Below are 55,114 nucleotides of genomic sequence, written 5' to 3'. Positions count from 1 at the left end.
CGAAGCCCTTGCCAGCTTCCTGGGGTTCCAGAGTCAGAACCACGTGACCGTACTGGCCCTTACCGCCGGACTGGCGAACGAACTTGCCGTCCACGTCCTTGACCGTGCTGCGGATGGTTTCGCGGTAGGCAACCTGGGGCTTGCCCACGTTGGCTTCCACGTTGAATTCGCGCTTCATGCGGTCAACGATGATTTCCAGGTGCAGTTCGCCCATACCGGCGATGATGGTCTGACCGGATTCTTCGTCGGTACGCACGCGGAAGGAAGGATCTTCTGCAGCCAGACGCGACAGAGCGATACCCATCTTTTCCTGGTCGGTCTTGGACTTAGGTTCCACAGCCTGTGCAATCACGGGCTCGGGGAACACCATGCGCTCCAGCACGATAGGCGCAGCGATGTCGCACAGGGTTTCACCGGTGGTCACGTCCTTCAGGCCCACGCAGGCAGCGATGTCGCCAGCACGGATTTCTTCCACTTCCACGCGGTCGTTGGCCATCATCTGCACGATACGGCCGATACGTTCCTTCTTGCCCTTGACGGCATTCAGAACGGTCTCACCCTTGGACAGAACGCCAGAGTACACGCGCACGAAAGTCAGCTGGCCCACGAAGGGGTCGGTCATCAGCTTGAAGGCCAGAGCCGAGAACTTCTCAGCATCGTCAGCCTTGCGGCTCAGCTTCTTCTCTTCGTCATCGGGGTCGGTACCGGTAACGTCAGGGATGTCCACAGGAGCGGGCAGATAGTCGATCACGGCGTCCAGCATGCGCTGCACACCCTTGTTCTTGAACGCGGTGCCGCACAGCATGGGCTGAATTTCGGTGGCCAGGGTACGAGTACGCACGCCGAGCTTCACTTCTTCTTCAGTCAGAGTACCTTCTTCCAGGTACTTGTTCATCAGCTCTTCCGAAGCTTCGGCAGCGGCTTCCACCAGGTTTTCACGCCACTTGTTGGCGGTCTCCACCAGCTCGGCGGGGATGTCCTGGTATTCGAACTTCATGCCCTGGGAAGCTTCGTCCCAGATGATGGCCTTCATCTTGACCAGATCGACCACGCCCTGGAAGTTATCTTCAGCGCCGATTGGGATCACCACGGGCACAGGGTTCGCGTTCAGGCGAGTCTTCATGCCTTCATAGACCTTGAAGAAGTTGGCACCGGTACGGTCCATCTTGTTCACGAAGGCCAGACGAGGCACCTTGTACTTATTGGCCTGACGCCACACGGTTTCGGACTGGGGCTGCACGCCACCCACAGCGCAATACACCATGCAAGCGCCGTCCAGCACGCGCATGGAACGCTCCACTTCAATCGTGAAGTCCACGTGACCGGGGGTGTCAATAATGTTGAAACGGTGCTCGGGGTAGGACAGATCCATGCCCTTCCAGAAGCAGGTCACAGCAGCCGAAGTAATCGTGATGCCGCGCTCTTGCTCTTGCTCCATCCAGTCGGTCGTAGCAGCACCGTCGTGCACTTCGCCCAGCTTGTGGGTCACACCGGTATAGAACAGGATACGTTCTGTAGTGGTTGTCTTACCTGCGTCAATGTGAGCGGAAATACCGATGTTGCGATAGCGCTCAATGGGGGTCTTGCGAGCCATGATGGATCCTTGCTTGATCGTATGGGAGTACTGCCGGCCCCGCATTGTGCGCAGGAGGCAGCAGCTCTATATGGGGGCGCTCAGAATCGACACAAGGCCGCAGCAAGTTTTTGCATGCGGCCCTGTATCTCGAGCGAGATTCCGATTAGAAGCGGAAGTGGCTGAAGGCCTTGTTGGCTTCGGCCATACGGTGCACTTCGTCACGACGCTTCATGGCGCCGCCACGGCCTTCCGTAGCTTCCAGCAGCTCGTTGGCCAGGCGTTGAGCCATGGACTTCTCGCCACGCTTGCGGGAGGCTTCCTTGATCCAGCGCATGGCCAGAGCCAGACGACGGACGGGACGCACTTCCACGGGCACCTGGTAGTTGGCACCGCCAACACGGCGGGACTTCACTTCAACCATGGGCTTGACGTTGTTGATGGCAACAACGAAAGCTTCCAGAGGGTCCTTGCCAGGATGCTTCTTCTCGATCAGGTCCAGAGCGCCGTAAATGATGCGCTCAGCAACCGCCTTCTTGCCGCCTTCCATGATCACGTTCATGAATTTGGACAGCTCTACATTGCCGAACTTGGGATCCGGCAGGATTTCACGTTTGGGGACTTCGCGACGACGTGGCATTTTTTACCTCTATCTTTGCTTCAGTTGGCATCTTTTCAGATACCGCGAGAGCTATTCAAAACTCTCACTTACTCGACCCGCACAAAACATTCGTGCTCAGGGCCACTACGTTTGACCGCGCCAGTCAGGCGAATCAAACACCGTTTGTTTTCAAAAAACCAGGGCTGATTACTTAGCCTTAGGCTTCTTGGCACCGTACTTGGAGCGAGCTTGCTTACGGTCCTTGACGCCTTGCAGGTCCAGGGAACCGCGCACGATGTGGTAACGCACACCGGGCAAGTCCTTCACACGACCACCGCGCACCAGCACAACGCTGTGCTCTTGCAGGTTGTGGCCTTCACCGCCGATGTACGAAATCACTTCGAAACCGTTGGTCAGACGAACCTTGGCCACCTTACGCAGAGCCGAGTTAGGCTTCTTGGGAGTGGTGGTGTACACACGGGTGCACACGCCACGGCGTTGGGGGCAGTTTTCCATAGCAGGGCTCTTGGATTTAACAACTTCGACCGTGCGGCCCTGACGCACGAGTTGGTTAATGGTTGGCATTAATTAAACGTCCCTAAACGTGAATTTGCTTCGTGAAAGCAAAAGGTTTATCCGCAGCAACAGATGCCGATGCGGAAACGTGAACCCCTTCGGAAATTCCGAAAAGCCCTCAAATGTACCAGCTTGTGCAAATCAGCACAACCACCCAACGACAATAGCCCCGCAGGCAGCAAGATGCTTTGCATGGCACATCAAAGTGCTCTTTCCGGCAGGAGCGGCCTCCTGCCAGCCCGGGAACTTACTTGATCCAGAGGCGGATGGTGTCCCACAGACGGCCGAAGAAGCCTGCCTGCTCGACGGCCTCAAGCGCTACCAGCGGCACCTCGGCCACCACATCCGCACCCGACTTGACCTTGAGCACTCCCATGGACTGCCCCTTGGCAATGGGTGCAATCAACGGATCCTGGCGCACCACCTCGGTGGTCAGCTTGCCGCCGGTGCCCGAGGGCACGGTCACGACCACGGCGCCGTCGGCCTTGCCGATCTTGACGGCATTGGCCGCGCCCTTCCAGACAGCGGGAGTAGCGACGGGTTGATCGGCATCGAACAGCTTGACGGCATCGAAAGCGGTGTAGCCCCAGTTCAACAGCTTCTGGCTTTCGTTGGCACGCGCCTTTTCGCTGGCCGTTCCCAGCACGATGGACAGCAGGCGGCGCTGACCCACATTGGGCAGGTCGCGCTTGGCCGTGGCCACCAGGCAATAGCCTGCGGCGTTGGTGTGGCCGGTCTTCAGGCCGTCCACGGTGGGATCACGGAACAGCAAGGCATTGCGGTTGCTGCCGTTGGAGGCAGGCGTGCCGGGGTAGCTGTACTGCTTGGTGGAGTAGTAGTGCATGTACTCGGGGAAGTCATGCATCAATCGCTGGGCCAGGATGGACAGATCACGCGCCGTCGTCAGGTGGCCGGGCTCGGTCAGACCTTCGGGATTCTTGTAGCTCGTGTTCTTCATGCCCAGGGCCTTGGCCTGGTCATTCATCATCTTGACGAAGTTCTCGGCCGTGCCGCCCACAGCCTCGGCCAATGCCATGGTGGCATCGTTGCCGGACTGGATGATCATGCCGCTGAGCAGGTCATTGACGGGCACCTGCATCTTGGGGTCGATGAACATGCGCGAGCCGGGCATCTTCCAGGCGCGCTCGCTCACGGGCATGCGCTGCTCCAGCGTGATTTTCTTGGAGCGCAAGGCGTCGAACACCACATAGGCCGACATCAGCTTGGTCAGCGATGCCTGCTCGACGGGTGCATCGACGTCCTTGGCACCCAGCACCTGGCCGGCAGTGACGTCCACCAGCAGGTAGTTGCGGGCAGCAATTTCGGGAGGAACAGGGGCCGCCACCTGTGCCATGGCAAACACGGGCGCCACTGCGGCAGCAACGGCCAAAACACGCAGTGTGGAGTAGATGGGCTTCATGAAGAGGACTCTCGCTAAAGCAAAGGTAAGCGCGGTTATTTACCGTCGAAAACGGCCAAAGCCAAGGATATACCTCGGCCTGGCGCTATGAAAAGGGAGTTAACCGAGACAGGGCAGCAATTCACGTGCGTCAAGGTGTGGGAGCGGCTCTTACAGGGACTTCAGGTGGCGCACCACCAGGCTCTTGAGCAGAGGCAATTGTCCGTGAAAGAAATGGCCGACCTGCGGAATCACGGTAACAGGCAGTATCTGCGGGCGCGCCCAGTCCATCACGGCGGACAGCTCGACGGTATCGTCCGCCTCGCCATGGATCACCAGGGTCTGGTCATGGGCCTCGACGGGCACGGGCGCCACCTCGAAACGGCTCGCGGCGGTGCCGACCAGCACGGCCTTCTGCACCCGGCCTGTACCCCAGAGTTGGGCCAGTGCATGGCTGGTGACGAAAGCGCCGAAGGAAAAGCCGGCCAGAGCCACAGGGCCTTCGGGAGCCACCTGCTGCACCACGGCCAGCAAATCCTGCAGCTCGGCCTTGCCGGCGTCATACTCGCCGGCACTGGCGCCCACGCCACGAAAGTTGAAACGCACGACCGTGTAGCCGCACTGAACAAAGGCACGCGCCAGGGTCTGGACCACCTTGTTATCCATGGTGCCGCCAAACAGCGGGTGCGGATGGGCGATGATGGCCACGCCTTTGGGGCTCTGGCCTTCGACCAGTTGCGGCGCATCGCGCAGGGCCTCAATGGCACCGGCGGTGCCGGTGAGCGTCAGTCGTTCGGTCTGGGAATTCACGATTGCTATCCTAGTTGTAGCTTTTTGCGCTTGCTGTAATTGGGCTGACGCTTGAAAACACTTAAAGTTCCTGAACAAGCAAGCCCAAAGTCGGTCGCACCAGACAAGAGCCGCCTTGCCGCAAGCCTGTCGGGGCGACCAAAGGACTCAAGACAGCCAGATCACCGCCCCACGCTTTCGGGCAGTACAAGGCGCTCGACCACCTTGCCGTTCTTGAGGTGGGATTCGACGATTTCATCGATATCGCTGTCGTCGATGAAGGTGTACCAAACGGCCTCGGGGTAGACCACGGCCACGGGACCGCCGGCGCAGCGATCCAGGCAGCCGGCCTTGTTCACACGCACCAACCCCTTTCCGGCAAGCCCCTCTTCCTTGACTTTGCGCTTGCAGTGGTCAAAGCCCGCCTTGGCGCCGTGCAGAGCGCAGCAATCCTCACCGTTGGGACGCTCGTTCAGGCAAAAGAAGATATGACGCTGGTAGTAGCCGCCGGCCTGGTCTTGATTCTGGATGTCGCTCATGGTGGATCATTCTAGGCAGGCTGTTGGCGACGTGAGAGTCGAATCACTACATACGCCAGTGTCACGTAAGGCCAGAGCCAGCCCAGCCATTGGCCCAGGCCGTAGAAGCGGATGAAGCGGCCTTGCTCCCAGGCCTGCAGGGTCTGGGCGAAGTACACATTGGTCGGCGCCTGATTGAGGATGCTCAGATGCAGCACCAGCACCAGCAGCAATAGCACGGCGCACATGCGGCGCGAGGCAGGCAATGCAATCACGGCCAGGCCCAGCCCGCCCCAGACACCCAGGCGCACCGGCAGATCTACCCACTCCCAGGCATGGGCCGGGCCCCAGCTCAACGCAGCCGACAGCGCCGTCACCCCCACCCCTGCCGCCACCAGAAGCAGCCCGGCCAACGCGCGGCGGCCCATATGGCGCACGGCGCAATAGGCCAGCAGGCAGGGAATCCACAGCCCCAGCATCACGCATAGCATCTCCGTGACCAGCGACAGCGGCGTCATGGCGAAGTCGCCCAGAGGCAGCCAGTCTTCGAACGGCGTGTTCAGCAGCCAGTCCTGCAAGGTGTCGTCGATGCGCTCCAGCACCTGACCCAGGCCAAACGGCACGGCCGCTGGAAACAGCAGCGCAAACGGCCACAGCGCCAGCAGCACCAGCACACCAGCACCGCCCTCGCCCAGCCACTGGTTGCGAAATGCACTCCAGCGCGAGAGAGCCCCCAGCTTCTCCAGCAGCGCAGCCAGCAGAGCGCCGATCAAGGTACCGCCGGCATTGAGCACCAGGTCCAGATTGGACGGCACGCGGCGCGGCAGATAGATCTGCAGAAACTCCATGCACAGCGACAGCAGCGTGCCGGCAAGAAAAGCCAGCGGCACGGCCAACCTGGGCTGACCCGAGCGCATCAGGGCCAGCGCCAGGAAAAAGCCCAGCGGCGCATAGCCGACGATATTGGTGTTGACGTCGAACCAGGTCCAGTACGGCGGCGGAATCCTGGCGAACAGGAATACGCTGGGATCGATGCCCTGGGCGCGCCAGCCGTCGAACGGGAACAGGCTGGCAAACACGATGAGCAGGCCATAGACCAGCGCCAGCGGCCAGGCCGAGGTATGGCGCATGGAAATCACCGGCACCGCGGAATCGGACACAGTCGCCTCCTACTCTCGGCACAAGACTCAAAAGGGCTTGACCACCACCAAAATCACGGCGGCGATCAGCAGCAGCACCGGCACTTCGTTATAGAAACGGAACCAGCGATGGCTTTTATGGCAGGTGTTGTCCGCCAGCTTGCGCAGCAGCACGGCACAGCTGTGGTGGTAGCCGATGACCAACACCACCACGGCCAGTTTGGCATGCAGCCAGCCACCCGCGAAGCCCCAGCCCAGCCACAGCCACAGACCCAGACCCAGCGCAGGCACGGCCAGCATGGAGGTGAAGCGCAGCAGCTTGCGCGCCATCAGCAGCAGGCGCTCGCGCTCTGCCACCGATCCCGGCGTGACCATGGCGATGTTGACAAAGATGCGCGGCAGGTAGAACAAACCAGCAAACCAGCTGGCAACAAAAACGATGTGGAAGGCTTTGACCCATAGCATGGAGCCAGTGTAAAGGCCTGTGCCGCATCACAGCTGCTGCACGCCGCGTCTTTACCCCGCAATGCGACAGCCGTCATGGAATAGTCACGCACCTGCAAGCCAAGCCATGGCGAATGGGGCACAATTTTCCCCATGCATTTGTCCAGCCCTACTCCTTTTCCCCAGAATCGTCCGCGCCGCCTGCGCCGCGATGCTTTCACCCGCAATCTGGTGCGCGAGAGCGTGCTGACGCCGCACGACTTCATCTACCCCGTATTCGTGCACGAAGGCCAGAACAAGCGCGAGGCCGTACCCTCCATGCCCGGCGTGGACCGCCTGAGCCTGGACCTGCTGCTGCCCGTGGCCGAGGAATGCGTGAAGCTGGAGATCCCCTATCTGGCGCTGTTCCCCGCCATCGAAGCCAGCCTCAAGACCCCCGACGGCAAGGAAGCCCTGAACCCCGACGGCCTGATCCCGCGCGTGGTGCGCGCGCTGAAGAAGGAATTTCCCCAGCTGGGCGTGATGACCGATGTGGCCCTGGACCCCTACACCAGCCACGGTCAGGACGGTATCCTGGACGAGAGCGGCTACATCATCAACGATGACACCGTGGAAGTGCTGGTCGGCCAGGCCCTGGCCCATGCCGAAGCCGGCGTGGACATGGTCGCCCCCAGCGACATGATGGACGGCCGCATCGGCGCCATCCGCGAGGCACTGGAGCTTCAAGGCCATATTCACACCCGCATCATGGCCTATAGCGCCAAGTACGCCAGCGCCTTTTACGGCCCCTTCCGTGATGCCGTGGGCACACGCAGCGCCCTGGGCAAGGCCGACAAGAATGTCTACCAGATGGACCCCGCCAACACCGACGAAGCCCTGCGCGAAGTGGCGCAGGACATCGCCGAAGGCGCGGATATGGTCATGGTCAAGCCCGGCATGCCGTATCTGGACGTGGTGCGCCGCGTCAAGGACGAGTTCAAGGTGCCAACCTTCGCCTACCAGGTGTCCGGTGAATACGCCATGCTCAAGGCCGCTGCCGCCAACGGCTGGCTCGATCACGACGCCGTGATGATGGAAGCCCTGCTGGCCTTCAAGCGCGCGGGCGCCGACGGCATCCTGACCTACTTTGCCATCGACGCCGCCAAGAAGCTGCGTGGCCTGTAACAAAATTGATAGCTGTCAGCGCAGGTCATGCTTGCGCCTGAGAGCATTTCAGGCATGATCTGACGGCCCGGGCAGCTTGCACGGGCCGTTTTTGCATCTGCTTTCTGCACTGACATCGAGACTGCCTATTCCCATGCGCGTGCTGCATATCTCTCCCCTCTATGCCCAGCCAGTTGACGGACTGCCCACGCAGGCGGCAACAACGGGGTTTTACTGGGTCTCCTGCACACGCTCGGAGCTGGAGGCTCAGTTGCCGGCCATTCAGACCATGCTGACCAGGCTGGGCGGCTCCGCCCTCGTGGACCTGCATGTCTCCGACCTGCTGAATCCGGCCATCCCTTCCAATTACGACTACACCTCGGTGTACGACGTGCTGGTGTTCCGGCGCCTGGCTAACGCTCATCTGCCTCCACTCAACGGCAACCACGCCTCGCCCGCGACAGCCGTGGCCACACCGGCTGGCCTGCCTGCCCTGGCTGCCGGCACCGGCAGTGCGGCATCCAGCGCCCCGCCGCCATCCCACAGCCCGGCCCACAGCGGCCAGCGCGAAGCGCCGGTGCTGCAACGCGTGGAAACCCAGCCCGTGGGCTTTGCGCTGTATGACCAGATACTGCTGTCCGTGCATCCCGACGGCTGCTTTGTGCTGGAGAACTTCTGGCAGCGCCTGATTTCCGGCCCCGCCAAGACCGACGGCCGCCAGGTCAGCGCCAAGATGCCCGTGGAGCCTGCCGACCTGATGCTGCGCATGGTCAACGGCATGGTGGACGGCTATCTGGACCTGCGCCGCACGCTGACGCGCCAGATCGACCACTGGCAGATGGCGCTGCTCAAGCCCAACAAGCGCTTCAGCAACTGGGCCAGCGTGCTCGATGTGCGCCTGGCGCTGCACCAGCTTGATGAAATCTGCGAAGACCAGCGCGCCGCCGTACAGGACTGGACCGAGGCACTGGAGGGCTGGCCGCCCGAGCACACACCCGCGCGCCAGCATGAGCGCGAACTGCTGCGCGTGCGCTCGCGCGACGTGCTCGAACATATAGAGCGCGTGACCCACCATATTCACCGCATGGAGCAAAGCGCCGAGACCGCAGTGCAAATGCACTTTTCGGCGCAGAGCAACCGCGCCAACGACATCATGCGCACGCTGACCACGGTGACGGCCATCTTTCTGCCTCTGAACCTGATTGCCGGCATCTTCGGCATGAACTTCGAATTCATCCCCTTCGTGCACAAAAAGGACGGCTTCATCTGGGCCCTTGTGGCCATGGTGATCATCACCGTGGTGCTGGTGGCCTATTTCTGGCGCCGCCGCTACCTGGAAAGCGAAGAAAAAGAATGACCCCCTGAGGTGCTTCCGCGCCTTCCCCGAAGAGGGACGACATCCTCGCTGCGCGGCGGCGCTTGCTTGATGTCTCTGATGGGGACCGCCCAGCGGCAACGGGCTTTAGATAAAAAAGCTGCTTGCGCTTATATATCCATCACAAGCAGCTATGGTTTTTATATCAACCCAGATGCTGAGCGAAGAAGGCCAGAGTGCGCTCAATGGCCTGCGCAGCAGCAGGCGCGTTGTAGGAGCCTCGCTGGTCGCAGTTGAAGCCATGGTCGGCTTCGTAGACATGGACTTCCACCTTGGGCTGAGCCTTCTTGAAGGCTTCGACGGACTCCAGCGAGATGTAGTGATCCTTGCTGCCGAAATGGGCCAGCACCGGGCACAGCGCCTGACGGCTGGCCTCCAGCTCTCCCGTCATGCCGCCGCCGTAGTAGCAGACTGCAGCCGAGACGCTAGCCAGATTGCAGGCCGAGCGCCAGGTCATGAGGCCGCCCCAGCAAAAGCCCACCACGCCAATCTTGCCACCGGGCACCAGCGTCGCAGCATGGGCCACGGCCGCTTCCACATCGCGCAGTGCACCGGGCTCGGGCAGGGCTTCCACTGCGGTCTTGAGCGCAAAGCCGGCCTTCATGTCTTCGTCGCTGTAACCCAGCTCCACATCGGGCTTGACGCGGGCAAACATGGCGGGTGCCACAGCCACATAACCCTGGGCTGCGTAGCGGTCTGCCACGGAGCGGATATGCGAGTTCACGCCGAAGATCTCCTGCAGCACCACGATGGCACCGCGTGCCGGCCCCTCAGGCATGGCCACATAAGCGGGGGTTTTTGCGCCATCCACGGCTGTCAGTTCAACAAAGCTGCCCATTGCGAAGCTCCTTAACATGGTTCAAAAGGGGAATCCGCGACGCGACCGCCAGCAATGCTGTAATGGCTGATGCCGCGTCGATGATTCGGCCATTTTTTCACAGGAGTGTTGATGCCAGCTATCTCAGCCCCACAAAAGGCCGACAGTCGCGATAAGCCCCCCATGCCCGGAGGCGAGCTGTAATGGATATCAAGCCGCTGATCACCCTGGTCGCCATCATCAACCCGCTGGCCATCGTCCCGTTCTTCATCCACTACACGGCCGGCTTCGACGCCGAGCAGCGTTGGCAGACGATTCGCACCGCCGCCTTTGCCGCCTTCTGCGTGATTGCGGTCTGCGCCCTGCTGGGGCTGCAGATTCTGCAGTTCTTCAATATCTCGCTGCAAAGCTTTCAGGTCGGCGGCGGCCTGCTGCTGCTGATCAGCGCGATGAACATGCTCAACGCCCGCCCCGCCGAAGACCGCCCCAACAATGCCACGCTGGCAGCCGGCGTCGAAAAGGCCGCCGAGGGCAACAGCATCGCCGTCGTGCCGCTGACCATTCCGCTGCTGACCGGGCCTGCTGCCATGTCCACCGTGGTGATCTATGCCGATCAGGCGCGCACCATCTGGCAGCATGTGGCACTGGTCGGCTATGGCGTGGTGGTGGCCGCCGCCATCATGGTCTGCTTTTCGCTGGCCCACCCGATTGCCCGCGTGCTGGGCAAGACCGGCATCAATGTGATGACCCGGCTCATGGGCCTGATTTTGGCCGCGCTGGCCATCGAGGTGATGGCGGGAGGCCTGATCAAGATCTTCCCCATCCTGGCCTCCCCGGCAATATATCCTTGACTCCCTGAGCGGTTACGCCGCTTCCCCCAAGGGGGGGACGGCAGCTTCGCTGCGCAGCGGCGCTTGCTCGCTGTCTCTCGCCTTAGCGCGCGTCAGTTTCAGGCAGTTACTACTTCCTTTTTTTCAGTTTCACCACAGGCACCACCACAGCCGGTGATCGGCTCAGCAGGCAAAGCCTCGGGCACCAGCACCGCGCCGGTCACCGGGTCAAAGCCCGCGCGGCGCATATGCAAGGCCAGCGCGGCATCCATGTTCTGCGCATGGTGACTGAACCAGGGGCCCAGCTCGGCCGCCATATGACGGATCGTGGCAAGATCGCCCTGACTGCCCTTGACCGCTCCCTCGCGCAGCACGGCCAGCACCACCTTGTGCTGCTGGCTGTGGCAGTTGCCCGTGGCAAATCCCGTGGTCTGCATCCAGCGGTCCTCCTGATCGAAGTGCTGCTGGGTGTGGGCAATCAGCTCGTCCCAGAGCGCGCACAGCTGCTCGTCGCCCGCAGCTTCCACCTGGGCCAGCAGGGTGACGAACTCTTCATGCACCTCGTCCATGACGGGAAAATCCAGGATGAGAGCGGCATTCCATTCGAGGCTGGCCATGGCAGTTCCTTGTGCGAGGTTGAGGAACTGGCAGCTTAAGAACAAGGCCTGGCCCGGCCATTGACCCACATCAGCAAAGCAGCTGCCCGCAAGTAACCAGGACTTGCCCGGAATCAACAAAGCCCTGACTAGCAGGGCTTTGGGAGCGGAAATGCCTGGGGCTGTTCGGGCTCTAGCGCCCGTAGCCCTGCAACCAGCGACTGAGCTGGGCAGCCGCCTCATCCACAGCACGCGCCATGGCCTGGGCACCGCCGGCAGCGTCGGCAGCAGCAGCTGGCACTTCGACCGTGAACACCTTCTGGCCCAGCAACTGATTGCCCGCACTCTCACCGGCACCAATCAGGCTGGCACTCAGGCGCAGCAGCGCACGGCTGCTGCTGGCACTGTCAAAGACCTGGCTGAACTCGTCCACCGTCACGCGCAGCTGCGCAATCGAGCGCTTGTCGGCCTGCAGGGGGCGGACATTGTCCTTGCCCGAGAGCACGGGGCGCTCCAGCCCCAGGCGCATGCGCAGGCGCTGCTCCACCATCTGGGCTGGAGGCAGGCTCCAGCGCGCGTTCTGGTAGGCACGCAGTTGCTGACTGTCGCTGTAGTTCAGGCGGTAGAACATGGCCGTCAAGCCTTCGGGCAGGCCCGGAGCCTGGACTTCAGCCAATACCAGCGGCGCCGGCGCCACGGAGGGTGCGGCTGCATTGGCGAGCGGCGCCGTGAGGTCGGTCATGCCCAGGTCATAGCGCACCGGCTGCGTGGGTGCCGTGGGCAGGCCCGAGCAGGCGGCAAGCGCCAGCACCAGGGAAGAAGCGCCCAGCAATCGCCGTGCTCCGCGGCCGGTGAGTGAAATCTTTGTGTCTGCCATATTGATTCCTTTGGGACTTAGGCCAGCCGGAATGGGCAGCAGGCATTTCCATCGAGAAACAGCCTGCCTGGTCCGAATTTGCGCAAGTCGTGTCCTTGTTGCGGCTTCACTTGGCCGGAGCCACAAAACCGGGCTCGCCGGGGCCTGGCAGGCCCAGGCCCTGACCGTAGATGACCGACTGCGGGTTGTCATTGAAGCGGCCTGCCGCCGCGCCCATGGTGCGCGCGGCACGCGAGACATCGTCCGCCGCACCGTTCATGCGCGGCAAGGTGCTGCGCCCCAGCGACTCGGCCGCCTGCGACAGGGCCTGCGTGCCCTCGGCAATCTGCTGCAGCGGGCCGTCGGGCGCATTCACCTTGCGCACGGTCTGCTGCAAATCGGTTGCCACGCCCGTGGCGGCATTGCCGGCCTTGGTCAGGGACTGCAGGGTCTGGTGCGCATCCGTCGTGAGCTGAGGAAAGTCCTTGGCCGTCTTGTTCATGGTCTCGGCCAGATCCTTGATCCCTCCGGATGCGGCCGCGATATTGTCCAGCGCCGCGCTCACGCGCTTTTGGTTGTCCTCACCCAGCATGGCATTGAGGCGGCGTGAAATTTCGTCAACCCGCTCCAGCAGCACCGGCCCCTGGTCGGCCAGCATGTTCAGCGGCGAGGACTTCATGGGCAGGCGCGGCAGGCCGCTGGGCCCAGGCTTGAGCGGCTGCGAAGCCTTGCTGTCATCGTCGAGCTGGATATGGGCCAGCCCCGTCACCCCCTGATAGCCAAGCTGGGCGTAGGTGGCCGGCGTGACCGGCGTATCCTCGCCCACGGCAATGCGAATCAGCACATTGCCGGGAATCTGCGGGTCAAAGCCGATACGCACCACCTTGCCCACGGGCACGCCCTTGTAGCGCACCGTGGCCTGGGGCTGCAGACCGCTGACACCATCCTTGGTGGACATTTCGTAGAGCTGGTATTCGCGGTTGTCGCGCGTCAGCCAGACGGCCAGCCCTGCCAGCAGGGCCGCAACCACCAGCACGAAGATGCCGGCAGCCATGGCATGGGACTTGTTTTCCATCAGCTTTCCTCTGCGGCCGCGCCGCCTTGCACCGGGGCCATGGCACGGCGGCCACGCTCTCCCTGGAAGAAATGTTCGATAAACGGGTGCTTGATCCGGGCCACGTCGCGCGGGGCTCCGGTGAACAGCACTTTTTTCTCGGCCAGCACGGCCACTCGTGTGGACAGTGCAAACAGCGTATCCAGATCGTGGGTGACCATGATCACGGTCAGGCCCAGCTCTGCATGGATATCGCGCAGCAGCTCGCAGAACTCGTCCGAGCCCTTGGGGTCCAGTCCTGCTGTGGGTTCGTCGAGCAGCAGCAGCGGCGGATCCATCATCAGCGCACGTGCCAGCGCCACACGCTTGATCATGCCTCCCGACAGGTCTGCCGGCATGCGCGAGGCATGCTCTGGCTTGAGGCCCACCATCTGCAGCTTGACCATGGCCGCATCGCGCACCACGGCATCGGGCAAGGTTCCCTGCTCACGCAGCGCAAATGCGATGTTGTCCAGCACGTTGAAGGCCGAATACAGCGCCCCCTGCTGGAACAGCATGCCCACCTGACTCGCCGCCAGCTCGCCGCTGATGACCTCGCGCGAGGGCCGTCCGTCCACGGTCACCGTGCCGCGCGATGGCGAGAGCAGCCCCAGGATCTGGCGCAGCAGCACCGTCTTGCCCGTGCCGGAGCCGCCAACCAGGGCCAGAATCTCGCCCGGGTAGACATCGAAGTTCAAGTCCTGGTGCACGGCAAAGCGCGATGCGCCTTCGCCAAATTCGGTCCACAGGTCCACCGCCTGCACCAGCGGCTTCACATCCTGCGGCGGCGCGTAGTCGCCCACGGCCCCCTCGATACGGCGGTTGCGCATCACCTCTGTCATTTGCGTGCCCCCCGCCGCGCGAGGCTGGCGCGACCCAAGCCAGAGACGCCGAGCAAGGGCCGCCCCTCAGCGAAGATGTCGCCCCCTTTGGGGGAAGCGGCGAAGCCGCACAGGGGGTAGTTCATCCTAAAAGCCCACGTTTCTGAAGAGGATGGCAAAGATGGCATCCACGATGATGACCATGGTGATGGATGACACCACCGCCGCCGTGGTGCCGCGCCCCAGGCTCTGGGTATTGGGCTCTACCTTCAGGCCCCAATGGCAGCCGATCAGGGCAATCAGCACGCCAAACACCACGGACTTGCCCATGGCCAGCACCAGATTGCCGATCTTTACGGCCGCAGGCAGACTTTGAATGAAGTAAGACGGCGTGATGTCCATGGTCAGGTCCGCCGCGACCATGCCGCCCGCCAGTGCCGCAAGAATGGTCCACAACGCCACCAGCGGCATGGACACGGCCAGCGCGAGCGCACGCGGCAGCACCAGCCGGTAGCCCTGGGAGATGCCCATGACCTGCATGGCGTCGAGCTCTTCGGTCACGCGCATCACACCGATCTGCGCCGTAATGGCCGAGCCGCTGCGCCCTGCCACCAGAATCGCCGCCAGCAGCGGTCCCAGCTCGCGGATCAGCGAGATGCCAAGAATGTTGACGATAAAGGACTCGGCCCCGAACTGGCGCAGCTGCAGCGCCATCAGATAGGCCAGCACCACGCCGATCAGAAAGCCCACCAGGGCCGTGATCGGCAAGGCTGTCGCCCCCGTCGCATAGAGGTGGCCTGAAATATCGCGCCAGGGGCCACGAAAAGGATTGCGCAGCAATCGCAGGCAGTCCAGCAGCAACTGACCGACCAGTTGAATCAAGTTGGAAAAGTGCCCGCAGGCGTCGATCACCATCTGCCCCAGTCGATTGACCTCGCACATCCAGCCCGAGGGCTCGGGCTTGGGCTCTGGTACTTCGCTGAATCTGGCCACTCGCTCCAGCATGGAGCGCTGGGTCTTGGTCGTCAGCAAGTGGGCTGGCCAGGCCTTGCCCCATTGCTCCCACAGCAGCTGCGCACCGATATGGTCGAACCAGACCATCTGCTGCAGATCCCAGGCCGCGCCCTTGGGAACCGCTCTGATCTGCGGTGCCAGCTGACGCCAGATATGGCGGTCGCCCAGCTCGGCAGCACTCCAGCGGCCCACAGGCACAGCCCATTGCTGACCTTCGCGGGACTGCAGCGGGCATTGAGGTAGTTGGTCTGAGCTGGGCAAAGAAAAGCTTCCTAGGACATGAGGGAGACGGGCTGGCCGCAGGGGCCAGCATAACGCGCCAAGCGAGGAACATGCCAACCGCAGCACGTAGGCCGCTGCCGCATGCCACGCAATGATAGCGTTGCAATTTTTATCAAAAACTCGCGAAAGTCAAAACCAGTACTACGCCGACAGCTTCCAAAACAGGAGTATGCGAGCGCTTTCCCTATCGACACTGGCAAGGTCATCGCACCTAATGAACCGGACTTTCTGCCCATGACTGCCTGACGCTCTGGCCTCTGCGCCAAGCTGTACCGGCCTTTTGATCTGCCCATGAGTGATACCCAGTTCGACTACATCGTCATCGGCGGCGGTACAGCAGGTTCGCTGCTGTGCAACCGTCTCACCCGCAACAAGAATCACCGGGTTCTGCTGATCGAAGCAGGCGGCAAGGATGACTACCACTGGATCCATATCCCTGTGGGCTATCTCTATTGCATAGGCAACCCGCGCACCGACTGGCTCTACCAGACCGAACCTGACCCCGGACTCAACGGCCGCAGCCTGCGCTATCCGCGCGGCAAGACACTGGGTGGCTGCTCCAGCATCAACGGCATGATCTATATGCGCGGCCAGTCCCGCGACTACGAGCAATGGGCCAATCTGACCGGCGACGACACCTGGCGCTGGGAGCAGGTCCTGCCGGCCTTCAGGCAGCACGAGGATCACTGGCGTCTGGACCCCGGAGGCAATGCCGGCGAAGAGTTCAAACGCCTGCACGGCAGCAAGAGCACGGGCGGCAGCGGCGAGTGGCGCGTGGAGAAGCAGCGTCTGCGCTGGGACATACTCGACGCCTTTGCCCAGGCGGCGCAGCAGGCCGGCATCCCGGCCACCGACGACTTCAACCGTGGCTGCAACGAGGGCGTGGGCTACTTCGAGGTCAACCAGAAATCGGGCCTGCGCTGGAACACGGCCAAGGCCTTTCTGCGTCCCACCTGCTATGGCCGCCCCAATTTCGAGATGTGGACCCGGGCCCAGGTACGCAGGCTGATTCTGGAAGATCTGCCAGACGGCAGCCAGCGCTGCACCGGCGCCGAAGTCTGGACCGGAGACGAGATGGTGACCGTGCAGGCCGGGCGCGAAGTGCTGCTCTGCGCGGGTGCGGTCAACTCGCCGCATATCCTGCAACTGTCGGGCATCGGCCCCGGCGAATTGCTGCAGCGCCATGGCGTGGCCGTTCGCCGCGATCTGCCCGGCGTGGGCGCCAATCTGCAGGACCACCTGCAAATCCGCTCGGTCTACAAGGTGCACAACGCCAAGACGCTCAACACCATGGCCGGCAGTCTCTGGGGCAAGGCGGCCATAGCCCTTGAATACGCACTCAAGCGCAGCGGCCCCATGAGCATGGCACCCTCGCAACTAGGGGCCTTTACACGCAGCAATCCGGCGCTGGCCCACCCCAATCTGGAATATCACGTGCAACCGCTGTCGCTGGATGCCTTTGGCGAGCCGCTGCACGACTTTGCCGCCTTCACCGCCAGCGTCTGCAACCTCAACCCCAGCAGCCGCGGCACGGTGCAGTTGCAGGGCGCCGACTTCCGCCAGGCTCCGGCCATCGCGCCCAACTACCTCTGCACGGCCGAAGACCGGCAGGTGGCAGCAGACAGCCTGCGTGTCACGCGGCGCATCGTCAGCCAGCCGGCGCTTGCGCCCTTCCAGCCCGAAGAGTTCAAGCCCGGTGTTCAATACCAGAGCGACGAGGAGCTGGCGCGTCTGGCCGGCGATATCGCCACCACCATCTTCCACCCCGTGGGCACGACCAAGATGGGGCGCGCCGACGACCCGATGGCGGTCCTGGACAGCCGCTTCAAGGTGCGAGGCGTGCAGGGCCTGCGCGTGGTCGATGCCGGCGCCATGCCCACCATCACCAGCGGCAATACCAACAGCCCGACGCTGATGATGGCCGAAAAGGCGGCGCAGTGGATTCGTGATGCGACCTGAAAAACGGCCTCTCGAAAATCCGAGCGATTCACTGTGACAAGCCCGTCAGCGCCTGAAATTCGCTCTGGAGCGCAAAGCCTGTCCGAGCGGAAGAATCCCGCGCGACGTCATGCTCCATGAATCAAAGTCTTCAGAGATCTTTTGCTTATAAGCATATGACGCTATTGTTTTTGAAATATCGCAAAACTCATAAGGATGTCACGAAACTTTCTGATTCATTTGTCAGACGTTTTTGATATAACCCAAGGGAATTCCCCAATGCACCACACAGGTGCAGCCCTTACATTCTCGTCACTCTCGCTGCTCCACGAAGCAGCATGGAGGGCCGAGGAGACAACTCGACACAACCAGACCAATACATATAAAAGCATCAAAGATGCGTTCAAAAGCGCCCCTCAGTGGGCGCTTTTTTTATGCCTGCGCACAAGCTTGAGGCGGCGGTGCGACAATGCCGGCGCCATCTTCGGGCCTTCACGCCCGCTCTCCCCTGGCTTCTTCATCCCGCCTCCGGCAGCGCCGCCCCAGCGGCAGCGGGCGCTGCTCACGGCATGCACCAATTGCAGGCATTTGCTCCATGGAATGGATTCTTGTTTCTCTCGCCTCGGCCCTGGCCGGGTTTGTTGACGCCATCGTGGGAGGCGGCGGACTGATTCTGGTGCCGGCCATGTTTGCGGCCTTCCCCACCACCACGCCCGCCACGCTGTTTGGCACCAACAAGAGCGCCGCCGTCTGGGGCACGGCCATTTCCGCCTGGCAGTACAGCAAGCGCGTCCATATCACCTGGGCCACGCTGCTGCCCGCCATCGGCACGACGCTGGTGGGAGCTTTTCTCGGGGCCTGGGCCGTCACGTTGATTTCGCCCGATTTTCTGCGCAAGCTGCTGCCCTTCATCCTGCTTGGTGTGCTGGGCTACACCCTGGCCAAAAAAGAGCTGGGCCGCGACCACGAACCGCGCCTGGCAGGCCGCACCGAGATGTTGACCGCCAGCGCCATCGGCCTGCTGATCGGTTTCTACGACGGCTTCTTCGGCCCGGGCACGGGCAGCTTCTTCGTGTTCCTGTTCGTGCGCCTGCTGGGCTATGACTTCCTCAACGCCTCGGCCAGCGCCAAGCTGCTGAATCTGGCCTCCAACGCCGCAGCACTGCTGCTGTTCACGCTCAAGGGCCATGTCTGGTGGCACTTTGCCATCCCGCTGGCCGTGGCCAACGTACTGGGCAGCATGCTGGGCACCTGGATGGCCTTGCGCCACGGAACCGGCTTTGTACGCACGATTTTCATCGGCGTGGTCAGCCTGCTGATTCTGAAGACGGGCTACGACGCTTTTCTGCGTTAAGCCTTTACACAGAAAGCGTTAACAGCCATCAATTTATCAAGGTGCTGTTTCGTCGTCGGACAGCACCGAGATATCTTCCACACGGCGCGGCGTGCCGATCGGTGCGCCCGCCTTGCCCTGGCGCACGGCAGCGATATCAGCCTCGCTGGGATAGTTGCCCACCAGCCAGTAGTCCAGGATGCGGCGTGCGATGGGTGCGGCAGCCGCTGCACCGAAGCCGGCATTCTCCACAATCACGGCCACGGCAATCCTGGGCGCTTCGGCCGGGCCGTAGGCGATATAGAGCGAATGGTCGCGCTGGTACTCAGCCAGACGCGCAGCGTTGTACTTTTCCTTCTGGCCAACGCTCACTGCCTGGGCCGTGCCGGTCTTGCCACCCGACAGATAGCTGGCACTACCGAATACGCCACGCCCCGTGCCGCCGGTCACCACCCCCACCATGCCACGCTTGACCGCATCGACATTGCTCTGCTTGTAGCCCAGGTTGACGGGTGCCGGCTGAACAATGGCCGTGCGCGTACCGGTGACGGAGTCGATCAGCTCCTTGCCCACATGGGGCGTGAAGCTCATGCCGTTGTTGACCAGCGTGGCCAGCGCATGCGAGAGCTGGAGGATGGTGAAGTTGTTGTAGCCCTGGCCGATACCCAGAGAAATCGTCTCGCCCGCGAACCATTGCTGCTGCGCGGCGCGCTTGTAGGTCTTGCGCTTCCACTCCTTGCTGGGCAGCACGCCGCGCACCTCGCCGGGCAGATCGATGCCGGTGATCTGGCCAAAGCCCAGCGGCTTCATGAAGTCGTGGATCGCATCCACGCCCATCTCGTTGGCCAGGGTGTAGAAATAGACATTGCTGGAATGCTGGATGGCGCGCGCCAGGTCCACCGGGCCCAGCGCATGGCCGGAGCGGAAGGTGTGGCCGCCAAAAGTCCAGGAGCCGCCGTCCTGGATCACCGTGCCCGGCGTGCGCTTGCCGGTCTCTATGCCTGCCAGGCCCATGAAGGGCTTGTAGGTGGAGCCTACCGGGTAGGTGCCGCGCATGGAGCGGTTGAGCAAGGGGCGATCCAGCGATTCGTTGAGTGCCTTCCAGCTCTCCTGGTCGATGCCGTCGACAAACAGATTCGGGTCGTAGGTCGGCTTGCTGACCATGGCCAGCACCTCGCCGTTGCGCGGGTCCATGGCGATGGCCACGCCACGGCGATTGCCGTAGAGGTCTTCCACCATCTTCTGCAGCTTGATATCCACCGACAGCTGCAGGCTGTGACCCGGCGTGGCGGGGCGGCTGCCCAGGCGGCGCACGGCATGACCGCCAGCCGAGGTTTCCATTTCCTCCCAGCCGGTCTGGCCGTGCAGCTGCAGCTCATAGCTCTTTTCGGCACCCAGCTTGCCCATGACCTCGGTGCCGCGGTAGTTGGCGGCATCATCGGACTCGTCGATCTCTTCTTTTTCCCTTTGATTGATACGACCGATGTATCCGATCAGATGGCTGCCGGTTTCCTTGAGCGGGTAGGTGCGGAACAGGCGGGCCTTGATGTCCACGCCCGGAAAGCGATAACGCTGAGCAGCGAACTTGGCGACTTCCTCATCCGTCAGGCGCGAGCGGATCGGAATCGACTCAAAGCTCTTGGAGTCATCCATGAGCCGCTTGAACTTGCGACGGTCGCGCGGCGTGATCTCTATGACCTCGGACAGCCCCTCGATGGTCTCGTCCAGATCCTCGACCTTCGAGCGTGTGATCTCCAGCGTATAGGCCGAGTAATTGGTCGCCAGCACCACGCCGTTGCGATCCAGGATCTGGCCCCGGTTGGGCACGATGGGTACCACCGCCGTGCGATTGCTCTCGGCCCGCTCGGCAAATTCCTCATGGCGCTCGACCTGCAGCACCAGCAGACGCCAGACCAGCAGACAGAACGCCAGAAATACCACGCAGCCCATGACGACTGCCCGCATCCGGAAGCGCTGCAGCTCGACTTCGGTGTTGCGAATCTCCATCATGCGCAGGCTCCCCGCACGCCAAGCCAGTGACTGCAAGCAAGGGCCGCCCCGCAGCGAGGCAGTCGTTCCCCCCCGCGAAGCGAGAGGGGGAAAGGCGCGCAGCGACTCAAGGGGGCTTTCATCTACAGAGGCCGGTTTTCATCGCTGTCCGGCGCACGGCGCTGCGGCGCCAGCAGCAAAGCGCTGACCACAGGCCACAGCAAGGTCTCGATCACTGGCGCTATCAGAAACTCCAGTCCTGGGAAGATACCCCCTGTCGCGACACGCAGCAGTACCTGAATGCCGTGCGCCGCAGCAAACACCGGCAGCAGGTGCAGGGCCTGCACGGGGCTCGAGAACCAGAGCAGACGACGACTCATCCAGCCCGTCACGAAGACCAGCAAGGTGTAGGCGAGCGCATGCTGGCCCAGCAGCGAGGCTCGGTCCACATCCATGATCAGGCCCAGCGCAAAGGCAATGCCCAGACCCACGCGCTGCGGCTGGTTCAGGCTCCAGAAGGCCAGCAGCAACATGAGCATGTCCGGCAGCCAGACGATGCGGCCCAGCGGCAGCATATTGATGGCCAGTCCGATCACCAGGGTGACGACGATGAACAGAGGGTTGACCGGCAGCAACAGCTGCTGGCCGCGCGGCATGATCATGCGGGGTCCTTCGCGGGCTTGGCACCCGCCTTCTCAGCGGCGGCCTTCTCCTTTTCGGCAGCGGCGGCTTCCTTCTTGCCGCGCGCCTTGGCTGCGCGGTCGGCCTTCTCGGCATCGGCCTTGGCCTGCATATTGGCGGCTTCGGGATGTTCGGTGCGGCCCTGAGGCTTGAGCACCATCACATGACGCACGCCCTGCACGCGGCCCACGGGCTCGCAGTAGATGCGGGTGAAGGCAGAGTCGGCACGGCGGTCCACCGTCACCACCTTGGCCACGGGCAAACCCAAGGGATACAGCCCGTCAATACCGCTGGTAGTGAGCAAATCGCCCACCTGCACATCGGCATTGCTGGGCATGAAGCGCAACTCCAGCCCGCCGGCGCGGGTCGAAGACGCATCGCCATAGGCAACGCTGCGCGCGCCAGTGCGCGGGTTGAAAACGGGAATGGCCTGATCGCGATCGATGAGCAGCGTGACCTCGGCACGCGTCGGATAGACGCGCGTGACCTGGCCTATCACGCCTTTTTCATCCAGTACGGGAGAGCCCGGCTCGACCCCGTCGGCCTGCCCCTTGTCGATCACCACGCGGCGCGTATAGGGGTCGGGACTGTCATAGACCACCTCGGCCACCTGGCCCGGCGTCAACGAGCGCTCACGCAACTCCAGCATGGAGCGCAGATGCTCGTTCTCCTTGATCAACTCGTCGGCCAGTTCGGCACGCTGAGCCATGACGACCAGCTCCTTGCGTGCAGCATCCTCGCGGGCCACGGCCTGCTGCTGCACTTCGGCATAGCGGCTGGCGTTCTGATAGGCCAGCACCGGCTGGGCCACCACCCATTGCACGGGCGACAGCGCCACCGACAAGGCGGAGCGCACGGGAGTAGTGATCTTGAAACGCGCGTCGGCTACCATCAAAAACAGCGCCAAGGCGCTGTAGAGGGCAAGCTGGGAAGTGCGCGAGGCCTGTTGCTTGAACAGTGATGGAGCGCGGTGGTCCAGGGTGTCCAGGCTCATGTGCGCTCCCTGGGCATAGCCGTATGCGTACGGCCTTCCCAACCAGAAGGAATGCAAAAAGAGAGCGCGGTATGCAGGCGTATCACGGACTCAGGCCCTGTTCATGGAAGTGGCTGCGGTACGCGCACTATGCCGCGTGCCGCAAAACACCACATTGCACAGCGATTAATCGCTGGTGAAGATGCTGCCCTGGCGATCCATGGTCTCCAGCGCCATGCCGCAGCCGCGCACCACGCAGGTCAGCGGCTCTTCGGCCACCAGCACGGGCAGACCGGTTTCTTCGGCCAGCAGACGATCCAGATCGCGCAGCAGCGCGCCGCCGCCGGTCAGCATCATGCCGCGTTCGGCAATGTCGGCACCCAGCTCGGGAGGCGTCTGCTCCAGCGCGTTCTTCACGGCGGAAACGATCTGGTTGAGCGGATCGGTCAGCGCTTCCAGCACTTCGTTGGAAGAGATGGTGAAGCTGCGCGGCACGCCTTCTGACAGGTTGCGACCCTTGACTTCCAGTTCCTTGACTTCGGAGCCGGGGAAAGCCGAGCCGATCTGCTTCTTGATCAGTTCTGCCGTGGGCTCGCCGATAAGCATGCCGTAGTTGCGGCGGATGTAGCTGATGATGGACTCGTCGAACTTGTCGCCGCCCACGCGCACGGAACCCTTGTAGACCATGCCGCCCAGCGAGATCACGCCCACTTCGGTCGTGCCGCCGCCGATGTCCACCACCATGGAGCCCGAGGCTTCGGACACGGGCAGGCCCGCGCCGATACCGGCTGCCATGGGTTCTTCGATCAGGTACACCGCTGTGGCGCCCGCAGCTTCGGCGGCGTCCTTGATGGCGCGGCGCTCGACCTGGGTGGAGCCGCAGGGCACACAGATGATGATGCGGGGGCTGGGCGTCAGCACCGAGCGTGGATGCACCATCTTGATGAACTGCTTGATCATCTGCTCGGTGATCACGAAGTCGGCGATCACGCCGTCCTTCATGGGACGGATGGCCTCGATATTGCCGGGCACCTTGCCCAGCATGGCCTTGGCTTCGCGGCCGACAGCCTGGATCACCTTCTTGCCGTGGGGGCCGCCTTCGTGACGGATCGCAACCACCGAAGGTTCGTCCAGAACAATGCCCTTGTCTCGGGCGAAAATCAGGGTGTTAGCTGTGCCAAGGTCAATGGCAAGGTCGGTGGAGAAGTACCGACGGAAAGCTCCGAACATTCAGGGTCCTCTCAGGCACGGCTTGCGCATCGGCTAGCCGTCGCCGGGATGTAAGGTAATGGAGTCTGGGTGGTGGGCATTTTTTGCACAATGACCAGCCGAACGGAGGTATTGCGGCAAAGCCGAGATAATACCGTATCCCCTGTGAATAACTTCTACTGTCAGGGTTAGAAACACTGCTTTACACGCGGCGGCCCTGTTAAATAATTTCTATGGCATTGAACGATCAAGACATTGCGCGCATCGCCAACTTGGCCCGCCTTGAGCTGTCGCAAGACGAAAGTGAGCGCATGCTCGCGCAACTAAACAACTTTTTCGGCATCGTCGAAAAAATGCAGGCTGTGGATACTTCAGGCGTCAGCCCTCTGTCACATCCGGTGGCAGCCATCCAGGACGTCGCCTTACGGCTACGTGACGATTTGGTAAGTGAGGGCAATAACCGCGACGCCAACATGCAGAACGCCCCTGCAGCCGAAAAGGGTTACTTCCTCGTGCCCAAGGTCATCGAATAAACGCGCGGGACACACAAGAACATGAGCCAAACCGAACTCCACCAATTGAGCGTGGCCGAGCTGGCCGCGCAACTGCGCGCCAAGCAGGTCTCTGCCACCGAAGCCGCCCAGCATTTCCTGGCCCGCGCCAAGCAGCACCAGAACCTGGGCGCTTTTGTCGCCATCAATGAAGACGCCACCCTGGCCCAGGCCAAGGCGGCAGACGCCCTGATTGCCGAAGGCAAGGGCGGCAAGCTGGCCGGCGTGCCCATCGCGCACAAGGACATCTTCGTCACCAAGGACTTCCCCACTACCGCCGCCAGCAAGATGCTGGAGGGCTACCAATCGCCGTTTGACGCCACCGTGGTGAAGAAGCTGGCCGATGCTGGCGTGGTCACCCTGGGCAAGCTCAACTGCGACGAATTCGCCATGGGCGGCGCCAACGAGAACTCGGCCGTGGCCCCCGTGGGCTTCGACAGCGCCCAGCCCGTGCGCAACCCCTGGAACACCGAGCGCGTGCCCGGCGGCTCGTCCGGCGGCTCGGCCGCAGCCGTGGCCGCGCGTCTGGCCCCGGCCGTGACCGGCACCGACACCGGCGGCTCGATCCGCCAGCCCGCCTCGTTCTGCGGCATCACCGGCATCAAGCCCACCTACGGCCGCGCCAGCCGCTACGGCATGATCGCCTTTGCCTCCAGCCTCGACCAGGCCGGCCCCATGGGCCGCAGCGCCGAAGATTGCGCGCTGCTGCTGAGCGAGATGTGCGGCCCCGATCTGGACCGCGACTCCACCAGCCTGGACTACCCGGCCGAGGACTTCACTGCCCGCCTGGGTGACTCGATCGAAGGCCTGCGCATCGGCGTGCCCGCCGAGTTCTTTGGTGAAGGCCTGTCCGACGATGTCCGCACAGCCGTGGACGCCGCGCTCAAGGAATACGAAAAGCTGGGCGCCAAGCTGGTGCCCGTGAGCCTGCCGCGCACCGAACTGTCCGTGCCCGTGTACTACATCCTGGCTCCGGCCGAGGCTTCGTCCAATCTGTCGCGCTTTGACGGCGTGAAGTTCGGCCATCGCGCCGCCAGGTACGAAGACCTCAACGACATGTACAAGAAGACCCGCGCCGAAGGCTTTGGCGACGAGGTCAAGCGACGCATCATGATCGGCGCCTATGTGCTGTCCGAAGGCTACTATGACGCCTACTATCTGCAGGCGCAGAAGATCCGCCGCATGATTGCCGACGACTTCCAGGCCGCCTTCAAGGACTGCGACGTGATCGCCGGTGCGGCAGCGCCCACCACGGCCTGGGCCATTGGCGGCAAGGCCGACCCCGTGAGCAACTATCTGGCCGACATCTTCACCCTGCCCGCATCGCTGGCCGGCCTGCCCGGCCTGTCCCTGCCCGCAGGCTTTGGCGACGGCGGCATGCCCGTGGGCCTGCAGCTGATCGGCAACTACTTCAGCGAAGCCAAGCTGCTGAATGCGGCCCACCGCTTCCAGCAAGCGACAGACTTCCACCTGAAGAGCCCTGTTGGCATTTAAAAATTAATAGCTTCTTGCGCTTGTACTGACTTATTTTCAGCATGAAAACAACCTGAAACCTAATCAAAACATGCGCAAGCCGCTTCTCTTTTAGCAGTTAGGACACACAGAGCAATGACTGTGAAACTGATCAATGGCTACGAAGTCGTCATCGGCTTCGAAACCCACACCCAGCTGGCGACCAACAGCAAGATCTTCAGCCGTGCCAGCACCGCCTTCGGCGCCGAGCCCAACACCCAGGCCAGCGCCGTGGACCTGGCACTGCCCGGCACGCTGCCGGTGATGAACAAAAAGGCCGTGGAATGCGCAATCAAGCTCGGCCTGTCGCTGGGCTCGACGATTGCGCCGCGTTCCATCTTCGCGCGCAAGAACTACTTCTACCCTGATCTGCCCAAGGGCTACCAGATCTCCCAGTTCGAGATCCCCGTGGTGCAAGGCGGTGAAGTCAGCTTCTATCTGGAAGAAGGCAAGAACAACGTCCTCAAGACCGTGCGCCTGGTGCGCGCCCACCTTGAGGAAGACGCAGGCAAGTCGGTGCACGACGAGTTCATCGGCCAGTCCGGCATCGATTTGAACCGCGCCGGCACGCCGCTGCTGGAAATCGTGACCGAGCCCGATATCCGCAGCACCGCCGAAGCCGTGGCCTATGCCAAGGAGCTGCACAAGATCGTTACCTGGATCGGCATCTGTGACGGCAACATGCAGGAAGGCTCGTTCCGCTGCGACGCCAACGTGTCCGTGCGCAAGCCAGGCCAGCCGCTGGGCACCCGCCGCGAGATCAAGAACCTGAACTCGTTCAGGAACATGCAGATCGCCATCGACTACGAAATCCTCTGGCAGATCGAGCAGATCGAGGACGGCCACAAGATCCAGCAGGCCACCGTGCTGTTCAACCCCGACACGGGCGAGACCCGCGCCATGCGCACCAAGGAAGATGCGGCCGACTACCGCTACTTCCCCGACCCCGACCTGCCTCCGCTGGTCGTGGCGCCCGAGTGGGTTGAGCAGGTCAAGGCCGAGATGCCCGAGCTGCCCCGCGCCATGGCCGCGCGCTTTGTCGAGCAATACGGCCTGCCCGAGTACGACGCCACCACGCTGACGCAAAGCCAGGCCATGGCCGCCTACTTTGAAGCCGCCGCCAAGGCCTGCGGCCAGGCCAAGCTGGCGTCCAACTGGGTCATGGGCGAGATCTCGCGCCGCCTGAACATGGAAGAGATCGGCATGGACCAGGTCAAGGTCAGCGCCGAGCAGTTGGGCACCCTGATCGCCCGCATCCACGGCAATGTCATCAGCAACAACTCGGCCAAGCAGGTGTTTGAAGCCCTGTGGACCGGCGAAGGCAGTGATGTGGATGCCGTGATCGACACCAAGGACCTCAAGCAGTCCAACGACACCGGCGCGCTGGAAGCCATCATCGACGAGGTAATCGCCGCCAATCCCGCCAACGTCGAGCAATACCGCGCCGGCAAGGACAAGGCCTTCAACGCCCTGGTCGGTCAGGTCATGAAGGCGTCCAAGGGCAAGGCCAACCCCGGCCAGGTCAACGAGCTGCTCAAGGCCAAGCTGGCCTAACTCTGTTACACGCACGTCCCCAAAGACGTGCTTGTGTCCCCAGATAATGTGGACACGCTCTAAGGGCCGCAGGCAGCATATGCCTGCGGCCTTGTTATTTGCCGCTTCCCACGCCCTGCGCCGCCTGCTCAGGAAAGTTTTTGTGATCTTCTCGAACGCCTCCCTCATCGAATCCGAAAAAGAGCGCAACCTCTGCACCAAGTTCTTTGCCGGCTACTTTTTCAACGAATTCACGGCCGGCTATGCCAAGCGCATCGTTTATTTCAACCGCTACATCCAGGAAGTCACCGGCCGCGAAGACCTGGGCATTCAGAACCCCCATATCTCGTTTGACACCCACGCCTACCTGTGCCACGAGCGCCTGCGCAGCAAGCTGGCCGATGTGCTCATCTCCGACCCGGCACGCCAGGTCTTTCTGTTCATCGAGACCAAATACCTGAGCAACTGGACTTACGCCGCCGATGTGGCCAAAGGGCTGGAGCGCCTGGACAAGGTGTTCGACGCTGACAAGAAACCGCATCTGGCGGACGCCCGCCAGCATTACTTTGTGCTGACCTCGCGCCGCAAGGAAGAAGCCGCGGGCCGCCCGGTGCAGCACTACGCCCCGGTGAATGGACCTATCTATGTTCCCACCCCTGCGCGCGCCGCAGAAATGAGCGAGGGCGACACGGCTGAGTCCGCGAAGCCTTCTTTCACCAGCCTGCTGTATTGGGAAGACCTGGCCCAGATGTGCGACCGCTCGGAAGTGCGCCAGTACATGGAGGCGCGGTTGAAGCTGTGCGTGAGCAGTTCGCGGAATCAGCATAAGGCGGGGTATTTTTTGCCGGGGGCGTGATAGCTAGGTGTCTGGTCCCCTCGCAGGCGCAGCCGAAGGAACGGGGGCAGTAGGGGCGGGCTCTTTGCCTACTTTCTGGTGATCCGGCATACCGGCAGTAGAAGTAGGCCCGCCCACTGTCCACTAATCAGGCATGTCGCTAAAACAGAGGCTTCAAGCCAAATCGGTCTCTGGCTCCATCGCATCAGCGTAAGCCGCTATCAAAAAAGCGCTTTTTTTGTCGTACACGACAGAGGCCGGGCCGGCCGCGCCGGGTCTCGCCCCGGCAGGCGAGTTACCTTTCTTGCTCGCACAAGAAAGGTAACCCAAAGAATGCGCCCCGACTGTCCGCGTCCCTTCGCTGCGCTGCGGGCAAACCTGCGTCACGCCATTCAGTCTGCGGTGCGGCAAAACTCGCTTTGCGCTGCGCGCGCCGCTCAAACACGTTGCCGTAAGTCAGAGCACGATGCAACGCTGTCCTGCGGCAGCGCTGCCCGCAGCCTGAACCGCGTGCCGCAGGCGCTGACACACGGGTGGAGGCGGGTACGGACGGCCTGCGAGAGTTATGACGAAATTGGCTTCTCTCGCCTATCTGTATTGCGGTAGCAGCTATTAATTTTCCAAAGAAGCTATCCCGCATCCGGTATTGCCCCTTGTGCCCACGCCTGCGACGGCAAGCTCTTGGGGTTGGCAGTTGCACCACAGAGTGCAACTGCATCGTCATCTAGTCTGCGGCAACCTGTTTGAACGGAGCGTCGAAGACGCGAAGTGAGTTTTGCCGCACAGCCCCAAGAGCTTGACGGCGCAGGTCGCCCCAGAGCGCAGCGAAGGGGTCGTGGGCAGCAGGGGCTGTGTTCTTTGCTTACTTTCTTGCACCTGCAAGAAAGTAAGTCGGCAGGCGGGCCGAGACCCGCTCTCTGAAAACCAAGCAGGCATGCGGTCAAGACAAAACACGAGCCAAACAAGCCCCAGCCGCAGGCAACACCAGTGCCACCCGCTATCAATTCCTCAAACCACCGCTTACATAAAGCCGAGGTAAAGCGCACACCAAACCCACACAAATCTGCGCACAATCCGGCGCAAACCCCATACTTTTGCGCTCCATGTTCTCCAAGCTGCTCAAGCCCCTGCTCTGGCTGCTGGCCCTGTGCCTGGCGGTCTATATCTGTATCTGCAGCTATATGTTTGCGCAGCAGCGCCAGATGATCTTTCCGGGCGGCGGCACGCAGGTGGCGGCCCAGAGCACCGATTTCTCGCTGCAGCGCGCCGATGTGCTGCTGCGGGGCTGGCAACTGCACCCGGCGGACGGCAAGGCGCGCAATGCGGTGATCTACTTTGGCGGCAATGCCGAGAACATTGCCCACCGGCGCCAGCAGCTGGCGCGCAGCCTGCCACATAGCGATATCTACATGCTGGCCTACCGCGGCTATGGCGCCAGCGAGGGCGAGCCCACGCAGGAGCTGTTGGAGCTCGATGCCGCCGCCCTGTTCGACGAGGTCAGGCGCCTGCACCCCCAGCTGCCCATCACCGTGATCGGCCGCAGTCTGGGCACGGGCGTGGCGGCTGCCGTGGCCGATCTGCGCCAGCCGGACCAGCTGGTGCTGGTCACTCCCTTCGACAGCATTCTGAACACGGTGCGCGGCATGTATGGCTGGCTGCCCGTGGAGCTGCTGCTGCGCGACCCGTTCGACTCTGCCGCGCATCTGCGCAATTACCATGGGCCGATTCTGGTGCTGCGCGCCGGACTCGATCAGGTGGTGCAGCCCGAGCGCACCGATGCGCTGCTGCACAGCCTCAAGGGCAAGGCGGTTCAGGTGCAGGCATTCGCCCAGGCGAATCACTCGACCATCTTCCGCGCCAACGGCTTCTGGAGCGCCATAGAGCAGTTTGTGGACGGGCATCAAAAAGAGGCCTGAAAGGCCTCTGACGCTCCCAGCAGGTGCTGTCCGGCGATGGGTTTCAAGTGCCAGTCAGATCCTTGACGACCGTCGTCGCGCCGTTTTTCCTGACGGACTCAATGCCCGCATCGCGCGATGCCGCCGAGGCATAGAGCTGGCTTGTGCCGATAACCTGGTGGTTGGCAGCCTTGAGGTTGAAATGCTCCTTGCCGTTGCTGGCTGTCTTTTTCTCGTAGCGCTCGGCCAGCGGGCTGTTGGTCTGCACCGAGGCGATGCCGTTCTCGGCCGCCGCCCGGGTCCTGTACAGCTCGCTGGTGAGAATGATCTCGCCGTTGCTGGCCTTCAGCACAAACCGGAACTGCCCATCGCTGCTCTTGCTCAACTCGAAATGACCTGCCATTGGTTTCTCCTTCAGTTGCAAAAAGCGGCCTGCGCCGCGGGGGTAGCCCGCACACTATAAAACCATCACCGCTGAAACCGGGCATCTCATGGCCGGCTCCGGCGGTGACGAATCCAGCCTTGTCAGCTTTTCATGACGCTTTCATAGGGCGGCTGATCCAGCCCCAGGCCTTCGGCCAGATTCTCGGCATAGCCGAGCATCAGCGTACGCCGAGATAGCAGCACAGACGCCAGCTGTGCCCAGCCCACATGCTCCCGCACCTCGCCCTGCCCCTGGCCGTAAAGCATGCGCAAATCTTCTATCAACCGATCGACCAGCACCGCATCGGGCAGGCTGGCACGCACAAAGCCCATCCATGCGGCGCCCATGCCGAAGAAGCGATAGCCATATTGCGCCACAAGATGGCGGATGACGGCGTGGTTCTGGAAGCTGTCCCAGTCCGCGCTGAAATAGCCATTGGGCTGGCCCGCAATCATGAGCTCATCGCTGGGCACGGGCAGACGCTGGACATAGACCACCTCGTCGAGCAGCACCTCGGGACTGCGGTTGGCCAGCAGCAGGGCATCCACGTCTTCGGTCGCCAGCAGCAGCGTGCCACAGACCTGCGCCCAGTCCTGCACCAGTCCGGGCCGCTGCAGCTGCGCCACCCGGTGCTGCAGCGAAGCCAGCGTCAGGGCCTGCTCCTGCGCCGGGTCCTCCCAATCCATGTCCTCGGGGTCATCCAGATACAGGCGCTTGTCCTGGCTCGCATGGCCGCTGGTGTAGCTGCACTGGCTCACATCGTCCAGCGTGCAGAGGTAGCGATGTGCAGGGTCGGCGGCGCGCAGCGCGTCCAGCCGCTCCAGCACCTCGTCCAGGGTCTTGAACTCCTGCAGCCACTCATGGGCAAAGGCAAAGTTGCCCTGGCGATATTCGGCCTGTTCCCCGTCGAATCTTCCTGTCTTCATTTGCGCAGCACCCGTCGATAGAAGAACACACACAGGCCCACGAAATAGGCCAGGCCCAGCCACATGGCGGGCGCAAAGCCCTCACCGACCAGGGCCAGCGGCGCATCCTTGCCGCTGAAGCCTATCAGTGCCGCAATCAGCAGGCCCATCAGGCTCTCGCCCACGATCAAGCCGGAAGCCAGCAGCAGGCCGCGCTCCTCGGCCGCCGCCGTCCAGTCCTTGCCGCCGCGCTGCGCATAGGCCTTGATGGCTCTGGCAATACACCAGCCCAGCACCGCGCCTATGGTCAGCGTCAGGCCTATGGTGGGCGGCAGATAGATGCCCAGGCCCACGGCCAGCGGCGGCAGCGCGCCCTTGCCGCTCTTGCGCAGGGCCAGATCGATCAGGATCACGGCAATGCCCACGGCCACGCCCAGACCCAGCATGCTCCAGTCCAGCGAGCCCTTGAAGATGCCGCTGGCAATCTGCATCATCAGCGTGGCCTGCGGCGCGGCCAGGGCCTGATTCGGGTCCATGCCGGCACGCGGCATGCTGCCCGCAAAACCGTAGGCGTTGTAGAGCAGATCCAGCACGGGCGGTATGACCAGCGCGCCCACAAGGCAGCCGATGATGAGCACGATCTGCTGACGCCAGGGCGTGGCCCCCACCAGGTAGCCGGTCTTGAGATCCTGCAGGTTGTCGTTGGAGATGGCGGCCATGGCCAGAACGGCCGAAACCATGAACAGCACCAGTGCAATGCCCATCTGCCCCGCGACGGCGCTGGCATAGGCCGGCACCAGGGCATGCAGCGCCAGCAGGGCCACGCCCATCAGCAAGGTGGCAATGATGCCGATGCCCGAGATGGGGCTGGCCGAAGAGCCGACCAGACCGGCCATATAGCCGCAGGCCGCCGCTACCAGAAAGCCGAACAGGGCTGCGAACAGCACGCACAGGGCCGCCAGGCCGTAGCGTGCGCCAGCGGCCAGCTCGGGCATATGCCCGGCGATGAAGTCATTGACCACCAGGAACAGCACGCCCAAGGCGGCAGCTCCTATCATCAGCATCCAGCTGCGCGGCATGTCCTTGTCGGTTTCGTCGCCACCGCCGCTCTCGGCAACGCTGCGTGCAGGCTGGTTGCGAATCGCCTGGACAATGGGCTTGGCCAGCGTTGCCACGGTCCACAGCGCCGAGATCCCGATGACGCCCGCCCCCAGAAAGCGGGCCTTGCTGCCCCAGAGCTGGGTGGATAGCTCGGAGAGCGCCTGGCCAACCGCAGGAGAAGCCTGGGCCGTCAGCCAGGGCACGACCACACCCCAGCACAGCGCCAGCCCCACAAGCACGGCAATGCCTGCGGCCGCGCCCATCAGATAGCCGGCGGCCAGCAGGGCCGGCGAGAAGCCCGCTGCCACGCGAAAGGCCACGCCGCCTGCGGGAATCCAGAAATTGAAGGCATCGCCGAGCAGACGCAGACCGCCACTGAGAAAGCCGAACAACGCGGCCAGCCCCGTGCCCCAGCCCAGCTCGCGCAAGCCCGAACTGCGTGGCTTGCCCTGGTTCTGCGGATCGTGGAGATGGCGCTGCTCGTCGCCTACGCGCAACACCTCGGCAGCGGCCACGCCCTCTGGATAGGGCAGCTCGGACTGCACCACCAGCACGCGACGCAGGGGGACCGTGTAGAGCACGCCCAGCGTACCGCCGGCCGCACAGATCAATGCCGTCTGCCAGAACGGGAAACCCGTCCACAGCCCCAGCATGAGCAGTGCCGGCAGCACAAAGATGACCGAAGACAAGGTGCCGGCTGCGGAGGCCTGGGTCTGCACCAGATTGTTTTCAAGGATGTTGGAATCCTTGAAGCGATAGAGCAGCGCCATGGAGATCACGGCAGCGGGAATCGCCGAGGCAAAGGTCAACCCGACCTTGAGCCCCAGATAGACGTTGGCGGCGGTGAACGCCAGGGTGATGAGCGCGCCGAGCAGCACGCCACGGAAGGTGAACTCTCTCTTGATTGGTGTATTCATTGTGCAAGCGGGAGGATCTTTAATGGCACAAGCCTAGCATCAGCGGCGCGCAACACCATGACCGTCGCGCACCCTTCGGGCCAGCTCCTGCCATCGCCAATGGCCGGTCCATGAAAAAAGGAGACCGAGGTCTCCTTTTTTCGTTCAGCTGCCAAGGCTTCAGAACAGCACACGGCAGCGGATGGTGCCCGCGATCTGCGCGAGCTTCTCCAGCGCCAGCGCCGAGGATTTGGCATCGATATCGATCACCACATAGCCCACTTTCTCATCGGTGCGCAGGTACTGGCCCGCGATATTGATGCCGTTGTCGGCAAACACCTGGTTGATGGCAGAGAGAATGCCGGGACGGTTCTCATGCACATGCAGGATGCGGTTGTTGCCGGGGTGCTCGGGCAGTGCCACTTCGGGGAAGTTGACGGCCGAGGTGGTCGTGCCGTTGTCGCTGTACTTGACCAGCTTTTCCGCCACTTCCAGACCGATATTGGCCTGCGCCTCCATGGTGGAGCCGCCGATATGCGGCGTGAGGATGACGTTGTCCATGCCGCGCAGCGGCGACAGGAATTCGTCCTTGTTGCTCTTGGGCTCCTTGGGAAAAACGTCGATGGCCGCGCCCAGCAGCTTGCCGCTCTTGAGCGACTCGGCCAGGGCCTCGATATCGACCACGGTGCCGCGCGACGCATTGATCAGAATGCTGCCGGGCTTCATGGCGGCAATCTGGGCCGCTCCCATCATGCCGTTGGTGGAGGCCAGCTCGGGCACATGCAGGGTGACGATATCGGACTGGGCCAGCAGCTCGTTGAGACCGCTGCTCTGCTGGGCATTGCCCAGCGGCAGCTTGGTCACCACGTCGTGGAAGATGACCTTCATGCCCAGGCCTTCGGCCAGCACCGACAGCTGGGTGCCGATGGAGCCATAGCCGACGATGCCCAGCGTCTTGCCGCGGATCTCGAAGGAATTCTCCGCGCTCTTCTTCCAGCCGCCGCGGTGGGAGACGGCATTCTTCTCGGGGATGCCGCGCAGCAGCAAAATGGCTTCGCCCAGCACCAGCTCCGCCACCGAACGGGTGTTGGAGTAAGGCGCGTTGAAGACCACCACACCGCGCTCGCGCGCTGCGTTGAGGTCCACCTGGTTGGTGCCGATGCAAAAGCAGCCCACGGCCACCAGCTTCTGCGCGGCCGCGAACACATCGGCCGTGAGCTGGGTGCGCGAACGGATGCCGACAAAGTGAACGTCGGCGATCTTGCGCTTGAGCTCCTCGCCGTCCAGCGCGCCGGTCAGTGCCTCCACATTGGTGTAGCCCGCGTCATGCAGCACCTTGAGCGCGGAGGGATGTATGCCCTCGAGCAGCAAAAACTTGATCTTCGATTTATCCAGCGACGTCTTACCCATGATCCAGCCTCGATCCATCAAAACTCCATTACAGCGGTTTCGTAATTCCGTTACAGGATCTGGGTGCATCGCCCCTTCATGAAGTCAAGAGGAGCCGCACCGGCGTCCCTGGCCCAAAAAGAGCGCAGGGCGGGACAAAAGCGTGCATTGGTCGGCTCACCTGTAACAAATTACGACTTTCCGATTCGCTTCCTACAATCGCGATCATTCACGCGCTTCCAATTTCATAGTTGAAAGTGCAGACCACTCAAGCTTTTTACAAGGATTTGCTGCCTATGCTGACCCTCTTGCGACGCGCAGAAGATTTGCTGATTCAAGTTCTGCGTCTTGTCTTGCTCGCCTTTTCCATCTTTGTGCTGTTTGGCATGGGCAACTGGATCTGGGACCACTACAAGCCCAAGAAGCCAGATATCGCCACTGCCGGCGCAACGGCGCTGAACTGGAAGGATGCGCCCTACGACCTCAAGTACATGGAAGAAGAGACTGGTCGCGACCTGAGCGTCCTCGGCAACGCCGTGCCCATGGAAAAGCGTCTGGCCGACCCCGCCCTGCGTCCGGATTTCCGCAAGGCCGACGGCCTGCTGCGTGGCTTCATCTACCGGGACACGGCTGCACGCAAACGCGTAGAAACGGAAAACAGCAGCCAGGGCCTGGATCCCATCCACCCCTTGCTCAAGGGCGATGCCCTGCCCTCGGCCGACGACGTCAACCGCCAGATCAAGATGCGCGAGGCACGTGAAAACTCCTGCTGCGACAAGGAGGCTGCCGACGCGGCCGCTGCCGAAGTGGATGCTGCCTGGACGGCGCGCCGCATCTCGCTGACCCGCGAGGACCGCATGGCCAGAGCCGCCACCGATGCGGCAGCCGATGCAGCGATTGCGGCAGCCGCCGAGGCTGCGGGCGAAGACGCCATGCTGATGGATCCGGTGAACCTGGCCTCCGAAATCAACGACCGCGCCCAGGCCGCCGAGATGGAGCATGGCGAGGGCTCGTACACGGCCTACATCAAGGGACTGCCCGTGGCGCTGGAGAAGGTTCTGGGCAATGAAAGCCTGGCCAAGAAGCTGCAGCAGCAATCCGCCCCGCAGATCGTCAACACCTTGCTGACCAACTACACGCTGTCGTTCGACCGTACGGCCGCCAAGCTGCGCGGCGACAACCCCGATGAGGAAAAGTGGGAGTTTCTGGGCATGGACACGGCGTTTGCCACGCTGCTGATTTCCTGCCTGGTGATGGTGATGATGGCACTGGTGATGTTCCGCATGGAGCGTCATCTGCGCGGCATCGGCGCGCAATCGGGTCAAAAGTCCTGATGTTCCGGCTCCGGCAAAAAAGGCCGGAGCTTGCGCTATGGTTTCGGGCCCGTCTCTGTACAGTAGGCGGGCCCTTTTCTTTTCAGTTCAGTGATATCACCATGAGCACCACCCGTAGCAGTACCGTCCCCGTCCACGCGCAATTCATCGAGCGCATGTCGCCTCGCGCCTTTGTGCCTGAAGCACTGAGTGCGGCCCAGATCGAGCAGCTGGTAGAAGCCGCCCGCTGGGCGCCTTCGGCCAGCAACAAGCAGCCCTGGCACTTTGCCTACGCCCTGCGTGACGACGCGAACTGGCAGGCGTTCTCGCAGATACCCAACGAAGCCAACCGCCGCTGGTGCCTGAATGGCGGCGCGCTGATTGTGCTGCTGTCGGACAAACAGGCTTCCGCCGCCAAGCACAGCTTCGATGCGGGCTGCGCCTGGGGCTATCTGGCGCTGCAGGCCCATGCCATGGGCCTGGCCACGCACGCCATGGGCGGCTTCTCTGCCGATGAAGCCCGCAAGGTGCTGAACCTGCCCGAGCATCTGGTGCCCGAATGCGTGATCGCCGTGGGCCGCCGCGCCGATGCATCCACTCTGCCCGACGATCTGCGCGAGCGCGAGCAGCCCTCGGGCCGCAAGCCGCTGGCCGAAATGCTGAGTGCCGGAGCCGTTCAAGCCGCCGCAACTGCCTGAAGCGGCCCCAATCCCGCCAAAGCTCCACAGCTCACCCTGTGGAGCTTTTTTTTGACAGAATTGCCGCACTAATCAATACAACATTGCGGGAGCAGCTATCAATCTTGCGCCCCGTAGCCTGAGCCTATGTCCGTCATGCAAACAATGTGGCAACGCCTGGGGCCGGTGGCCTCGCGCCCTTCTTGGAAAGAGCTGATCCGCGCCAGCATCGGCGCAGGTCTGGGTCTCGCGCTGGCCGGCATTCTGGTGGGGCTGGTCGAGCATTTCTTTCCCAACACCCTGTTCCTGTTCGCACCGCTGGGCGCCACCGCCGTGCTGGTGTTCGCCGTGCCCAGCAGCCCGCTGGCCCAGCCCTGGAACTGTGTGGTCGGCAACACCGTGCCTGCGCTCTATACCTTGCTGCTGCTGTGGGCATTCCCCATGCTGTCCCAGACCTCGCTGGCCGCGCTGGCCGTGGCGGGCGCCATTGCCCTGATGCTGCTGCTGCGCGCCCTGCACCCGCCGGGCGGCGCCGTGGCCTTGCTGACGGTACTGGCTGCATCCCAGATGGCTCCCCTTGGCTGGCATCTGCTGATTCCCATGGCCGTACTCTCTGGCGTTCTTGCGGCAGTCGGCGTGCTCTACCACCGTGCCTGCGGCCGCCCCTATCTGCACCAGCCGCCTCAAGCGGCCAAGACCCAGCGCCCCACCACGCGCCTGGCGCTGAGCGAGCAGGATCTGGAGCAGCTGCTGCAGCGCTTCGAGCAAAGCTACAACCTGACACCCGAGGACCTGGGCGAGCTGCTGGCCGCCGCCGAGGAGGAGGCCATCAAGCGCCGACTGTCCAGCGTGGACTGCGGCACCGTCATGTCCGCCAAGCTCCTGACCGTGAGCCCGCAGACTCCGCTCGAGGAAGTGGCCGAGCTGTTTCACTGCCATCTGATCAAAAGCCTTCCCGTGGTCGATGCGCAAGGTGAGCTGATTGGCCGCGTGCTGCGCGCCGACCTGTTCGACTGGCTCTGGCAGGACCATCGCTCGCGCCAGCAGCAAAATCTCTGGCAGCGCCTGCGCAGCCGGCCATCCAAGGTGCAATCCATAGCCCAGGAGCTGATGCGCGCACCAGAGATGAGCGTGCAGGAAGACACGCCCATGGGCGATCTGCTGCACGAGCTGGCATCGCACAGCGTTCAGTTCATTGCCGTACTGCGCGGAAAGACCCTGGTCGGGGTCATCACGCGCTCCGACGTGATTCGCACCTTGCTCTCCATCAATCAATAGCCATGCGGGCAAAGGCCCTCTTGCCTGGCACGGACTGCTGGATAAACTATGGGCAGTACTGGTTTGATTGTCCGAAAAGGAGTTGCTGCCATGGACGCCGTGTTCACCCCCAACCTCGACAAGCTGCGCAACATCGTGCAAAGCTTTGGAGCCAGTTCCTTTACCGCGACACAGGTGGCCACGGAATATGAAGGCAGCACTGCCAGCAGCGAAAGCACCAAGACCTTCGAAGAGCTGCTCGCCCACCACGCCACCGTGCTGGGCATTCAGTCCGTGCCGGGCCACCATGTGGTCTGGCGCGCAAACTGAGCTGCTGACAAGCCCCTACATGCATGCCCACCTCGGTGGGTATTTTCTTTTTTCATCCAGGGATCAACTGGGCTAAAGTGCGGCGCCATGTCGCTGATTCCTCTTTCCCTCTGGTTGCCGCTGTCCGTCGCGGCCTGCGTGCTGCTGGTACTGGCCGCCGTGGGCTGGCTATGGCGCTCGGCCCTGCGCACTCCGGCAGGCAGCCGTGACGGACGCAATATGCGCAGCATGGCCGCCATTGCCAGCGCAGGCATGCTGCTGTGGCTGGCCTATGGCCTGTTCAAGGGTTATGGGGCGCTGTGGCAAGCCGATGCGCTGATGCTCATGGCTCAGGCTCCGCTGCTGGTGCAGATGCCCTTGATCATCGCGGCAGTGGCCTGGATTGCGACCCTGCTGCTGGGTCGAGTCATGGCCATGCACAAAGACGGCCACGAAGACTGACGGCGTTGTCGTCAGTGCGAGCGCGGCGCGGCAGGCGGCAGCTCTGCCCATAGCTTGCGCAGCTGCTGCAGCTCGGCATCGAAGCGCTGGTTGATGCGCTGCTTTTCCTCTTCCTGCTGCTTGATGAAGCGCTGCTGCTCGGCCTGGGATTCCGTGTTGTCGTCGAGCTGGCGGCGCAGATTGGCAGGAGCTTTCTTCGGATCGTTCTGATAGAACTCCAGCTCGGTGTTGAGCTTGCGGCGACGTTCCTGAAGATCGACCAGGCGCTTCTGAGCCACGCCGATCACATCGTTGACCTGAGCAATCGCCTCGGCTCTGGCGGCGTCATGCACGCCCTGGCTGGGAAAGCGCGCCAGAATGGCGCGCTCGCGCGAGCGCTCCTCGCGCAGACGCTGCTGCTCGGCCTGGTCCTGGCGGCGCTTGGCCTCCTGTGCGCTGCGCTCCTGATCGGTCAGCGTGGGACCCACGCGGCGCACTTCGACCCCCGTGTTGCCAAGCACACGCTGCTCGCGATCGACGCAGGAGGCAATCGGCCTGTCGGCCGTGATGCGCCGCCCATTGGCATCCGTGCAGGCGTAGATACCACCGCTATTGGCCTGGGCTTGAGCCGGCATGGCCCCTGCCCAGACGGTAGCTACCACATACAAACTCAGTTTTGCATGCAAGGCCTGCTTCATTTGCGTGTTTATTCCTTGTCTTCGACACCATAACGCTGACGGTAGGCCAGCACGCGTTCATGATGCTCGCGGCCGGCATCCCCGCCCTGCTGCTCGAGATAGAGCAACAAATCTGCCAGCTTGGCAATCGCACAGACCTGCATGCCCAGCTGATTGCGCACATATTGCACGGCGCTGTGCGGCACATCCTGACCATTCTCCGTCGCCATTTCCTGACGGTCCAGAGCGATGGCCACGGCATGCGGCTGGGCACCGGCCGCCTTGATGATGGCAATCGACTCGCGCGCAGCCGTACCGGCCGACATCACGTCGTCAATGATGAGCACGCGGCCCTTGAGGGGAGCACCCACCAAAGTGCCGCCTTCGCCGTGGTCCTTGGCTTCCTTGCGGTTGTAGGCGAAGGGTACGTTCTTGCCCTGGCGCGCCAGCTCCACCGCCACCGTGGCTGCCAAAGGGATGCCCTTGTAGGCAGGCCCGAAGACCATATCAAACTCCATGCCGCTGGCCAGAATGGCTTTTGCATAGAATTCGGACAGACGGGCCATCTTGGCGCCATCGTCAAACAGCCCGGCATTGAAGAAGTACGGGCTGATGCGCCCGGCCTTGGTCTTGAATTCGCCAAAACGCAGCACGCCCGCATCGACGGCAAACTGCACGAAATCCTGCGCCAGACGGTCTGCACCGCCCATTGGCTTCTCACTCACCACCATGGATTCATCCTTGTTCAAATTAACCAGCCTCAACCTCAACGGTATCCGCTCTGCCACGACCAAAGGCGCCGAAGCCTGGATCGAAGCCACTGCGCCGGATTGTATTTGCGTCCAGGAAATCAAGGCCCAGGCTTCGGATATGGCCGGGCGCTTCGAGGTGTTGGCCGGCATGAAGGGCTACTTCCACTTTGCCGAGAAGAAGGGCTATTCGGGCGTGGGCGTCTATACCCGCCACGAGCCCAGCGATGTGGTCGTGGGCTTCGATATCGAGGAGTTCGACGCCGAGGGCCGCTATGTCGAAACCCGCTTCGACACGCCCGGGCGCAAGTTCTCCATCATCAGCGCCTACTTTCCCAGCGGTAGCTCGGGCGAGTTGCGCCAGGAGGCCAAATTCCGCTTTCTGGCCAAGATGCACAGCCACCTGATGCACCTCAAGACCGAGCGCGACTTTGTGCTCTGCGGCGATATCAATATCGCGCACCAGAAGGAAGACCTGAAGAACTGGCGCGGCAACCAGAAAAACAGCGGCTTCCTGCCCGAAGAGCGCGACTGGATGACAAAGCTGCTGCACAAGACCGAGATCAGCGGCGGTCTGGTGGACGTCTATCGCCAGCTCCAGCCCGACAGCACGGATGCCTGCTACACATGGTGGAGCAATCGGGGCCAGGCCTATGCCAACAACGTGGGATGGCGACTGGACTACCACCTGGCAACACCTGCGATCGCGGCCCTGGCGCGCACCGAGTCCATCTACAAGGGCGAGAAGTTCTCGGACCACGCGCCCATCACCATTGGTTACGACATGGCGATCTGAAGCGCACAAGCAACGCCGGCTGCAACCCGCAAGGCAGTGAACGCACGCATGCTCGGCGAATTGAGTTAGCGCAAGGTGCAACAGTACAACCCATGCGAGCATGAGTTGTACTGAGCCGGCTGGGCAGGTTTCCGAAAGAATGAACGGCGGAACCTGGAGGGCGACAAGGCCACAGCGGTTCCCGTTTCGCTTTTAGGAAAAGGAATAGCCAATGAAGAAGATTCTGATGACCCTGGCCCTGTGTGCAGCCGGTGCCCTGAGCGCGCCCGCCATGGCGGCAGGCTGCGAAGCCGTCGTCGAGAGCAACGACGCCATGCAGTTCAATGTCAAAAGCATCGATGTGCCCAAGTCCTGCAAGAAGTTCAGCGTGACTCTCAAGCATGTGGGCAAGATGCCCAAGACGGCCATGGGCCACAACATCGTGGTCAGCACCGCGGCTGATATGCAGCCGGTGATCACCGACGGCATGGCCGCCGGTGCAGGCGCCGACTATGTGAAGGCTGGCGATGCTCGCGTGCTGGCTCACTCCAAGGTGATCGGTGGCGGCGAGACCACCAAGTTCGATATCGACGTGGCCAAGCTCAAGGCTGGCACGGACTACGCCTTCTTCTGCAGCTTCCCCGGCCACTCGGCCCTCATGAAGGGCTCGCTCAAGCTGGGTTCCTGATCCGGAGATTCTATTTTTTTGTAGCTACCAGCGCTTTCTTTCAAAGGTTTTCAACTATATAAGTACCTGAAAACCTTGATAAGCAAGCGTAATTAGCTTCTGAATCAATAGCAAACCTGGCTGACCAAAAGCGCCTGTGACGAAAGTCACCGGCGCTTTTTCATGGCTACTCCATCGCGGAGGTCAGCGGTCTATTGGTCACCACATGCTTCATGACCAGCGTGGAAGTCATGCGCAGCACGCCGGGCAGCCGGGTCAGGTGCTCGTCATAGAGCCGCTGATAGGCCGGCAGATCACGCACCACGACCTGCAGCAGATAGTCCGGGTCGCCAAACAGGCGCTGGGCCTGCACCACATTGTCGAGCCGGGCCACGGCGTCCTCGAACGCGGGCACGGACTTGCTGTCCCTGAGCGTGACAAAGACCAGCGACGAAAAATCCAGCCCCAGCGCCCCAGGGTCCAGCTCGGCGCGGTAGCCGCGAATCACGCCCGATTCCTCCAGCGCACGCACACGCCGGTGGCAGGGCGACAGGCTCAGGCCCACCTGTTCGGCCAGCTCGGTCACCGTGAGGCGGCCATTGTTTTCGAGCGCAGCAAGAATTTTTCGATCCAGCGAGTTCACGAGGCAGTTTCTTTCAATTTCAAGCCATTCAACGGCAAATATTGAGAGCACATTCTCGCTCCGCTTCCATATTCTCTCGGCATCAACGCTTTTCGAGGGAATTTCGTGTCCTACGCCGCCTTGACCGCCTTCTGGGCTGTCTCCTTTCTTCTGGTGCTCACGCCCGGGGCCGACTGGGCCTATGTGATCTCTGCCGGTCTGCGCGGCAGACGGCTGGTGCTGCCCGCCACGCTGGGCCTGGCCTGCGGTGCGCTGCTGGCCACGCTGGCGGTGGCGGCGGGCGTGGGTGCCCTGGTGGCACGCAACCCGGCCCTGCTGACCGCGCTGACGGCCACTGGCGCGCTGTACCTGGCCTGGATGGGCGTGGGCCTGTGGCGCAGCCCGGCCGCCATCAGCAGCGGCAGCGATGCCGAGACCGGCACGCGCTGGCACTGGACGGTCAAGGGAGCCAGCGTCAGCGGCCTCAACCCCAAGCAGCTGTTGCTGCTGCTGGCCTTGCTGCCGCAGTTTGTGCGGCCCGGCGACAGCTGGCCGGTGTTTGCGCAGATCATGGTGCTGGGCGCCGTCCATGCGGCCAGCTGTGCCGTGGTCTACTTCGGCGTGGGTTGGGGCTCGCAAAGCGTGCTGCGTTCGCGCCCCGCCGCCGCGCTTGCCGTCTCGCGCCTGTCGGGCACGCTGATGCTGCTGATTGCCGCTGTGCTGCTGGGCGAGATCGCCGTCCAGCATCTCTGAAAGACAAAATGCCTGCGGCCGACAACCGCAGGCATTTCAGGAACAGGCGTACGCTACGACCCGGGATTTCGGGCGCCCGCATTGCGAAGCAAGGCGGCAGAGGGGGCAGAGGCCTCAGCAGAGGCCACTCCATATCATCAGCTCTTCAGAGCCCCCAGCACCTCGTCGAGCATCTTCTTTGCATCGCCGAACAGCATGCGGTTGTTGTCCTTGTAGAACAGCGGATTGTCCACGCCCGCATAGCCGGAGGCCATGGAGCGCTTCATCACGATGGAGGTCTTGGCCTTCCACACTTCCAGCACCGGCATGCCGGCGATGGGGCTCTCGGGGTCGTCCTGAGCCGCGGGGTTCACGATGTCGTTCGCGCCGATGACGATGGCCACATCGGTCTCGGGGAAGTCTTCGTTGATCTCGTCCATCTCCATCACGATGTCGTAGGGCACCTTGGCCTCGGCCAGCAGCACGTTCATGTGACCGGGCATGCGTCCTGCCACCGGATGGATGGCAAAGCGCACAGCGACGCCTTTTTCGCGCAGGGTCCGGGTGATTTCGTTGACGGTGTGCTGGGCCTGGGCCACGGCCATGCCGTAGCCGGGCACGATGATGGCGCTCTTGGCTTCGCGCAGCATCTCGGCCGTCTCGGCGGCACTGACGGGCGCCACTTCGCCCTGGGGCTCGGCAGCCGCAGCGGCACTGCCCTTCTTGGCCGGAGCACCGGAGCCGAAGCCGCCCGCAATCACGCTGATGAAGTTGCGGTTCATGGCCTGGCACATGATGTAGCTCAGGATGGCGCCCGAGGAGCCCACCAGCGCGCCGGTGACGATCAGCAGGTCATTGCCCAGCATGAAGCCGGTGGCCGCCGCCGCCCAGCCCGAGTAGCTGTTGAGCATGGACACCACCACGGGCATGTCGGCACCACCGATGGCCATGACCATGTGCACCCCGAACAGCAGCGCAATGGCGGTCATCACGACCAGCGGCAACATGCCGTCAGCCACGGTTTCGGCATGCAGAAACTCGCGGCCGAACCAGATCACCACCAGCAGCGCGAGCAGATTGAGCCAGTGGCGGGCGGGCAGCAGCAGCGGCTTGCCGCCGATTCTGCCGTTGAGCTTGCCGAAGGCGATCAGCGAGCCCGAGAAGGTGACCGCGCCGATCAGGATGCCCACGTAGATTTCCACCTCGTGAATGGCTTTTTCTGCGCCCGCCAGCTGGATGGAAGTATCGACATAACTGGCAAAGCCCACCAGACAGGCCGCCAGGCCAACCAGGCTGTGCATGAGGGCGACCAGCTCGGGCATCTGGGTCATCTTGACGACCTTGGCCGCATACAGGCCGATACCGCCGCCGAGCACCAGCGCGCCGACGATCCAGGCGATGCCGCTGGCATCGACACGCGGGCCGAACACGGTGGCCAGCACGGCCAGCGCCATACCGACCATGCCGAACAGATTGCCGCGGCGCGAGGTTTCAGGGTTGGACAGCCCACCGAGGCTGAGGATGAACAAAATGGCAGCCCCCAGATAGGCCACCGTTGCAAGACTTTGGGACATGGTGTTTCTCTCTTGTGCTCGTTCTTCTTATTTGCGGAACATGGCCAGCATGCGGCGTGTCACGGCAAAGCCGCCAAACATATTGACTGCAGTCAACACAAGTCCAGCAAAGGCCAGCCAGCGAATCAGTTCATCCGGGCGGCCCGTGCCTGCCGTGCCCGGCGGCGCAATCTGCACCAGCGCGCCAATGGCGATGATGCTGGAGATGGCATTGGTCACGCTCATCAGCGGCGTGTGCAGCGCTGGCGTCACATTCCACACCACCATGTAGCCGATGAAGCAAGCAAGCACAAACACCGTGAAGTGGCCCAGGAAGGCCGCTGGCGCGTAGGCACCGATGAACCAGAAGGCCAGGGCGGCAATCGCAAAAATAATGGTCAGGGTCTTGGCAGGCAGCGGGCCCGCAGCGCCATGGCCATGGCCGCTTTTCTTCTGCTCCACCACAGCCGCAGCGGGCTTGGGGGCTGGCTTGGGCGCCTGGGCAAGGGGCGGGGCAGGCCAGGTGATTTCGCCGTCCTTGACCACGGTCAGGCCGCGAATCGCATCGTCTTGCATATTCACCACGGCCACGCCATCCTTGGCCTTGCACAGCTCTTCCGTCAGGCGCAGCAGGTTGGTGGCGTACAGCGTGGACGATTGCTTGGCCAGGCGCGATGCGAGGTCGGTGTAGCCGATGATGGTCACGCCGTGGCGCACAACGGCCTCGTTGGGAACGGTCAGCTCGCAGTTGCCGCCCTGCTCGGCCGCCATGTCGACGATCACGCTGCCGGGCTTCATGCTCTGCACCATCTCGGCCGTGATCAGCTTGGGCGCCGGTTTGCCGGGGATCAGCGCGGTGGTGATGATGATGTCGGCCTCCCTGGCCTGCTGGGCATACATCTGGCGCTGCGCAGCCTGGAAGCCCTCGCTCATCACCTTGGCATAGCCGCCGCCGCCGCCGCCGTCTTCTTCGTAGTCGACCTTGACGAACTCACCGCCCAACGATGTGACCTGATCGGCCACTTCGGCGCGCGTGTCGTTGGCGCGCACGATGGCGCCCAGATTGGCGGCCGTGCCAATGGCCGACAGACCGGCCACACCTGCGCCGGCAATGAAGACCTTGGCTGGCGGCACCTTGCCTGCGGCCGTGATCTGGCCGTTGAAATAGCGGCCGAAGGCGTTGGCGGCCTCGATCACGGCGCGGTAACCCGAAACACCGGCCATGGAGGTCAGTGCATCCATCTTCTGCGCGCGGCTCAATGTCCGGGGCAGCGAGTCGATCGCCAGCACCGTCACCTTTTTGGCAGCCAGTTGCTGCATCAGATCGGGATTCTGGGCCGGCCAGATGAAGTCGATCAGGATCTGGCCTTCGCGCATCAGCGCGACTTCTTGCGGGGTGGGCGGGCGCACCTTGAAGAGGATGTCGGCAGCAGCCCAGACCGCCGCAGCGTTGGGCAGCACCTCGGCCCCCACTGCGCGATAAGCGTCATCGCTGAAGTTGGCGGCATCGCCGGCGCCCGATTCGATGGCGACCGAAAAACCCAGCTTGACGAGTTTTTCAACCACATCGGGTACGGTGGCCACACGCTTTTCCAACGGAAATGTTTCCCGCGGGATGCCGATGCGTTGGGCGCCAGAGCGTTGGGCGTCACTACGCTGGGCGTCAGCGCCGCTCGGCTGGCTGGAAGGGGTAGACATGCAGAGTCTCCTGGAGTTTGAAAACGGTTTTCCTCCAGACCGACCCATCCCCTGCCATTCCTGCCCGAGGGAGGAACTTGTATTGCATGGGCATTGGCACGGCCTGAACGATCTTGAAACTGTGTCGGGCCGCTTCCCATGAAGCGACTGCCCGCTGCCTTGCAGCACAAATACGTTTTAGCAGCCCGCACCAAAATGGGGCACTCGCATCCATGCTAGCTCAAATGAGGGATGACGCCAGAATCTGAGCGGGCATTTTTGATGCGCGTGTCATGCCGTGTCATGCTTGCGGGGTTCGCTGACCGCGAGACTACGCAAACGCCCGAAAAATACAAGTCACCCATGTTGCAATATCACACCGTCCCCGTCACAGCCTTTCAACAGAACTGCTCTCTCGTCTGGTGCGACCAGACCATGGATGCGGCCGTCATCGACCCCGGCGGCGATATCGAGCAGATCGAGTGGGAGGTGGAACGCCTGGGCCTGAATCTCAAGGCCATCTGGATCACCCACGCCCATATCGACCACGCGGGCGGCACCAGCGAGTTGGCGGCCAAGTACGAGTTGCCCATCATTGGCCCGCATGAGGGCGACCAGTTCTGGATCGACGGTCTGCCCCAACAGGGCGCCATGTTCGGCTTTCCCCACTGCGAGCCTTTTGTGCCCTCACGCTGGCTGCATGACGGCGATACGGTGAGCATCGGCCAGGAAACGCTGAACGTGCGCCACTGCCCAGGTCACACGCCCGGCCATGTGGTGTTCCACTCACCGCAGATCGACCGAGCCTTTGTCGGCGATGTGCTGTTTGCCGGCAGCATAGGCCGCACGGACTTCCCGCAAGGCAATCATCAGCAGCTGATCGACTCCATCGTTCAGCGCCTGTGGCCCATGGGTGACCAGACGATCTTCATCCCCGGACATGGCCCAGAAAGCAGCTTCGGCCGCGAGCGCAAGCTGAACCCCTATGTCAGCGGGACCTGAAGCCTGACGGCCGAGGCTTGCGGAATCAGGTCTTCCGTAGCAGCATGCGCCTGTCACGCCTTGTGACATCACATCTATTGGAGGGAGTTCGTATGCGCAATTTATGGAAAATTTGCCTGGCTTCAGCCCTGGTCAGCAGCTCATGGGCGAGTCTTGCTCAGGCACCCGCACCAGCAGCGGTGCCTGCCGCACCGGCCGCCAAAACAGCCCCCATGCCCGCCAAGCCGGCGGCAGAACCGGCAGCCAAGGCTGCGCCGGCCCCTGCCGCTGCCAAGGCGGACATGCAGACTTTTGTCTGCAAGGATGGCTCCACCATGAGCGCGGCGTCCTCCAAGGGAGCTTGCTCGGGCCGCAAGGGCATTGATCAGCAGGCCACTGCCAAGGCGGCTGCAGGCGCCAAGCCGGCCGCGACCGCCGCTCCTGGCGGCGGTGCAGGCAAGGTCTGGGCCAATGAGGACAGCAAGATCTACCACTGCCCCGGCACCCGTTACTACGGCACGACCAAGAACGGCAAGTACATGAGCGAGGCCGATGCCAAGGCCGCCGGCATGCACGGCGCCAACAACAAGAGCTGCAGCTAAACCTGTAGCATCAAACCATCGCGCTGACCTGCGATTGCAGGCAGCGCGTTTTTTCATTTAAAACAGGCTAGATTGCTTGTCCATCAAACACAAGCAGCTATCAATTCAAAAGGACAATCGCGGGCATGAACTGGCTGGTCGGACTGGGTCTCTTACTGATGGCAGCCTTGCTGCTATGGGCTTTTTCGGCGCTGTTCATCAGCATGCTCGCCGGCCTGGCGGTCAGCGCCCTGCTCTGGCAGCCGCTGCGCTGGTGGCGCCGCAAGCAGTTGCTGCGCGAACTGGAGCAGAACCCCGCTTTCGATATCCAGCAGCAGGCCCCATCCGCCCTGTTCTATCTGCTGTCCGCAGCCGTGACTCTGCTGGGATGCGCCGCCGCACTGGCCACCCTGATTCATCTGCCCGATAGCCTTTATTCGCCTGAGCAGCTATCCCTGATCTGTGGTCTGGCATTTGCCATCAGTCTTGCCACCCTCATCAAGCTGAGCGGCAATCTCGTCAGCCTGGGTGAGGAGGCCGCTGCCGCTGCCGAGATCAGGGCAGCCTGGTCACTGGCAGCGGGCATTGTGCCCATGCTGTCCCTGATCACCCTGATTTTCTTCGTACCGCATACGGCGGGCTGGATGGTCTGGCGCGAGCAATGGCGCGGCTATGACAGCACGCGGCTGCTCATCCCCCTGAAGCACAACGATGCAGAGCACCAGCAGGCCTTGTTGCAGCTGGTCCGGCCGATGCTGGAGCAAGGCAGTCGCATCCTGAGTCACCATGCCCGCTCGCGCAGCGGTGGCAGCTATACCCTGAGCGCCGCCCTGCCCGCACGCTATCGTTTTCATAAGGATGCGCTGGAGTTGCAACTGGCGGGCCTGATGCCGCAGGAGCAGCTCAACATGCACCTGCAGGCCCTGATTTCCGTGGTGGAAGGAGAGCTCAGCAGCCTGCCACTGGCCTATGCCCAATGCCAGCCCTCCCCCGACTGGTTGGGCAGACAGCGCTTTTTCGGGCGTGGCCAGCAAGCCATGCAATCGCTGCGCGAATGCGTGCGCACTCGCCAATCCGAGCTGGCGACCGCTCTTCCATTGCTGCGGGGCAATCTACAGGAAGTGCAAGTGGGCTGGATTCGCTTTCGCCCCTGGCCGGCTCTGCCGCGCTGGCAGGCAGCAGCCTTGCCGGAAGATGAAGATGAGCTGCAGCGGCTCGATACTTTGCGCTAGGAACCACTGAGCGGCAACACATCCAGCCACTGGCCGGGCTCCAGCCCTTCAATCGAATAAGGCCCCACAGCCATCCGCACCAGCCTCAGCGTGGGGTAGCCGACGGCTGCCGTCATGCGGCGCACCTGGCGGTTCCTGCCCTCGCGGATGACGAGCTCGATCCAGCAGTCGGGAATGTTCTGGCGCACGCGAATCGGCGGGTTGCGCGGCCACATGCCGGGCTGAGGGTCTATCAGGCGGGCCTTGGCGGGCAGGGTCTTGCCGTCGCTCAATTCGACGCCGTCGCGCAGGCGCTGCAGCGCCGTCTCGTCCGGCATGCCTTCGACCTGCACCCAGTAGGTCTTCTCCATCTTGTGGCGCGGGTCGGCAATGCGGGCCTGCAGCTGGCCGTCATTCGTCAGCAGCAACAGACCTTCACTGTCGGCATCGAGCCGGCCCGCCACATAGACGCCGGGCACATCGATCCAGTCTTTGAGGCCCTGCCATTTGCCCTCGGGCGTGAACTGGCTGAGCACTCCATAGGGCTTGTGAAAGCACAGCAGACGCGTGACCTCGGGCCGGGACGCGGGCTGGCGCACCACGGTGCTGCGGCGCAAGTTGCTGGAGCGATTGGAAGAGAACGGGCGGGGCATGGCTGCGAGCTTAGCAACAAAGGCCGAGACTGACATCAAGCATCAGAAAGCCTTGCATCGCTTACTGGACAATGGGAAACAGCTATCAGTTTTGAAAATCCGGGAGCGCAGCACCGAGCAGCGGCTGTGGATACACCTCACGCACGCAGTTCAGCCAGGCCTGGGCCGCGCGCGACAGATAGCCGGGCCGCCACATCAGCGCCACATCCCAGGGGATCTCGGGCTCCACCAGCGGGCGGCTGGCCACGCGCTGCGGGTCGTAGCGCGCGATGACATGCTCGAACATCACGGCCACGCCCACCTGGGCCGCGACCAGATGGCCGATGAAGTCCCAGTAGCGCGTCTGCAGCTTGACCTGGGGCGTGAAGCCCGCCGCCTCGCATTGCTGCAGCACATGCTCGTGCAGTGCAAAGTCCGAGGTATAGAGCACAAACGGCAGGTCGTGCAGATCGCTCCAGCGCATGGGCTGGCCGGGGTCAGCGACCTGTTGGGCAGGCAGCACAACGCGCGTCTTCTGGCGCGCCACCGTGTAGCGCTCCAGCGCCGGATCGGGGGCCGCGAACAGGCCCAGCGCCATGTCCAGCTTGCCTTCCTGGATCAGCTGGTACTGGGCGCGCGCGCCCTGCTCGTTGACCTGCAGATTCACACCTGGATAGCGCTGCTGGAACAGCGCGATCACCGGAGCCATGTAATGGCCCGTGGTGGGCATGATGCCCAGGGACAGCTCGCCGCGCGTGATGTGATCCACCTCGGCCACCTGTCGGCGCAGCAGCTGGGCCTGCTCCAGAATCTCCAGTCCGCGGTCGTAGACCACCTGGCCGGCATCGGTAAGCTGCACGCCCCGCCCCTCGCGCAGCAGCAGACGGCCACCGAATTCATCTTCCAGCGCCTTGACCATCTTGCTGATGGTGGGCTGGGTCACATGCAGGGTTTCGGCTGCGCGGGTGAAGCCGTTCTGGCGCACCACCTCAATGAAATAGCGCAGGGCGCGCAAGTCCATGACAATTCCTTTTACGCATGGAAAAAATGAAAATAAGTCATTTTATGAATATAGGTGAAAACCCTAGAATTTCACCCATGTCACAGATTACGGAAGCTGTCGCCCCTCGCGCCCAGGGCGGCAGCCATTCTTTTGCCCAGACACTCTGGCAACTGCTCAAGGCCGTGCTGCAAGTGTGCCTGCTCAGCGCCATCTGGATTGCCATGGATGTGCTGCGCCAGCATTTCGGCTGGAGCATGCCGGCCGGCCTGATCGGTTTCGGCCTGCTGGCAGTGGGCCTTTTTTCAGGACTGGTCAAGGCGCGCTGGCTGCAAAGCGGCACCAACTGGCTGCTGGCAGAGATGCTGCTGTTCTTCGTGCCTGCCATGCTTGTGGTCACCGAATACCCCGATCTGATCCGTCACCAGGGCTTGCGCATTCTGGCCGTCATCGTGGCCAGCACAGCCTGCGTGATGGCCGTGACCGCGCTGGCTGTCGATCGTGTCTATCGCTTCGAGCTGTGGCTGGCAAGGCGCAAGTCCAGCCGCGATGCCGCTGCCCTGAACGAGGATTAAGCCATGCTGTCGAATGAAATCATCGGTCTGCTGTCGCTGCTGACCACCGTAGCCTGCTACTGGGTCAACAAACGCCTGTACCGCAAGCATCCTCACCCATTGCTGATGCCCATCGTTGCCACCCCCATGGTGCTGATCGGTCTTTCGCTGCTGACCCATGTCAGCTACCCGCAGTACATTGCCCAGACCCACTGGCTGGTCTGGCTGCTGGGCCCCACTACGGTGGCATTTGCACTGCCTCTGTACGAGAACCGCAAGCTGCTGCGCAAGCACTGGATGTCGATAGCCACCGGCGTGGTCGTGGCCAGCCTGGTCTCCATCTCCACCACCATTGCGTTTGCCGATATGTTCGGCCTGTCCGAGGCGCTGCAAAAAGGCCTGGCCGTGCGCAGCATCACGACACCGTTTGCAATCGAGGCCGAGAAAGTGCTGGGCGGTCCCACCGATCTGGCGGCGCTGTTCGTGCTGCTGACCGGTGTCAGTGCCATGCTGCTGGGCGAGACCGTACTGCGTGTGCTGCCCCGCATCCGCAGCAAGCTGGCCACGGGCGCCAGCTGGGGCGGAGCCGCCCATGGCAGCGGCGTGGCCCGCGCGCGCCAGGCCGGCGAGGTGCAGGCCGTGATGGCATCGCTGGTGATGATGATTGCCGGTGCCGTGAACGTGCTGGCAGCTCCCTGGGTGCGCACATTGTTTTTCTGAGCCGCGCTCGAGGACTGGCTCCGGCAATCGCCGCTCTCAGCGCACCGGAATGGCAATCGGGCGCAGCGGCGCGGCGTCGCCACCTCGGATCTTCAGCGGCCCCCCGATGAAGGCGAACTCATAGACCTTGTCGCGAGAGAGCCCGTCCAGGGCCACCAGTTCCATGATGGGAATGCCTTGCTGGGCGAGCAGATAGCTGTGCAGCGGCACATAGTCGTCGTCCACTTCTGAGGGAAAAGTCTCCAGGCTCAGGTTGTCGGCGCCGATGATCATGGCACCCGCATCCTCGGCCAGAAAGCGTGCGGCATCCAGGCCCAGCCCCGGGGGTTTGGCCATATAGGCCTGGGGTTGGTCGTAGAGTTTCATGCGTCCCGTGCGAATCAGCACGATATCGCCCTTTTGCAGCGTTACGTTCTGGCGTGCCAGCGCCTCCTTGAGGTCCTGCCGGGTGATCCGGTACTGGTCGGGCAGCATGTCCAGACCCTTGGCCGCTGCCACGTCAATCAGCACGCCGCGAGCCACCAGTGGCGGGAATTTCTCAATGCCCGTGCGCTGCCAACCCCGGTCACCCAGATGCTCGTCGGCACTGAAGCCATTCCAGATCTTGCCGCGTATGCCGAAGTGGTTGAGTGCGTCGATGTGCGTGCCCGTATGGCTGTACATGGAGAACGCCGTACCCGTGTAGCTGCGCGTGGCGTTCATGCTCTTGCCCACGTTCATGGGGTCGTCCACCACGGTGCCGCGTGGCGTGTGCGTCATCCAGAACTGGTAGTGCGGATCGCCGGCATCCTGCCAGCTCGGCATGCCCACGTAGTACTCGGTGGCGAGGTCATAGACCTGGCCGCCTGCGATGCGCTGCAGGATGGCAGCGCGCGAGGCAGGCGTGATCAGATTCAGGCGGCCGATCTCGTCGCCCGGCCCCCAGGGGCTGCGGCCCACGTCCTGGCTGGCTCCGGCCGGGAGCGTGTGGCCACCGTGGGAATGAGCCAGACCGGAGAACGCTGCTGCCATAGCGAGCAACAGGGAGGGTAAGCGCCGGGCACGGGCGCGGAAAGAGAAGTTCATGGGTGTTTCCTTGGAAGCGGTGCGCCTTGCGGCGCGGGTATGAAAGAGTGCTGAGATGGCTTAACCCACCAGGGCGCGCAGCCGTTCACGCAGCTGGCCCAGGGGCAGGGTCTGCAGCGTGGGAAGACCCGGAGCGATGACACTGGGAATGCTGCGCAGGCCCAGGTGCTGAGCCAGTGCGAGATCCTGGTGAACCATGTTCAAGGCCTCGGCACTTTCCATGCAGCGTGCAAAAGCATTGCGCTCGAAGCCGGTGTGCGTGGCGATGTCCAGCAGCACCTCGGCTTCGCCTATGTTGCGGTGGGCACTCATATGGGCGAGCTGTATGGCATCGAACAGATTCCAGTGGGCCTCGTCGCCCTCCAGGATCTGGGCAGTCTGGCAGGCCAGTGCGCCAGCCAGGCCGCTGGGGTACTCAAAGGTTTCGCGGCGCATGCCTTCGATATCGATGCGCTGTGTGTCGTCATGCCGTGCGCATGCCTCCCAGTGCCCGAGAATGGTTTGCTTGGCCTGCTCCATGGAACCAAACCGGGCCACCATCTCGGCGCGGGAAGCTTGCAGCACAAAGCTGCGCTGACGTACGCGCAGGCCCAGCTCGCGGGCCACCTGGCGCAGGCGCGGCGACATCACATAGCACCAGCCGCAAACCACGTCATGGAAGAAATCGATGACGGGAGCAGCCTGCGCTGCCGCGGACAGGACCGGGCCAGGGGCGAGGGCGGGGGCGGGATGGGCTGCGATCTGCGCGGGCAGAGCGCAGGAAAAATCATGGCATTGCGTCATGCTTGTGTCCTTCATGGCTGATGGACAGCAAGCGTAGGGCGCAGGCCTCGCAGGAGTAAGAGGCCTGCGCTTGAGAGACTCTTAATCCGGCGTCAAGAATCCCCGTCCATGGCCACAGGCAGCGCCTCGGCCAGAAAGTCCACAAAGGCGCGCACCTTGGGCAGCAGGTGACGTTGCGTGGGGTAGACCACGTAGACATGGCGTGGCGGCTCTGCCCAGTCTTGCAGGCTCAATGCCTCCAGCTGGCCCTGAGCGATGGCGGGCCGGGCCAGAAAGGACGGCAGTGCACCAATGCCCATGCCCGCCACCAGCAGCTCCCGCAACATCAGGCTGTTGTTGACGCTGGCGCGTGCTTCACTCGGAACTTGCAGGCCGTCGTCGGCCTGTGCCAGGCTGTAATTCAGCAGCGCATGGTCACGCAGTGCAGCCACGCTGGCCGGGCGGCCGTGTTGCTGCAAATAGGCCGGCGAAGCGCACAGCATCTGCGACAGCGAGGCCAGGCGCCGCGCAATCAGCGATGAATCCGCCAGTTCGGCGCTCAGCCGTATGGAGACATCAAAGCCCTGGCCCACGGCGTCCACCAGCCGGTCTTCCATGGATAGGTCGATCTGCAATTGCGGATGGCGCTGCATGAAACGCGCCAGCAGCGGCGCCAGCGTGCTCAGCGCAAACGACAGCGGCGCGTTCACGCGCAGCCGCCCCGTCACCTGCTCGGACTGCGCCCGCACCGATTGCTCCAGCGTGTCAAAGCCATCGAGCAGCCGGCAGCATTCGGCGTAGTAGGCCCTGCCGGTATCGGTCAGGCTCATGCGGCGCGTGGTGCGCTGGATCAGCACCGCACCCAGCTGTGCCTCCAGCGCGCGCAATTGCTTGCTCAGCGCCGCCGAGGAAAGATCGAGTGCATCGGCTGCCCTGGCAATGCTGCCCAGTTCAACAATGCGCCGAAAGGCGCGCAAAGGGGTGAGCGAATCCATGGAAGAGAAGAGCGAAAACCTGGGCCGCAGCGTAGCAGCTTTCGCAGCAGGGCCGGCGCGGCCCGGGCATGCTCGCTCTTCTTCTGAAAAATGGGTCACTCAAGCTTTTCAGCTTGCTTGAACAGCCCCAAGCA

At 62.8% G+C, this 55,114-nt stretch carries 55 protein-coding genes (1 of these 55 cut by a window edge); 23 read left to right on the top strand and 32 right to left on the bottom strand.

Annotated elements, in window-relative coordinates; genetic code table 11:
* The 8 genes from fusA to CTATCC11996_RS07325 form a co-directional block, all read right to left on the bottom strand.
* Positions 1-1,594 carry the 5' portion of an elongation factor G gene (fusA, locus tag CTATCC11996_RS07360; RefSeq protein WP_003074666.1) on the bottom strand. The gene continues 515 nt to the left of window position 1, outside the view, so only the first 1,594 of its 2,109 coding nucleotides appear in the window; it begins with the start codon at positions 1,592-1,594; the stop codon falls past the left edge of the window.
* Between the two features lie 145 nt (positions 1,595-1,739).
* Complete coding sequence (rpsG, locus tag CTATCC11996_RS07355; RefSeq protein WP_003059438.1) at positions 1,740-2,213, bottom strand: 30S ribosomal protein S7; 474 nt, start codon at positions 2,211-2,213, stop codon at positions 1,740-1,742.
* Positions 2,214-2,381: 168 nt separating this feature from the next.
* Entirely contained in the window at positions 2,382-2,759 is a 378-nt protein-coding gene (rpsL, locus tag CTATCC11996_RS07350) for a 30S ribosomal protein S12 (protein WP_003059441.1), read from the bottom strand.
* A gap of 238 nt (positions 2,760-2,997) precedes the next feature.
* Entirely contained in the window at positions 2,998-4,170 is a 1,173-nt protein-coding gene (locus CTATCC11996_RS07345; protein WP_003074664.1) for a D-alanyl-D-alanine carboxypeptidase family protein, read from the bottom strand.
* Between the two features lie 150 nt (positions 4,171-4,320).
* Positions 4,321-4,959 carry an alpha/beta hydrolase gene (locus CTATCC11996_RS07340; protein WP_003074662.1) on the bottom strand — a complete coding sequence of 213 codons (639 nt, stop codon included), beginning with the start codon at positions 4,957-4,959 and terminating at the stop codon, positions 4,321-4,323.
* A gap of 161 nt (positions 4,960-5,120) precedes the next feature.
* Positions 5,121-5,477: a (2Fe-2S) ferredoxin domain-containing protein gene (locus CTATCC11996_RS07335; RefSeq protein WP_003074660.1), complete on the bottom strand. Its 357-nt coding sequence runs from the start codon at positions 5,475-5,477 to the stop codon at positions 5,121-5,123.
* 11 nt (positions 5,478-5,488) lie between these two features.
* A complete protein-coding gene (locus CTATCC11996_RS07330; RefSeq protein WP_034348385.1) occupies positions 5,489-6,586 on the bottom strand; it encodes a VanZ family protein in 1,098 nt (365 codons plus the stop codon).
* Between the two features lie 57 nt (positions 6,587-6,643).
* Positions 6,644-7,060, bottom strand: a complete 417-nt coding sequence (locus CTATCC11996_RS07325) for a CopD family protein (protein ID WP_003074656.1) — start codon at positions 7,058-7,060, stop codon at positions 6,644-6,646.
* Positions 7,061-7,192: 132 nt separating this feature from the next.
* On the opposite strand from CTATCC11996_RS07325, the gene hemB reads away from it, so the two are divergent.
* A complete protein-coding gene (gene hemB / locus CTATCC11996_RS07320; RefSeq protein WP_003074654.1) occupies positions 7,193-8,203 on the top strand; it encodes a porphobilinogen synthase in 1,011 nt (336 codons plus the stop codon).
* 133 nt (positions 8,204-8,336) lie between these two features.
* Positions 8,337-9,539, top strand: a complete 1,203-nt coding sequence (locus CTATCC11996_RS07315) for a magnesium transporter CorA family protein (RefSeq protein ID WP_003074652.1) — start codon at positions 8,337-8,339, stop codon at positions 9,537-9,539.
* Between the two features lie 163 nt (positions 9,540-9,702).
* On the opposite strand, the gene CTATCC11996_RS07310 is transcribed toward CTATCC11996_RS07315, so the two are convergent.
* Positions 9,703-10,395: a dienelactone hydrolase family protein gene (locus CTATCC11996_RS07310; protein WP_003074650.1), complete on the bottom strand. Its 693-nt coding sequence runs from the start codon at positions 10,393-10,395 to the stop codon at positions 9,703-9,705.
* A 182-nt stretch (positions 10,396-10,577) separates the two neighbouring features.
* On the opposite strand from CTATCC11996_RS07310, the gene CTATCC11996_RS07305 reads away from it, so the two are divergent.
* Positions 10,578-11,225, top strand: a complete 648-nt coding sequence (locus CTATCC11996_RS07305) for a MarC family protein (protein ID WP_003059455.1) — start codon at positions 10,578-10,580, stop codon at positions 11,223-11,225.
* A gap of 98 nt (positions 11,226-11,323) precedes the next feature.
* Here the strand turns inward: CTATCC11996_RS07305 and CTATCC11996_RS07300 are convergent, their stop codons facing one another.
* From CTATCC11996_RS07300 to CTATCC11996_RS07280, 5 genes are all read right to left on the bottom strand, one after another.
* Entirely contained in the window at positions 11,324-11,821 is a 498-nt protein-coding gene (locus CTATCC11996_RS07300; RefSeq protein WP_003074648.1) for a hemerythrin domain-containing protein, read from the bottom strand.
* A 172-nt stretch (positions 11,822-11,993) separates the two neighbouring features.
* Positions 11,994-12,677 (bottom strand): ABC-type transport auxiliary lipoprotein family protein, encoded by a 684-nt coding sequence (locus CTATCC11996_RS07295; RefSeq protein ID WP_003074646.1) that lies wholly within the window; start codon positions 12,675-12,677, stop codon positions 11,994-11,996.
* Positions 12,678-12,783: 106 nt separating this feature from the next.
* The gene (locus CTATCC11996_RS07290) at positions 12,784-13,731 is read right to left on the bottom strand and encodes an MlaD family protein (protein WP_003074644.1); all 948 of its coding nucleotides are present in this window, start codon (positions 13,729-13,731) and stop codon (positions 12,784-12,786) included.
* Positions 13,731-14,591 (bottom strand): ABC transporter ATP-binding protein, encoded by an 861-nt coding sequence (locus tag CTATCC11996_RS07285; protein WP_370511086.1) that lies wholly within the window; start codon positions 14,589-14,591, stop codon positions 13,731-13,733. Before CTATCC11996_RS07285 ends, CTATCC11996_RS07290 begins: the two co-directional genes overlap by 1 nt.
* 126 nt (positions 14,592-14,717) lie before the next feature.
* Complete coding sequence (locus CTATCC11996_RS07280) at positions 14,718-15,845, bottom strand: MlaE family ABC transporter permease (protein WP_003074640.1); 1,128 nt, start codon at positions 15,843-15,845, stop codon at positions 14,718-14,720.
* A gap of 312 nt (positions 15,846-16,157) precedes the next feature.
* Here CTATCC11996_RS07280 and CTATCC11996_RS07275 point away from each other — a divergent pair, with 312 nt between their 5' ends.
* Positions 16,158-17,825 (top strand): GMC family oxidoreductase, encoded by a 1,668-nt coding sequence (locus tag CTATCC11996_RS07275; protein ID WP_003074638.1) that lies wholly within the window; start codon positions 16,158-16,160, stop codon positions 17,823-17,825.
* Between the two features lie 574 nt (positions 17,826-18,399).
* On the top strand, positions 18,400-19,158 hold the full coding sequence (locus CTATCC11996_RS07270; RefSeq protein WP_003074636.1) for a sulfite exporter TauE/SafE family protein: 759 nt from the start codon (positions 18,400-18,402) through the stop codon (positions 19,156-19,158).
* A gap of 36 nt (positions 19,159-19,194) precedes the next feature.
* Here CTATCC11996_RS07270 and mrdA read toward each other — a convergent pair whose 3' ends face one another.
* The 4 genes from mrdA to CTATCC11996_RS07250 all read right to left on the bottom strand — a co-directional run bounded on the left by mrdA (position 19,195) and on the right by CTATCC11996_RS07250 (position 24,010).
* Entirely contained in the window at positions 19,195-21,147 is a 1,953-nt protein-coding gene (gene mrdA / locus CTATCC11996_RS07265; RefSeq protein ID WP_003074634.1) for a penicillin-binding protein 2, read from the bottom strand.
* Positions 21,148-21,269: 122 nt separating this feature from the next.
* A complete protein-coding gene (mreD, locus tag CTATCC11996_RS07260; RefSeq protein ID WP_003074633.1) occupies positions 21,270-21,788 on the bottom strand; it encodes a rod shape-determining protein MreD in 519 nt (172 codons plus the stop codon).
* The gene (gene mreC, locus CTATCC11996_RS07255) at positions 21,785-22,801 is read right to left on the bottom strand and encodes a rod shape-determining protein MreC (RefSeq protein ID WP_003074630.1); all 1,017 of its coding nucleotides are present in this window, start codon (positions 22,799-22,801) and stop codon (positions 21,785-21,787) included. The genes mreD and mreC overlap by 4 nt, the downstream gene beginning before the upstream one ends.
* Positions 22,802-22,966: 165 nt before the next feature.
* Entirely contained in the window at positions 22,967-24,010 is a 1,044-nt protein-coding gene (locus CTATCC11996_RS07250; RefSeq protein ID WP_003059473.1) for a rod shape-determining protein, read from the bottom strand.
* A gap of 212 nt (positions 24,011-24,222) precedes the next feature.
* On the opposite strand from CTATCC11996_RS07250, the gene gatC reads away from it, so the two are divergent.
* The 5 genes from gatC to CTATCC11996_RS07225 all read left to right on the top strand — a co-directional run bounded on the left by gatC (position 24,223) and on the right by CTATCC11996_RS07225 (position 30,336).
* Positions 24,223-24,522 (top strand): Asp-tRNA(Asn)/Glu-tRNA(Gln) amidotransferase subunit GatC, encoded by a 300-nt coding sequence (gatC, locus tag CTATCC11996_RS07245; protein ID WP_003074628.1) that lies wholly within the window; start codon positions 24,223-24,225, stop codon positions 24,520-24,522.
* Positions 24,523-24,543: 21 nt separating this feature from the next.
* Complete coding sequence (gatA, locus tag CTATCC11996_RS07240; RefSeq protein ID WP_003074626.1) at positions 24,544-26,034, top strand: Asp-tRNA(Asn)/Glu-tRNA(Gln) amidotransferase subunit GatA; 1,491 nt, start codon at positions 24,544-24,546, stop codon at positions 26,032-26,034.
* Between the two features lie 114 nt (positions 26,035-26,148).
* Complete coding sequence (gatB, locus tag CTATCC11996_RS07235; protein WP_003074624.1) at positions 26,149-27,606, top strand: Asp-tRNA(Asn)/Glu-tRNA(Gln) amidotransferase subunit GatB; 1,458 nt, start codon at positions 26,149-26,151, stop codon at positions 27,604-27,606.
* 142 nt (positions 27,607-27,748) lie between these two features.
* Entirely contained in the window at positions 27,749-28,441 is a 693-nt protein-coding gene (locus CTATCC11996_RS07230; RefSeq protein ID WP_034348382.1) for a hypothetical protein, read from the top strand.
* Positions 28,442-29,523: 1,082 nt separating this feature from the next.
* Positions 29,524-30,336, top strand: coding sequence for an alpha/beta hydrolase (locus CTATCC11996_RS07225; protein ID WP_003074620.1), 813 nt, complete (start codon positions 29,524-29,526; stop codon positions 30,334-30,336).
* 43 nt (positions 30,337-30,379) lie between these two features.
* Here the strand turns inward: CTATCC11996_RS07225 and CTATCC11996_RS07220 are convergent, their stop codons facing one another.
* The 4 genes from CTATCC11996_RS07220 to serA form a co-directional block, all read right to left on the bottom strand.
* A complete protein-coding gene (locus CTATCC11996_RS07220; RefSeq protein WP_003074618.1) occupies positions 30,380-30,718 on the bottom strand; it encodes a YegP family protein in 339 nt (112 codons plus the stop codon).
* Positions 30,719-30,840: 122 nt separating this feature from the next.
* Positions 30,841-31,665, bottom strand: a complete 825-nt coding sequence (locus CTATCC11996_RS07215; RefSeq protein ID WP_003074616.1) for a hypothetical protein — start codon at positions 31,663-31,665, stop codon at positions 30,841-30,843.
* Entirely contained in the window at positions 31,662-33,662 is a 2,001-nt protein-coding gene (locus tag CTATCC11996_RS07210; protein WP_003074613.1) for an OPT family oligopeptide transporter, read from the bottom strand. Before CTATCC11996_RS07210 ends, CTATCC11996_RS07215 begins: the two co-directional genes overlap by 4 nt.
* A 159-nt stretch (positions 33,663-33,821) precedes the next feature.
* The gene (serA, locus tag CTATCC11996_RS07205) at positions 33,822-35,051 is read right to left on the bottom strand and encodes a phosphoglycerate dehydrogenase (protein WP_003074609.1); all 1,230 of its coding nucleotides are present in this window, start codon (positions 35,049-35,051) and stop codon (positions 33,822-33,824) included.
* Positions 35,052-35,326: 275 nt separating this feature from the next.
* Between serA and CTATCC11996_RS07200 the strand changes: the two genes are divergently transcribed.
* The 5 genes from CTATCC11996_RS07200 (at position 35,327) to CTATCC11996_RS07180 (ending at position 39,048) form a co-directional block, all read left to right on the top strand.
* Positions 35,327-36,364 (top strand): hypothetical protein, encoded by a 1,038-nt coding sequence (locus CTATCC11996_RS07200; RefSeq protein WP_003074606.1) that lies wholly within the window; start codon positions 35,327-35,329, stop codon positions 36,362-36,364.
* 101 nt (positions 36,365-36,465) lie between these two features.
* The gene (locus tag CTATCC11996_RS07195) at positions 36,466-37,041 is read left to right on the top strand and encodes a nitroreductase family protein (protein WP_034348374.1); all 576 of its coding nucleotides are present in this window, start codon (positions 36,466-36,468) and stop codon (positions 37,039-37,041) included.
* A 135-nt stretch (positions 37,042-37,176) separates the two neighbouring features.
* Positions 37,177-38,298: an HPP family protein gene (locus CTATCC11996_RS07190; protein ID WP_236597885.1), complete on the top strand. Its 1,122-nt coding sequence runs from the start codon at positions 37,177-37,179 to the stop codon at positions 38,296-38,298.
* Positions 38,299-38,388: 90 nt separating this feature from the next.
* Complete coding sequence (locus tag CTATCC11996_RS07185; RefSeq protein WP_003074595.1) at positions 38,389-38,607, top strand: hypothetical protein; 219 nt, start codon at positions 38,389-38,391, stop codon at positions 38,605-38,607.
* A gap of 87 nt (positions 38,608-38,694) precedes the next feature.
* Positions 38,695-39,048 (top strand): hypothetical protein, encoded by a 354-nt coding sequence (locus CTATCC11996_RS07180; protein ID WP_003074592.1) that lies wholly within the window; start codon positions 38,695-38,697, stop codon positions 39,046-39,048.
* A gap of 11 nt (positions 39,049-39,059) precedes the next feature.
* On the opposite strand, the gene CTATCC11996_RS07175 is transcribed toward CTATCC11996_RS07180, so the two are convergent.
* Positions 39,060-39,725, bottom strand: coding sequence for a hypothetical protein (locus CTATCC11996_RS07175; RefSeq protein ID WP_003074589.1), 666 nt, complete (start codon positions 39,723-39,725; stop codon positions 39,060-39,062).
* 8 nt (positions 39,726-39,733) lie between these two features.
* On the bottom strand, positions 39,734-40,435 hold the full coding sequence (pyrE, locus tag CTATCC11996_RS07170; RefSeq protein ID WP_003074587.1) for an orotate phosphoribosyltransferase: 702 nt from the start codon (positions 40,433-40,435) through the stop codon (positions 39,734-39,736).
* A 10-nt stretch (positions 40,436-40,445) separates the two neighbouring features.
* On the opposite strand from pyrE, the gene CTATCC11996_RS07165 reads away from it, so the two are divergent.
* Both CTATCC11996_RS07165 and azu read left to right on the top strand, forming a co-directional pair.
* The gene (locus CTATCC11996_RS07165) at positions 40,446-41,249 is read left to right on the top strand and encodes an exodeoxyribonuclease III (protein ID WP_003074585.1); all 804 of its coding nucleotides are present in this window, start codon (positions 40,446-40,448) and stop codon (positions 41,247-41,249) included.
* A 211-nt stretch (positions 41,250-41,460) separates the two neighbouring features.
* Positions 41,461-41,916, top strand: a complete 456-nt coding sequence (gene azu, locus CTATCC11996_RS07160) for an azurin (RefSeq protein ID WP_003074584.1) — start codon at positions 41,461-41,463, stop codon at positions 41,914-41,916.
* A gap of 166 nt (positions 41,917-42,082) precedes the next feature.
* On the opposite strand, the gene CTATCC11996_RS07155 is transcribed toward azu, so the two are convergent.
* Positions 42,083-42,538 (bottom strand): Lrp/AsnC family transcriptional regulator, encoded by a 456-nt coding sequence (locus CTATCC11996_RS07155; protein WP_003074582.1) that lies wholly within the window; start codon positions 42,536-42,538, stop codon positions 42,083-42,085.
* Between the two features lie 105 nt (positions 42,539-42,643).
* Between CTATCC11996_RS07155 and CTATCC11996_RS07150 the strand changes: the two genes are divergently transcribed.
* A complete protein-coding gene (locus tag CTATCC11996_RS07150) occupies positions 42,644-43,270 on the top strand; it encodes a LysE family translocator (RefSeq protein ID WP_003074580.1) in 627 nt (208 codons plus the stop codon).
* A gap of 137 nt (positions 43,271-43,407) precedes the next feature.
* Here the strand turns inward: CTATCC11996_RS07150 and pntB are convergent, their stop codons facing one another.
* Together pntB and CTATCC11996_RS07140 are read right to left on the bottom strand one after the other, a co-directional pair.
* On the bottom strand, positions 43,408-44,823 hold the full coding sequence (gene pntB / locus CTATCC11996_RS07145; RefSeq protein WP_003074578.1) for a Re/Si-specific NAD(P)(+) transhydrogenase subunit beta: 1,416 nt from the start codon (positions 44,821-44,823) through the stop codon (positions 43,408-43,410).
* 27 nt (positions 44,824-44,850) lie between these two features.
* Positions 44,851-46,500 carry a Re/Si-specific NAD(P)(+) transhydrogenase subunit alpha gene (locus tag CTATCC11996_RS07140; protein WP_236597886.1) on the bottom strand — a complete coding sequence of 550 codons (1,650 nt, stop codon included), beginning with the start codon at positions 46,498-46,500 and terminating at the stop codon, positions 44,851-44,853.
* A gap of 342 nt (positions 46,501-46,842) precedes the next feature.
* Here CTATCC11996_RS07140 and CTATCC11996_RS07135 point away from each other — a divergent pair, with 342 nt between their 5' ends.
* From CTATCC11996_RS07135 to CTATCC11996_RS07125, 3 genes are all read left to right on the top strand, one after another.
* Entirely contained in the window at positions 46,843-47,481 is a 639-nt protein-coding gene (locus CTATCC11996_RS07135) for an MBL fold metallo-hydrolase (RefSeq protein ID WP_003074574.1), read from the top strand.
* A 212-nt stretch (positions 47,482-47,693) separates the two neighbouring features.
* Positions 47,694-48,062, top strand: a complete 369-nt coding sequence (locus CTATCC11996_RS07130) for a sunset domain-containing protein (RefSeq protein WP_003074571.1) — start codon at positions 47,694-47,696, stop codon at positions 48,060-48,062.
* 125 nt (positions 48,063-48,187) lie between these two features.
* A complete protein-coding gene (locus CTATCC11996_RS07125) occupies positions 48,188-49,273 on the top strand; it encodes a hypothetical protein (RefSeq protein WP_003074569.1) in 1,086 nt (361 codons plus the stop codon).
* Here CTATCC11996_RS07125 and CTATCC11996_RS07120 read toward each other — a convergent pair.
* Both CTATCC11996_RS07120 and CTATCC11996_RS07115 read right to left on the bottom strand, forming a co-directional pair.
* Positions 49,270-49,941, bottom strand: a complete 672-nt coding sequence (locus CTATCC11996_RS07120; protein ID WP_003074568.1) for a pseudouridine synthase — start codon at positions 49,939-49,941, stop codon at positions 49,270-49,272. The two genes, CTATCC11996_RS07125 and CTATCC11996_RS07120, sit on opposite strands and share 4 nt — an antisense overlap.
* A 49-nt stretch (positions 49,942-49,990) precedes the next feature.
* Positions 49,991-50,905, bottom strand: coding sequence for a LysR family transcriptional regulator (locus tag CTATCC11996_RS07115; RefSeq protein WP_003074566.1), 915 nt, complete (start codon positions 50,903-50,905; stop codon positions 49,991-49,993).
* A 77-nt stretch (positions 50,906-50,982) separates the two neighbouring features.
* On the opposite strand from CTATCC11996_RS07115, the gene CTATCC11996_RS07110 reads away from it, so the two are divergent.
* Positions 50,983-51,459 carry a CidA/LrgA family protein gene (locus CTATCC11996_RS07110; RefSeq protein WP_003074564.1) on the top strand — a complete coding sequence of 159 codons (477 nt, stop codon included), beginning with the start codon at positions 50,983-50,985 and terminating at the stop codon, positions 51,457-51,459.
* 3 nt (positions 51,460-51,462) lie between these two features.
* Positions 51,463-52,158, top strand: a complete 696-nt coding sequence (locus CTATCC11996_RS07105) for an LrgB family protein (RefSeq protein ID WP_003074562.1) — start codon at positions 51,463-51,465, stop codon at positions 52,156-52,158.
* Positions 52,159-52,194: 36 nt separating this feature from the next.
* Here CTATCC11996_RS07105 and CTATCC11996_RS07100 read toward each other — a convergent pair whose 3' ends face one another.
* The 3 genes from CTATCC11996_RS07100 to CTATCC11996_RS07090 form a co-directional block, all read right to left on the bottom strand.
* A complete protein-coding gene (locus CTATCC11996_RS07100) occupies positions 52,195-53,223 on the bottom strand; it encodes a cyclase family protein (protein WP_003074559.1) in 1,029 nt (342 codons plus the stop codon).
* A gap of 60 nt (positions 53,224-53,283) precedes the next feature.
* Positions 53,284-54,006: a DsbA family oxidoreductase gene (locus tag CTATCC11996_RS07095; RefSeq protein ID WP_003074556.1), complete on the bottom strand. Its 723-nt coding sequence runs from the start codon at positions 54,004-54,006 to the stop codon at positions 53,284-53,286.
* A gap of 92 nt (positions 54,007-54,098) precedes the next feature.
* A complete protein-coding gene (locus tag CTATCC11996_RS07090) occupies positions 54,099-54,980 on the bottom strand; it encodes a LysR family transcriptional regulator (RefSeq protein ID WP_034348372.1) in 882 nt (293 codons plus the stop codon).
* Between the last annotated feature and the right edge of the window lie 134 nt (positions 54,981-55,114).

This window comes from Comamonas testosteroni ATCC 11996 (assembly GCF_000241525.1).
Taxonomy (GTDB): domain Bacteria; phylum Pseudomonadota; class Gammaproteobacteria; order Burkholderiales; family Burkholderiaceae_C; genus Comamonas; species Comamonas testosteroni.
Note: the sequence above shows the minus strand (reverse complement) of the source record. Positions and strands in the feature narration are given on the sequence as shown.

Excerpts from the sequence above, each read along its gene's own strand:
- rpsG (WP_003059438.1), bottom strand. The coding sequence starts at position 2,213 with ATGCCACGTCGTCGCGAAGTCCCCAAACGTGAAATCCTGCCGGATCCC.
- rpsL (WP_003059441.1), bottom strand. The coding sequence starts at position 2,759 with ATGCCAACCATTAACCAACTCGTGCGTCAGGGCCGCACGGTCGAAGTT.
- CTATCC11996_RS07345 (WP_003074664.1), bottom strand. The coding sequence starts at position 4,170 with ATGAAGCCCATCTACTCCACACTGCGTGTTTTGGCCGTTGCTGCCGCA.
- CTATCC11996_RS07335 (WP_003074660.1), bottom strand. The coding sequence starts at position 5,477 with ATGAGCGACATCCAGAATCAAGACCAGGCCGGCGGCTACTACCAGCGT.
- CTATCC11996_RS07330 (WP_034348385.1), bottom strand. The coding sequence starts at position 6,586 with ATGCGCCATACCTCGGCCTGGCCGCTGGCGCTGGTCTATGGCCTGCTC.
- CTATCC11996_RS07325 (WP_003074656.1), bottom strand. The coding sequence starts at position 7,060 with ATGCTATGGGTCAAAGCCTTCCACATCGTTTTTGTTGCCAGCTGGTTT.
- hemB (WP_003074654.1), top strand. The coding sequence starts at position 7,193 with ATGCATTTGTCCAGCCCTACTCCTTTTCCCCAGAATCGTCCGCGCCGC.
- CTATCC11996_RS07315 (WP_003074652.1), top strand. The coding sequence starts at position 8,337 with ATGCGCGTGCTGCATATCTCTCCCCTCTATGCCCAGCCAGTTGACGGA.
- CTATCC11996_RS07310 (WP_003074650.1), bottom strand. The coding sequence starts at position 10,395 with ATGGGCAGCTTTGTTGAACTGACAGCCGTGGATGGCGCAAAAACCCCC.
- CTATCC11996_RS07305 (WP_003059455.1), top strand. The coding sequence starts at position 10,578 with ATGGATATCAAGCCGCTGATCACCCTGGTCGCCATCATCAACCCGCTG.
- CTATCC11996_RS07300 (WP_003074648.1), bottom strand. The coding sequence starts at position 11,821 with ATGGCCAGCCTCGAATGGAATGCCGCTCTCATCCTGGATTTTCCCGTC.
- CTATCC11996_RS07295 (WP_003074646.1), bottom strand. The coding sequence starts at position 12,677 with ATGGCAGACACAAAGATTTCACTCACCGGCCGCGGAGCACGGCGATTG.
- CTATCC11996_RS07290 (WP_003074644.1), bottom strand. The coding sequence starts at position 13,731 with ATGGAAAACAAGTCCCATGCCATGGCTGCCGGCATCTTCGTGCTGGTG.
- CTATCC11996_RS07285 (WP_370511086.1), bottom strand. The coding sequence starts at position 14,591 with ATGACAGAGGTGATGCGCAACCGCCGTATCGAGGGGGCCGTGGGCGAC.
- CTATCC11996_RS07275 (WP_003074638.1), top strand. The coding sequence starts at position 16,158 with ATGAGTGATACCCAGTTCGACTACATCGTCATCGGCGGCGGTACAGCA.
- CTATCC11996_RS07270 (WP_003074636.1), top strand. The coding sequence starts at position 18,400 with ATGGAATGGATTCTTGTTTCTCTCGCCTCGGCCCTGGCCGGGTTTGTT.
- mrdA (WP_003074634.1), bottom strand. The coding sequence starts at position 21,147 with ATGATGGAGATTCGCAACACCGAAGTCGAGCTGCAGCGCTTCCGGATG.
- mreD (WP_003074633.1), bottom strand. The coding sequence starts at position 21,788 with ATGATCATGCCGCGCGGCCAGCAGCTGTTGCTGCCGGTCAACCCTCTG.
- mreC (WP_003074630.1), bottom strand. The coding sequence starts at position 22,801 with ATGAGCCTGGACACCCTGGACCACCGCGCTCCATCACTGTTCAAGCAA.
- CTATCC11996_RS07250 (WP_003059473.1), bottom strand. The coding sequence starts at position 24,010 with ATGTTCGGAGCTTTCCGTCGGTACTTCTCCACCGACCTTGCCATTGAC.
- gatC (WP_003074628.1), top strand. The coding sequence starts at position 24,223 with ATGGCATTGAACGATCAAGACATTGCGCGCATCGCCAACTTGGCCCGC.
- gatA (WP_003074626.1), top strand. The coding sequence starts at position 24,544 with ATGAGCCAAACCGAACTCCACCAATTGAGCGTGGCCGAGCTGGCCGCG.
- gatB (WP_003074624.1), top strand. The coding sequence starts at position 26,149 with ATGACTGTGAAACTGATCAATGGCTACGAAGTCGTCATCGGCTTCGAA.
- CTATCC11996_RS07225 (WP_003074620.1), top strand. The coding sequence starts at position 29,524 with ATGTTCTCCAAGCTGCTCAAGCCCCTGCTCTGGCTGCTGGCCCTGTGC.
- CTATCC11996_RS07220 (WP_003074618.1), bottom strand. The coding sequence starts at position 30,718 with ATGGCAGGTCATTTCGAGTTGAGCAAGAGCAGCGATGGGCAGTTCCGG.
- CTATCC11996_RS07215 (WP_003074616.1), bottom strand. The coding sequence starts at position 31,665 with ATGAAGACAGGAAGATTCGACGGGGAACAGGCCGAATATCGCCAGGGC.
- CTATCC11996_RS07210 (WP_003074613.1), bottom strand. The coding sequence starts at position 33,662 with ATGAATACACCAATCAAGAGAGAGTTCACCTTCCGTGGCGTGCTGCTC.
- serA (WP_003074609.1), bottom strand. The coding sequence starts at position 35,051 with ATGGGTAAGACGTCGCTGGATAAATCGAAGATCAAGTTTTTGCTGCTC.
- CTATCC11996_RS07200 (WP_003074606.1), top strand. The coding sequence starts at position 35,327 with ATGCTGACCCTCTTGCGACGCGCAGAAGATTTGCTGATTCAAGTTCTG.
- CTATCC11996_RS07195 (WP_034348374.1), top strand. The coding sequence starts at position 36,466 with ATGAGCACCACCCGTAGCAGTACCGTCCCCGTCCACGCGCAATTCATC.
- CTATCC11996_RS07190 (WP_236597885.1), top strand. The coding sequence starts at position 37,177 with ATGCAAACAATGTGGCAACGCCTGGGGCCGGTGGCCTCGCGCCCTTCT.
- CTATCC11996_RS07185 (WP_003074595.1), top strand. The coding sequence starts at position 38,389 with ATGGACGCCGTGTTCACCCCCAACCTCGACAAGCTGCGCAACATCGTG.
- CTATCC11996_RS07180 (WP_003074592.1), top strand. The coding sequence starts at position 38,695 with ATGTCGCTGATTCCTCTTTCCCTCTGGTTGCCGCTGTCCGTCGCGGCC.
- CTATCC11996_RS07175 (WP_003074589.1), bottom strand. The coding sequence starts at position 39,725 with ATGAAGCAGGCCTTGCATGCAAAACTGAGTTTGTATGTGGTAGCTACC.
- pyrE (WP_003074587.1), bottom strand. The coding sequence starts at position 40,435 with ATGGTGGTGAGTGAGAAGCCAATGGGCGGTGCAGACCGTCTGGCGCAG.
- azu (WP_003074584.1), top strand. The coding sequence starts at position 41,461 with ATGAAGAAGATTCTGATGACCCTGGCCCTGTGTGCAGCCGGTGCCCTG.
- pntB (WP_003074578.1), bottom strand. The coding sequence starts at position 44,823 with ATGTCCCAAAGTCTTGCAACGGTGGCCTATCTGGGGGCTGCCATTTTG.
- CTATCC11996_RS07140 (WP_236597886.1), bottom strand. The coding sequence starts at position 46,500 with ATGTCTACCCCTTCCAGCCAGCCGAGCGGCGCTGACGCCCAGCGTAGT.
- CTATCC11996_RS07135 (WP_003074574.1), top strand. The coding sequence starts at position 46,843 with ATGTTGCAATATCACACCGTCCCCGTCACAGCCTTTCAACAGAACTGC.
- CTATCC11996_RS07130 (WP_003074571.1), top strand. The coding sequence starts at position 47,694 with ATGCCCGCCAAGCCGGCGGCAGAACCGGCAGCCAAGGCTGCGCCGGCC.
- CTATCC11996_RS07125 (WP_003074569.1), top strand. The coding sequence starts at position 48,188 with ATGAACTGGCTGGTCGGACTGGGTCTCTTACTGATGGCAGCCTTGCTG.
- CTATCC11996_RS07120 (WP_003074568.1), bottom strand. The coding sequence starts at position 49,941 with ATGTCAGTCTCGGCCTTTGTTGCTAAGCTCGCAGCCATGCCCCGCCCG.
- CTATCC11996_RS07115 (WP_003074566.1), bottom strand. The coding sequence starts at position 50,905 with ATGGACTTGCGCGCCCTGCGCTATTTCATTGAGGTGGTGCGCCAGAAC.
- CTATCC11996_RS07110 (WP_003074564.1), top strand. The coding sequence starts at position 50,983 with ATGTCACAGATTACGGAAGCTGTCGCCCCTCGCGCCCAGGGCGGCAGC.
- CTATCC11996_RS07105 (WP_003074562.1), top strand. The coding sequence starts at position 51,463 with ATGCTGTCGAATGAAATCATCGGTCTGCTGTCGCTGCTGACCACCGTA.
- CTATCC11996_RS07100 (WP_003074559.1), bottom strand. The coding sequence starts at position 53,223 with ATGAACTTCTCTTTCCGCGCCCGTGCCCGGCGCTTACCCTCCCTGTTG.
- CTATCC11996_RS07095 (WP_003074556.1), bottom strand. The coding sequence starts at position 54,006 with ATGACGCAATGCCATGATTTTTCCTGCGCTCTGCCCGCGCAGATCGCA.
- CTATCC11996_RS07090 (WP_034348372.1), bottom strand. The coding sequence starts at position 54,980 with ATGGATTCGCTCACCCCTTTGCGCGCCTTTCGGCGCATTGTTGAACTG.